Origin of the sequence: Candidatus Amarolinea dominans (assembly GCF_016704685.1) — a bacterium.
GTDB classification, from domain to species: domain Bacteria; phylum Chloroflexota; class Anaerolineae; order SSC4; family Amarolineaceae; genus Amarolinea; species Amarolinea dominans.
The window spans coordinates 1-57,671 of record NZ_JADIZS010000027.1; the positions used below are offsets into that span (position 1 = coordinate 1).

The 57,671-nt window shown below is 64.4% G+C and carries 39 protein-coding genes (1 of these 39 running past the window's edge); 23 read left to right on the forward strand and 16 right to left on the reverse strand.

What is annotated here, in order from left to right:
- Positions 1–369 precede the first annotated feature (369 nt).
- The 10 genes from IPF85_RS17920 to truB all read left to right on the forward strand — a co-directional run bounded on the left by IPF85_RS17920 (position 370) and on the right by truB (position 10,788).
- Positions 370–1,077: an RNA-directed DNA polymerase gene (locus tag IPF85_RS17920; protein WP_343409424.1), complete on the forward strand. Its 708-nt coding sequence runs from the start codon at positions 370–372 to the stop codon at positions 1,075–1,077.
- Complete coding sequence (locus tag IPF85_RS17925) at positions 1,052–1,321, forward strand: hypothetical protein (protein WP_343409425.1); 270 nt, start codon at positions 1,052–1,054, stop codon at positions 1,319–1,321. The genes IPF85_RS17920 and IPF85_RS17925 overlap by 26 nt, the downstream gene beginning before the upstream one ends.
- Before the next feature lie 304 nt (positions 1,322–1,625).
- A complete protein-coding gene (locus IPF85_RS17930; protein ID WP_343409426.1) occupies positions 1,626–2,726 on the forward strand; it encodes a hypothetical protein in 1,101 nt (366 codons plus the stop codon).
- Between the two features lie 6 nt (positions 2,727–2,732).
- Entirely contained in the window at positions 2,733–3,254 is a 522-nt protein-coding gene (locus IPF85_RS17935; RefSeq protein WP_343409427.1) for a hypothetical protein, read from the forward strand.
- Between the two features lies 1 nt (position 3,255).
- On the forward strand, positions 3,256–4,947 hold the full coding sequence (nusA, locus tag IPF85_RS17940) for a transcription termination factor NusA (protein ID WP_343409428.1): 1,692 nt from the start codon (positions 3,256–3,258) through the stop codon (positions 4,945–4,947).
- Between the two features lie 3 nt (positions 4,948–4,950).
- Entirely contained in the window at positions 4,951–5,259 is a 309-nt protein-coding gene (locus tag IPF85_RS17945; protein ID WP_343409429.1) for a YlxR family protein, read from the forward strand.
- A 456-nt stretch (positions 5,260–5,715) separates the two neighbouring features.
- Positions 5,716–8,379 carry a translation initiation factor IF-2 gene (gene infB, locus IPF85_RS17950; protein WP_343409430.1) on the forward strand — a complete coding sequence of 888 codons (2,664 nt, stop codon included), beginning with the start codon at positions 5,716–5,718 and terminating at the stop codon, positions 8,377–8,379.
- Between the two features lie 20 nt (positions 8,380–8,399).
- Entirely contained in the window at positions 8,400–8,783 is a 384-nt protein-coding gene (gene rbfA, locus IPF85_RS17955) for a 30S ribosome-binding factor RbfA (RefSeq protein ID WP_343409431.1), read from the forward strand.
- A 9-nt stretch (positions 8,784–8,792) separates the two neighbouring features.
- On the forward strand, positions 8,793–9,833 hold the full coding sequence (locus IPF85_RS17960; protein ID WP_343409432.1) for a bifunctional oligoribonuclease/PAP phosphatase NrnA: 1,041 nt from the start codon (positions 8,793–8,795) through the stop codon (positions 9,831–9,833).
- Positions 9,834–9,897: 64 nt separating this feature from the next.
- Positions 9,898–10,788: a tRNA pseudouridine(55) synthase TruB gene (truB, locus tag IPF85_RS17965; RefSeq protein WP_343409433.1), complete on the forward strand. Its 891-nt coding sequence runs from the start codon at positions 9,898–9,900 to the stop codon at positions 10,786–10,788.
- A 103-nt stretch (positions 10,789–10,891) separates the two neighbouring features.
- On the opposite strand, the gene IPF85_RS17970 is transcribed toward truB, so the two are convergent.
- Positions 10,892–12,607 (reverse strand): S8 family serine peptidase, encoded by a 1,716-nt coding sequence (locus IPF85_RS17970; RefSeq protein ID WP_343409434.1) that lies wholly within the window; start codon positions 12,605–12,607, stop codon positions 10,892–10,894.
- 814 nt (positions 12,608–13,421) lie between these two features.
- Here IPF85_RS17970 and IPF85_RS17975 point away from each other — a divergent pair.
- From IPF85_RS17975 to IPF85_RS18015, 9 genes are all read left to right on the forward strand, one after another.
- Positions 13,422–16,298 (forward strand): carboxypeptidase-like regulatory domain-containing protein, encoded by a 2,877-nt coding sequence (locus IPF85_RS17975; protein WP_343409435.1) that lies wholly within the window; start codon positions 13,422–13,424, stop codon positions 16,296–16,298.
- The gene (locus IPF85_RS17980) at positions 16,295–16,651 is read left to right on the forward strand and encodes a hypothetical protein (RefSeq protein WP_343409436.1); all 357 of its coding nucleotides are present in this window, start codon (positions 16,295–16,297) and stop codon (positions 16,649–16,651) included. Before IPF85_RS17975 ends, IPF85_RS17980 begins: the two co-directional genes overlap by 4 nt.
- A 15-nt stretch (positions 16,652–16,666) precedes the next feature.
- Complete coding sequence (locus tag IPF85_RS17985) at positions 16,667–17,992, forward strand: carboxypeptidase-like regulatory domain-containing protein (RefSeq protein ID WP_343409437.1); 1,326 nt, start codon at positions 16,667–16,669, stop codon at positions 17,990–17,992.
- A 136-nt stretch (positions 17,993–18,128) separates the two neighbouring features.
- Complete coding sequence (locus IPF85_RS17990) at positions 18,129–20,171, forward strand: hypothetical protein (protein ID WP_343409438.1); 2,043 nt, start codon at positions 18,129–18,131, stop codon at positions 20,169–20,171.
- Entirely contained in the window at positions 20,168–21,004 is an 837-nt protein-coding gene (locus tag IPF85_RS17995) for a class I SAM-dependent methyltransferase (RefSeq protein WP_343409439.1), read from the forward strand. The genes IPF85_RS17990 and IPF85_RS17995 overlap by 4 nt, the downstream gene beginning before the upstream one ends.
- Positions 21,005–21,023: 19 nt before the next feature.
- Entirely contained in the window at positions 21,024–21,815 is a 792-nt protein-coding gene (locus tag IPF85_RS18000) for a hypothetical protein (protein ID WP_343409440.1), read from the forward strand.
- Between the two features lie 5 nt (positions 21,816–21,820).
- Positions 21,821–23,071 carry a hypothetical protein gene (locus IPF85_RS18005; RefSeq protein ID WP_343409441.1) on the forward strand — a complete coding sequence of 417 codons (1,251 nt, stop codon included), beginning with the start codon at positions 21,821–21,823 and terminating at the stop codon, positions 23,069–23,071.
- Positions 23,072–23,078: 7 nt separating this feature from the next.
- Positions 23,079–23,795, forward strand: a complete 717-nt coding sequence (locus IPF85_RS18010) for a polyprenol monophosphomannose synthase (RefSeq protein ID WP_343409442.1) — start codon at positions 23,079–23,081, stop codon at positions 23,793–23,795.
- 54 nt (positions 23,796–23,849) lie between these two features.
- Entirely contained in the window at positions 23,850–25,085 is a 1,236-nt protein-coding gene (locus IPF85_RS18015) for a DegT/DnrJ/EryC1/StrS family aminotransferase (protein ID WP_343409443.1), read from the forward strand.
- A gap of 145 nt (positions 25,086–25,230) precedes the next feature.
- Here IPF85_RS18015 and IPF85_RS18020 read toward each other — a convergent pair whose 3' ends face one another.
- Complete coding sequence (locus IPF85_RS18020) at positions 25,231–28,638, reverse strand: SUMF1/EgtB/PvdO family nonheme iron enzyme (protein ID WP_343409444.1); 3,408 nt, start codon at positions 28,636–28,638, stop codon at positions 25,231–25,233.
- A gap of 880 nt (positions 28,639–29,518) precedes the next feature.
- Here IPF85_RS18020 and IPF85_RS18025 point away from each other — a divergent pair.
- Genes IPF85_RS18025 through IPF85_RS18040 form a run of 4 tightly spaced genes read left to right on the forward strand, consistent with a single transcriptional unit; the run spans position 29,519 to position 34,968 of the window.
- Entirely contained in the window at positions 29,519–31,771 is a 2,253-nt protein-coding gene (locus IPF85_RS18025; protein ID WP_343409445.1) for a tetratricopeptide repeat protein, read from the forward strand.
- A gap of 26 nt (positions 31,772–31,797) precedes the next feature.
- Positions 31,798–32,154: a DnaJ domain-containing protein gene (locus IPF85_RS18030; RefSeq protein WP_343409446.1), complete on the forward strand. Its 357-nt coding sequence runs from the start codon at positions 31,798–31,800 to the stop codon at positions 32,152–32,154.
- On the forward strand, positions 32,129–33,220 hold the full coding sequence (gene grpE, locus IPF85_RS18035; protein ID WP_343409447.1) for a nucleotide exchange factor GrpE: 1,092 nt from the start codon (positions 32,129–32,131) through the stop codon (positions 33,218–33,220). Before IPF85_RS18030 ends, grpE begins: the two co-directional genes overlap by 26 nt.
- The gene (locus IPF85_RS18040) at positions 33,217–34,968 is read left to right on the forward strand and encodes an Hsp70 family protein (protein ID WP_343409448.1); all 1,752 of its coding nucleotides are present in this window, start codon (positions 33,217–33,219) and stop codon (positions 34,966–34,968) included. Before grpE ends, IPF85_RS18040 begins: the two co-directional genes overlap by 4 nt.
- 71 nt (positions 34,969–35,039) lie before the next feature.
- Here IPF85_RS18040 and IPF85_RS18045 read toward each other — a convergent pair whose 3' ends face one another.
- The 14 genes from IPF85_RS18045 to IPF85_RS18110 all read right to left on the reverse strand — a co-directional run.
- Positions 35,040–35,600, reverse strand: coding sequence for a 3'-5' exonuclease (locus IPF85_RS18045; RefSeq protein ID WP_343409464.1), 561 nt, complete (start codon positions 35,598–35,600; stop codon positions 35,040–35,042).
- 54 nt (positions 35,601–35,654) lie between these two features.
- Complete coding sequence (locus IPF85_RS18050; protein WP_343409449.1) at positions 35,655–36,119, reverse strand: hypothetical protein; 465 nt, start codon at positions 36,117–36,119, stop codon at positions 35,655–35,657.
- A 279-nt stretch (positions 36,120–36,398) separates the two neighbouring features.
- Complete coding sequence (locus IPF85_RS18055) at positions 36,399–36,845, reverse strand: hypothetical protein (protein WP_343409450.1); 447 nt, start codon at positions 36,843–36,845, stop codon at positions 36,399–36,401.
- Positions 36,842–37,132 (reverse strand): hypothetical protein, encoded by a 291-nt coding sequence (locus tag IPF85_RS18060; protein ID WP_343409451.1) that lies wholly within the window; start codon positions 37,130–37,132, stop codon positions 36,842–36,844. Before IPF85_RS18060 ends, IPF85_RS18055 begins: the two co-directional genes overlap by 4 nt.
- Before the next feature lie 131 nt (positions 37,133–37,263).
- On the reverse strand, positions 37,264–37,416 hold the full coding sequence (locus IPF85_RS18065; RefSeq protein ID WP_343409452.1) for a hypothetical protein: 153 nt from the start codon (positions 37,414–37,416) through the stop codon (positions 37,264–37,266).
- A gap of 55 nt (positions 37,417–37,471) precedes the next feature.
- Entirely contained in the window at positions 37,472–40,249 is a 2,778-nt protein-coding gene (locus IPF85_RS18070; RefSeq protein WP_343409453.1) for a cellobiose phosphorylase, read from the reverse strand.
- A 7-nt stretch (positions 40,250–40,256) separates the two neighbouring features.
- On the reverse strand, positions 40,257–43,466 hold the full coding sequence (locus tag IPF85_RS18075) for a cellobiose phosphorylase (RefSeq protein ID WP_343409454.1): 3,210 nt from the start codon (positions 43,464–43,466) through the stop codon (positions 40,257–40,259).
- A 177-nt stretch (positions 43,467–43,643) separates the two neighbouring features.
- Entirely contained in the window at positions 43,644–48,845 is a 5,202-nt protein-coding gene (locus IPF85_RS18080; protein WP_343409455.1) for a carbohydrate binding domain-containing protein, read from the reverse strand.
- Between the two features lie 108 nt (positions 48,846–48,953).
- Entirely contained in the window at positions 48,954–49,751 is a 798-nt protein-coding gene (locus tag IPF85_RS18085) for a glycoside hydrolase family 16 protein (RefSeq protein ID WP_343409456.1), read from the reverse strand.
- Between the two features lie 118 nt (positions 49,752–49,869).
- Positions 49,870–50,589 carry a glycoside hydrolase family 16 protein gene (locus tag IPF85_RS18090; protein ID WP_343409457.1) on the reverse strand — a complete coding sequence of 240 codons (720 nt, stop codon included), beginning with the start codon at positions 50,587–50,589 and terminating at the stop codon, positions 49,870–49,872.
- Positions 50,590–50,633: 44 nt separating this feature from the next.
- Positions 50,634–51,494: a carbohydrate ABC transporter permease gene (locus tag IPF85_RS18095; RefSeq protein WP_343409458.1), complete on the reverse strand. Its 861-nt coding sequence runs from the start codon at positions 51,492–51,494 to the stop codon at positions 50,634–50,636.
- Positions 51,491–52,342 (reverse strand): sugar ABC transporter permease, encoded by an 852-nt coding sequence (locus IPF85_RS18100; protein WP_343409459.1) that lies wholly within the window; start codon positions 52,340–52,342, stop codon positions 51,491–51,493. Before IPF85_RS18100 ends, IPF85_RS18095 begins: the two co-directional genes overlap by 4 nt.
- Positions 52,343–52,501: 159 nt before the next feature.
- Complete coding sequence (locus IPF85_RS18105; protein WP_343409460.1) at positions 52,502–53,854, reverse strand: extracellular solute-binding protein; 1,353 nt, start codon at positions 53,852–53,854, stop codon at positions 52,502–52,504.
- Positions 53,855–54,015: 161 nt separating this feature from the next.
- Positions 54,016–57,671 carry the 3' portion of a substrate-binding domain-containing protein gene (locus IPF85_RS18110; RefSeq protein ID WP_343409461.1) on the reverse strand. 46 nt of this gene lie beyond the right edge of the window, so 3,656 of the gene's 3,702 nt are visible here — the last part of the coding sequence; its start codon lies beyond the right edge, outside the window; its stop codon occupies positions 54,016–54,018.

Consider the following 57,671-nt stretch of genomic DNA (forward strand, 5'->3'; position numbering starts at 1 on the left):
CGGTTTTCGGGTTGTGCGCCCCTAGCTGTTGGGCCTCTGAACTCTGGCGCCTCTGGCCTCTGGAAAACGCTGGACCTCTGACCCGCTGGCTTGCTCCCGTGAGATGCCCCCGAACTGAATATCCCCCTCGTAAGGCGTTCCCTGCAACCAGGTCGCCGCAGGCGGCCAAATTTTTTCGCAAAAACCTCATGCGCTTTGACGCTCGCTGCTGCACCATGCAAAGGAGTTACCGATGGTCAAACAAGTGACCGGCCGCTACGCTGATGTCTATCGCTGGGACAACCTCTCGCCGCCTACCGCCAGGCGGCGCGCGGCAAACGCGGCCGCGGCCCCGCGGCGCGCTTCGAATATCGCCTGGAGGACAACCTGGTGCGCCTGCAGGAGCAGTTGGCCACGCACAGCTACCGCCCCGGCGCGTATGTCCATTTCTTCATCCATGAACCCAAGCGCCGACTCATCAGCGCGGCGCCCTTCCGCGACCGGGTCGTGCATCATGCCCTGTGCAACATCATCGAACCGGCGTTCGAGGCCAGCTTTATCAGCCACTCCTACGCCAACCGCGTGGGTAAGGGCACGCATCGCTGCCTGGACACATGCCAGCATTGGCTGCAGCGCTATCGCTACGTTCTGCAGTGCGATCTGCGCCAATACTTTCCCAGCATTGATCATCGCATCCTGCAGCACACCCTCGACCGACGCATCCAGGACGGCGACCTGCGTCGCCTGATCGCGTTGATTCTGCGCAGCGGCGCCGGCGCGCTGGCCGGAGAGTATGACATGGTCTACTTCCCGCACGACGACTTGTTTGCCGTCAACCGCCCGCGCGGCCTGCCCATCGGCAACCTGACCAGTCAATTTTGGGCAAACTGCTATCTCAACGAGTTCGATCATTTCGTGACGCGTGAGCTGGGCTGCGCGGCCTACCTGCGCTTCGTGGATGATTTCTTGCTTTTTGCCGATGACAAGCGTACACTGTGGGCCTGGAAGCAGGCCGTCAGTTGCGGCCGGGTTGGGGCAGCCCCGTCCGCCTCAAAAAGGAGAGAGACCAACCATGAGTGCGATCCATGCCGATGTTGAAAAGATGCAGAGTTTTCTCGATCACCTGCGCCGCTTCGACCAACTGCTCGACGACGAGTTTCGCAGCATGATCGGCCACTGGCGCGACCTGGGCGGCGTGTGGACCGACAACAAATACCACGAGTTCGGTCGCGACCTGGAAGAAGTGGCCCGCGGGGTCGAACATTACCTGGCCGCCACGGACGGCCATGAGAATCACCTGGCGCTCCTGATCGAGAGGCTAATCATATTCCTTGACACGTAGGCATTGGGTTGGCAACCCCCAATGGCTGCGCCGACTGTGATGGCTCAGGCCAGCGGGGACTGAGACAGGATTTACAGGATTGACAGGATATTTGGCTCTCCGTGCCGATTGTTTTGCTCACCGCAGGACGAAAATCCTGTTCATCCTGTCAATCCTGTCCAAATCAATTGGCGGTCAACTGAATGCCCCACACCTCGGGCGGTGAAAATCCTGTTCATCCTGTCAATCCTGTCCAAGTTGATGCGCAAGGTGAACAGTGACCGCCAGTTGATGATTCGCTGCTGTTCGAACCCCATGAGGGCCGATGACCCAAATCCACGCTGATCTGGACGCGCTGCAGGATCTGCGCGCGGCGCTGCTCACCTTTGCCGGCCGCACCTCCGAGGCCCTGCCGCCGGTGCAGACTGCCGTCTTCCACGCGACCCAAACCTTCGATGACCTGGAAGATGCGGCCCGCGGCCGCATACGCCACCTCACCGACCTTCTCTATGACTGTTATCGCGCCGCGGCCCAGGGATTTCCTGTGGACTGTGGCCGCATCCAGCAAGCGTTGCAGCGCGCGGAACAGCGCCTGGCGCACATCCTGACCAGGCGTCGCCGCTTCGATGCCGTCGTCAGCGCGTGGGAGCACCGGCGACACGACCTGGAACAGGCGCTCGACGCCGACCTGTCCGGCGCCGTTACCTACCTGGATCGCCGCATCGCTGCCCTGGAAGCCTATCAGACCACCCAATTGATCGGTGCGGCGTTGGGTCTGGGCGCTGCGGGCATACCCAGCCTGATGGGCGCAACCATCGGCGTCATGCGCCTGGCGCAGGGGCGGGTGAATCACGTGCTGGGCCGCGCCGGCGAGGAGATGGCTTCCATCGTTCTCAGCCGCCGCTTCGGGCTGCAGGAGATGACCTTTACCCAGCCCACACACGGCTTCGACCGCGTCTTCAGTGCGCCGGGCCTGCCGCTGATCGTGGTGGAGTCCAAAGCCAGTCAGGACGGCGCGCTGCGCCTGGGTCGAACCGCGGCGGGCGAGCAAGGCTCAGCCGCCTGGGTAGCTCAAGCCGCGACCAGGATGACCGACCCCGCGTCGGCGCAGTGGAGTCCAACCAATGCGCGCCTCGGCCGCCTGGTGCAGGAGATGGGAGCAGCCAACGTGCCGACGCTGGCCGTTGTCACCGACTACGCCCGCGCCACCGCGGCCGTCTATGGCCGCCAGGCAAGCGGTGAGTGGGCCTTGATCGAAGCTGGCATTGACCTCGACGCCCTGTTAGCAGAGGACGCCGCCGAGCCGATGCCGGCGCCTGGCCCGTCAGCGCCCGTCGAGCCGCCATCCCCCTGGTCAGAGCAAGGGGCGGCCCAACCGGCCGAACGTCGCGAGGGCGTGCCCGGCGGCGCCGAACGGAGAGGATGACGAACGATGGACGACCTGAGCACACCGATGCTGGACATCGCCCGCCAGATGGAAGCCGAGTGGCAGGCAGCCGCCGACCACTGGCGCGACCGCACCGCCAACTACTTCGAGCGCACCTATTGGCTTCCCCTGGCCGAAACCACACTGGCCTACATCCACGCCCTCCTGCCCTGGAGCACGAACTGGACGCCCTGCATTCATTGGCAATTGCCGATTATTGACCGACGATGGCCGGGATTGAAGACTGGCCGGAGATTGGGGTGGGGAGTTGGATGGCCGATTGCCGATCTCGCCTGCCGGGGGGAATTTGGACTTTGGGTGGTGCTCTGCCCTCCATCTCTGATCTCGATCCCTTCCTCTGATCTCTTCCTCAAAAGTTTGCAAGTTCTCACGGCGTGTGCTAAAATGAAACTGTACTCGTCAGAGCATTGTTTGCAGAAAAAGTGGGCCAGCCCCACTTTTCTTTTTGGCGTAGAACAGGGCGAAAAAATGTGGTGCGGAGGAAACTCAAAACGGCATGCGGAATGAGTTGATTATTGCGATTAACCAGATCTGCTCAGAGAAGTCGCTGCAACGGGATGTGGTCATTGATGCCATCGAAGCCGCTCTGGTGCAGGCGTACAAGCGCAACTTTGGCGCGACTGGCAATATCATGGTCAAGATTGACCAGGACACGGGCAGTATCCGTGTCTTTTCCGCGCGCCAGGTGGTCGAGAAGGTTACCGACGTTAAGAACGAAATTTTGCTCGGCCCAGCCACAGCCCTAGACAAGCAGGCCGAACTGGGCGGAACCGTTTACGTCGAAACCACGCCGAACGATTTTGGCCGTATTGCCGCGCAAACGGCCAAGCAGACCATTCTGCAGCGCATTCGCGACGCGGAACGCGACGCCACATTCAAGGCCTTTGCCGACCGTGAAAATGAGATTGTCAGCGGCACCATCCAGCGCATTGATTACACGACCGGCGATGTCACGGTGGCCCTCGATCGTGGCGATGCGCTTCTGCCCAAGCTGGAGCAGATTCCCAACGAGCGTTATCGCGTCAACGCCCACCTGCGCGCGTACCTGACCGACGTGCAAAAGGGGCCGCGCGGCCCGGTCATCAAGCTCTCGCGCACGCACCGTAACATGCTGCGCCGTTTGCTCGAACTGGAAGTGCCAGAAATTGCCAATGGCTCGGTTGAGATCAAAAGCATCGCCCGTGAACCGGGCCAGCGCTCCAAAGTGGCGGTGGTTGCCATCCAGTTTGGCGTGGACCCGGTGGGGGCGTGCGTCGGTATGCGCGGGGTACGCATTCAGAACATTGTCACCGAACTGAACGGTGAGAAAATTGACGTGGTCGAGTGGAGCAGCGACACGCGCACCTTCATCATTAGCGCCCTCAGCCCGGCGAAGGTCAACGAAGTCTTTCTCGACGATCACGGGAGCGAGAATAAGACAGCCATCGTTGTCGTGCCTGACCGCCAGCTGTCCCTGGCCATCGGCAAGGAAGGGCAGAACGCACGCCTGGCGGCCAAATTGACCGGTTGGCGGATTGACATCAAGAACGAAACCGATGCGGCCAAGGAAAACCTGTCACAGGCATTGATCTCCAAGGCGCGCCATGCCCTGGCCCCGGAGCGCGACCTGCTGTCCCTGGCCGAGCAAATTCTGAAGGACCGCGCGGCGTCGGCTTCCGGGCCGGCGTTCGATACCCTCGAACTGGAGAGCCGTGTATTCGAACCGGCCATGCCGCCCGCGACGGCAACTGAAAAAGCGGCCCCGCCAGAGCGCACCGTTGTCCCGGAACCGGAGCACGTTGCCCTTGTGCCGCCAGCCGCCGCTCCAAAGCCGGAGCCTGTAGCGCCCGCGCCACAGGCGATTGCGGTTGAACCGGACGCGGAACCTGCGCCGGTGATCGAGCCAGCGGCCGTGACAGCCGAGCCGACCGCCGCGATTGACGAGGCGGCCGAGACCGACGCCGAAGTGGCGCTGCAACCAGGGCCCGTGGTGTGGGACGAAAGCGGCGAAGGCTTCCATGTCGAGGTCGCACCGGAAGACTATCCAGAAATGGGTGTGATCGAAGGTGATGCCGAAGGTGATGCCGAAGTCGAGCGCGAGCGCAAGCGCAAACGCGGCAAGAAGCAGCACCTGGTGTTCGATGAGACACGTGGTGAAGTGGTGTCGGTGCGCCGCCACAAACGTGAGGCGGACGCGTGGAGCGAGATTGACGCGGAGTAGGGCGTGACGACCAAGCCGCGGCGTGTGCCGCAGCGCATGTGCGTGGTGTGCCGAGAGGTGCAGGGCAAACGTGCCCTCATTCGCATCGTGCGCACACCGACCGAAGGCGTGCTGGCGGATCCCACGGGGAAGCGTGCCGGTCGTGGCGCCTATCTTTGTCAGCGCCCCTCCTGTTGGGAACGGGCGTTAAGTGGTCAAGTGCTCGCGCGTGCATTGCACACGACGCTGACCGTCGCCGAGATCACGGCTCTGCGTGACTATGCGGCCAACCATGTATCTTTTTCTGAAGTAGTCGAGTCTAAAGGCGAGTGACGCAAATGGGTGGGTCACCGCAACCATAATGCAGGCCATGCATAGATGGCATCAGTTACGTCAAAAGGATATGAGTCGGCAGCAACAATATCTGTCAGGCATGGGATTTGCCCGGCGTCGCGACATAGCAGACTGGGAAACACAGGGGAATGAGCGTATGTAAATCAACAACGTTCGCTCCTCGTCCTTTCTTCTTCACTTTACTGACTTCCTGAGTCCTGCTAAGTCGCCCTCTGCGCCTTCCCGGCGCCTCCATACCTGAACCGATCACACCAGGGTTAACGGGTAACCCCCGTAAGCCAATAATAACATGAGTGACATAGAGATTCCTGAATGCGGCGCGATGTGATCGCCCATTGACCAGGTTGTAGGCGCTTGCCCAACCCTGGTAACGCTTCAGGGGGCACCTGACTTGTCAACACGTGCTTGACAGGATCATTGGGGAGGCGTAGAAATATGGCAACAGAAGTAAAATTAAAAACAGGAACACAACAACCAACACCCCCGCCCCTGCATACCGGTCAAGACAAGCAGAACGGTAACGGACAGGGCAAAGATGAACGACAGCCGCTGTCCCCGGCGCTGGGCGTTGCGGCCAGCGCTGTCAAAGTAGCCAAAGAAAACCCCGCGCCTGGCACTCGCGAACCTGCACGCAGCGCCGCGCCCCGCGCAACCCCGAGTCAACCGCCATCATCGGCCAATGGTTCGCGCCCGACGCCAAGTCCGGTCGGGCCAGCCGCGCGTCCGGCAACGCCAGGGCCAGCCGCGCCACGGCCAGCCGGCGGGGACAGCAATCAGCCGGCGCGACCGCCGGGCAGCAATCAGCCGGCACGACCGCCGGGCAGCAATCAGCCGGCACGACCGCCGGGCAGCAATCAGCCGGCGCGACCGCCGGGCAGCAATCAGCCGGCACGACCGCCGAGCAGCAATCAGCCGGCACGACCGCCGAGCAGCAATCAGCCGGCACGACCGCCGAGCACGACCGGACAGCCCGTTCGCTGGGACAGCCCCAGACCCCCATCCGCGGCCCCGCCTGGCCGCACGCAGACACCGGGCGCGGGATCGCGCCCGGTACCGTCATCCTCCGGCGCGGCGCAGCGGGGCGACGCCTTGCCAGGCAGATCTGGCCAGGGTCAATCGCGGCCGCCCCAGGGGCAGAACCGGCCCGGCGGCTCGCAGGGAGGCCGTTCCGGGGGCAGCAGAGGCCCGCACACGGGCCATTCGGGCGCGCGGCCGGCCGCATCACCGGTCGTGGCCGCCGCACCTGTGAAATCGCTCAAGCCAACCTTCGTCGAAATTCCACCCGCCATCACCGTGCGTGACCTGGCGCAGTTGATGCAGGAAAGCCCGATAGACCTCATCAAGGTCCTGATGAACTACGGCATCATGGCGCCCATCACGCAGACGATTGACTTCGGCACGGCGACGGTGATTGGTTCCGAGTTTGGCGTGGAGGTCAAGCCGATTCCAACGGCTGAGCCTGAGGGCAAGAGCGCGGCGGAACTGGCCAACGCAGAGCCAAAGACCCTGCGGCAGCGCATTCTGGAATCGCAGGTGGAAGATAAGTTGATCGAACGCCCGCCGGTGGTTGCCGTGCTGGGGCATGTGGATCATGGCAAGACCACCCTGCTCGATGCAATTCGCAAGACCAACGTGGTCGAAGGCGAGGCGGGTGGCATCACTCAGCGCATCGGCGCGTACCAGGTCGAGTTGAACGGCCGCAAGATCACCTTCCTCGACACGCCCGGGCACGAAGCCTTCACCGCCATGCGCGCGCGTGGCGCCCAGGTGACCGACATTGTGGTGCTGGTGGTGGCGGCCGATGACGGCGTCATGCCGCAGACCAAGGAAGCCATCAGCCATGCCAAGGCGGCCAAGGTGCCGATCGTCGTGGCGATGAACAAGGTGGACAAACCGAACGCCAACCCGGATCGCGTCAAGCAGGAATTGGCCGATTCGGGCCTGTTGATCGAAGAGTGGGGTGGTGATGTCGTTTGCGTGCCGGTCTCGGCCAGGATGAAGCGCGGCATCAACGACCTGTTGGAAAACATCCTGCTGGTGGCCGACATCAATCCGCCGCTGAGCAGCCCCGAAGGTCACGCCATTGGTACGGTGATCGAAAGCGAAAATGACCCCCGACGTGGTGCAATTGCCACCCTGCTGGTGCAGACCGGCACGGTGCGCGTGGGAGACCCGATCGTCGCCGGCGGGGTGGCCGGTCGCGTGCGCGCGATGTTCGATGACCGCGGCAACGCGCTGGACGCGGCGCCTCCCAGTATGCCGGTCCGCGTCATGGGCTTCAGCACGGCGCCCACGGCCGGCAGCACCTTCAAGGTAACGGCTGACTACAACGCGGCGCGCACCGAGGCCGAGGCCTGGCAGGTTGCGCACCGGGTGGCAGCCGCCGCACCGATCAAACTGGTGAGCCTGGAGGACGTCTTCCAGAAGATGCAGGCCGGTCAGGTCAAAGAACTGAACCTGATCCTGAAGGCCGACTTCCAGGGTTCGCTGGAGCCGATCGTCAATTCGTTGAACCGCCTGAGCAATGACGAAGTCAAGATCAAGATCTTGCACCAGGGCGTGGGCAAGATCACCGAGTCAGACATCAACCTGGCCGCTGCGTCCAGTGCCATCGTGATCGGTTTCAATGCGTCGCTGGACGGCGCCGCGCAAAATGTGGCCGAAACCCAGGGCGTGGACGTGCGCACCTACGACGTGATCTACAACTTGCTGGAGTCGGTGGAACTGGCCCTGAAGGGTATGCTGGAGCCGGTTTACAAGGAGGCCAGCCAGGGTGAAATCGAAGTGCGCCAGGTGTTCCACCTGAGCAAGAAGGGCACCGTGGCCGGTTGCATCGTGCGCAGTGGTTTTGTGACGCGTGGCTCGCTGATCCGCATCAAGCGCGGCGACCAACTCGTTGCCACCACGCGCATGCAGTCACTGAAGCGCTTCCAGGAAGATGTGAGCGATGTCAAGGCTGGCTTCGAATGTGGCGTTACCCTGGAGAAATTCGAAGCCTACGAGTCGGGCGACATCCTCGAAGCGTACAAGATGGAACGCGGGCTAAGCGCAGAAAGGGGGAAGAGGCCTTGGCGACCATGTTATTTTCAAGTCAGTTAGCTGGATAGGGTGAGTGGCACATGACCAGTTATCGGCAAGCCCGCTTGAACGGGCTGTTACGCGAGGAGCTGACACTGATCCTCAGTGGCGACCTGGGCGACCCGCGCCTGGCGCCCGTAATCGTCAGCGACGTGGTAATCTCGTCCGATTTCCGGAACCTGCGCGTCTTCGTTTCTGTGCTGGACGACGATCCGGTTGTCGAGCGTGAGGCGCTGCGCGGGCTGGAACATGCCAGCGGCTACCTGCGCCGCCGCCTGGCCGAGCACGTCAACCTGCGCTTCACCCCCGAACTAAGCTTCAAACTCGATCGCACCGAGGCACGCGCCGAGCGTATTGATCGCCTGCTGACCGAGATTGCCAGCCAGACCCCGGCGCCTATTCCGGCGCCAGCAGACGACGACTAACCGCGACCTATGACTCAAAGGCAACCGTTAGCCGTCAGCGACACGTTAGGCCCGACCGATGCCGCCATCAACGAAGTGGTGGCGGCCATCGGCCGGGCCAGTTCCATTCTAGCCGTCTGTCACGTCAGCCCGGATGGTGACGCCATCGGCTCCCTCCTCGCTTTCGGCGCCATTGCCAAGCACCTGGGCAAACCCTGCGTCTTGGCCTGCGCCGATCCTGTGCCAGAGATGCTTCAGTTCTTACCTGGCGTCAACACCATCGTGCGCCGCGCCAGCGGCCCGTTCGACCTGGCGGTGGGGCTGGATGCCAGCGATCCCCGGCGCTTGGGCGATCTCTTTGCTCGCCATGCCCAAGCAGACGCCTCCACGCTCAACATAGATCACCACATCACCAATCTGCGCTTCGCCGCCGTCAACTGGATTGACCTGACCGCCGCGGCCACCGCGGAGATGATGGTTCTGTTGGCCGACCATCTCCAGATGCCGCTGACGCGGGCGCTGGCTACCAGTCTGCTGACCGGCCTGGTCACCGACACGCGCGGCTTTCGCACGAACGGCACCTCCGCCCGCGTCCTGCAGATGGCATCACGCCTCGTGCAAGCTGGCGCGCCGCTCTTTCAGATCATGGAAATGACGCTGGAACGTCGTTCAGTGGCGCAGATACACCTGTGGGGCCGCGTACTGAGCCGCGCCCGTTTGCATGGCCGCATCTTGTGGAGCGATGTGACGGCCGCGGACCGTCAGGCGGTGGGCATCAAGGAAAATGGCAGTGATGCAGGGCTGTCCAGTTTCCTCGCCAGCGCGCTGGAGGCCGACGTCTCTGCCATCTTTGTGGAACGCAACGGCAAGATCGAGGTCAGTCTGCGCGCCTGCCCCGGTTTTTCGGTGTCCGAGGCGGCGCTGGCTCTGGGCGGCGGTGGGCATCCGCTGGCGGCCGGCTGCAACATCGAAGGCTCGCTGGCCGATGCCCGGCGCCTGGTGCTGGCCGCGCTCGATAACAGCCTGGCCGGCCAGGGCTTTCCCCAGCCCTTCTTCGACGAGCCGGCATGAAGAAAAATGAAGCAGACAAACCGGTTTCGCGCAGAAATTCGGGTTGCTGCCAGGCGCGAGGACGATGATTTTTGGTCTGTTGAATATACACAAGCCGACCGGACGCTCCTCCCGCTGGGTCGTCAATGCGGTCAGCCGTATCACCGGCGTGGACAAGATCGGCCATGCCGGCACGCTCGATCCACTGGCGACCGGCGTCCTGCTCATGGCCCTGGGGCCGGCCACGCGCCTGATCGCCTACCTGCAGGCCGGCACAAAAGTCTACCAGGCCGCCATTCACCTGGGCGTTAGCACCAGCACCTATGACGCCGAAGGGGAGGTGCTGGCAACCGCACCGGTGCCTGACCTGGCGCCCGGCGATCTCCAGCACGCGCTGGCCCGCTTTGTGGGCGACATCGAGCAGCACCCGCCGGCCTATTCGGCCCTGAAGGTCGCCGGCGTCGCCGCATACCGCAAGGCGCGGCGCGGGCAGACTGTGGAACTGCCGTCGCGCCGGGTGCAGATCGAACAGATCGAGCTGCTGAGCTGGCATTCACCCGTGCTGACGATCAGCGTGACCTGTGCGCCCGGCACCTACATCCGCTCCCTGGCCTTCGACCTGGGCCAGGCGCTGGGCTGCGGCGCCCACATCTCCGGCCTGGTGCGCACGGCCAGCGGGCATTTTCGCCTGGAGGACAGCGTGGATCTGGAGACCCTGGCCGCGGCCGCAGGTGCCGGCGACTGGCAACGTTTCCTGCTGCCGCCCGACCAGGCCGTCCTCGACCTGACGCCCGTTTACCTCGACGAGGGTCGCACGCAAGTCCTGCGGCACGGCAACCCCGTCACCGCGCCCACACCGCCGCCCCTATCCAGCGGCCGCGCCTACGACCCCGACGGCCGCCTGATCGCCCTGGTGACCTACGACGCAAAATTGCAGGTGTGGCAGCCGGATAGAGTGTTCGACGCTGTAGGGTGACATATCAGAGATCAGAGATCAGAGATCGCGCCTAAAGGGCGTACCGCCAGGCGCCCACGCAGGTGAACGCCGGGCGGTGCGGACCGGCCTCGCGGCAGAACGCTCAATTGGTGCAATTGACGCCCCACCGGTCCACCACCGCGGTCACGTCGGTGGTCGTGATGGCCGGATCGCTAAAGTCCAGGTTGCGACGCGCGTTGTAGAGCGCCTGGCCCGGTTGGGTGTTCCAAATTTCAGCCACCAGTTGCACGTCACGAATGTCAATGCCCCCGTCGTAGTCAATGTCGGTCGGGCAACGCACCGCGTTGACCGCGTTGAGCGCATCAATGCGCCCCCAACCGTAGACGTTGTTCGGCGTGGGGCGATTGTCCAGCGGGTCGGGATAAGGAGTGAGCACGCCGCAGGTGATGTTATCGACGCGGGTGGCGGTCTCGCGGATGTACTGGGCCGTTTCCAGGATCTGCCCGCGCAGCGCCGGGTTGGCCTGCCACATCAGCGCCACCAGGCCCGCCACATGCGGCCCGGCCATGCTGGTGCCGCTGGCGCTGCTGTAGCCGGTGTCACTGCTGTTGGTGGCCGAGCGGATACTGGTGCCGGGCGCGGAGACATCCGGGCCAAAGAGACCGGTGAAATCGCGCAGGCCGCGACTGCTGGAGCCAGAAATCACGCCGGTGGCGTCGTAGAAATTGCCCACCGACAGCGACTCCGGGTAGACGGCCGGCGGATCATTGATACTGCCGCACCCCTGGCCGCCATCGTTGCCGGCCGAGGCCACGAACATGACGCCGGCCGCGTTGAGCGCCTGGATCGAAGGCTGAATCTGCGTCCAGGTGGCAGAGTCGCAGCCTTCGGAGGCCGGGCAGCCCCAGGAATTGTTGACCACGTCCGGCTGTTTGCTGGTGTCATCGCCAGGCGCCAGGAAGAAATCGTTACATTCGACATAGCGGCTGATGGTGCCGACGCCGGCATTCATGTTACGACAGGCGATCCACTTGGCGCCCGGCGCCACGCCGATCTGGTCACGCGAGGCCGGCACTGCGCTGTGATCGTCGCCGGCCACCGAACCGATGGTGTGCGTACCGTGGAAATAGTCGTCGCACGGCGCAGGGACGTTCAGGCCGCAGGGGTTGGCGCCGCCGTCGTGAATGGCATCATGCCAACTGTAGGTGTGATCCGCGCTGACGCCGTTCCAGCCGCGATACTGCGGCTTGAGCGCCTCGTGCGTCCAGCGCACGCCCGTATCGCCGCCGGCCACCACGATGCCCGCGCCATCAATGCCCATGGCCCAAACCTGCGGCGCACGGATGTAGTTGACGCCGCTGGAGATGACCGCCGGCGCGTCGACCGGCTGTGTCACCTGCTCGCTGGGGTCAATACCGAACGACGCATCGAGCGTCAGCCAGCGCACATCGTCACGCGCGGCCAGTTCGTTGACCAGGGTCAGATCAGCCGCCGGCAGGTAGATCATGTTGACGCTGAGGAAAGCCTGGTAGGCGACACCGCGCTGAGTCAGCTCGGCGCGCAGGCTGGCCTGGCTGCCCTCGGCAAAATCCTTGAGCTGCGCATAGACAAACGCACCTTTAGCCTCTTTCTTGACCAGGTAGGCCGCCTGGCTCAAATCGGCCTGGCCCGCCAGGAAGATGAGCACCGGCGCCTGACCGACGTCTTGCAGGCGTTGGGCCAGGTTCGCCTCAACCTTGGCGGTCGGCAACCCCGGCGCGGCGCCGATCGGCAGCGCCGTTGCGATGAGCAGCATGAGCAGACACGTGGCCAGCCACCGCCGGCGCAAAGGATGGAACCAGCTTGTTTCCACAGACATCGAGCCTCCACAGGTAAAGTAGACAAACAAGATTTGGCGGGGAGCGGGCAAGAACCACACGGTTCGACGGGGCGCAAACGGCTTACAGCTCAGCGCAGCCAGGCCAACGCGTCAAAAACCGCGGCGGGGCCCCAATTTGATGTCTAGTTTGCTCCTTCACACGAAACCATGCCATGGATGATAGAAAACAAAAGCGAACGCAACAAAGGATTTTAGAAAGAGATGAAGGATTTAGGGTAAGTCTCTCGGGCCGGACTTTGGGTCGCTTTTTTGGATTAGTATAGAGTGGGCGGGGGGCTCAGACTTAGACGGGGGGGGTTTGGGTGATATTGATGTGGGCGGGATGGCGGGTTGGGAGGACACATTGGCAGAGGATCGGAGGATCGTCCCACCAAGAGAAGGGAAGTTCTTTTAAGAGCCGAGCTGGGAACTCGACTTTGAAAGTGGTCGAATGAGGGAGGGAAAGAGGAAAGCAATGAGGATGCACATTCAGAAGGAGATAAGAGATCTGGGAAACCTCTAAGCAAGTTGAGAACCCATTTTTGTTTGAAAACTGGTGCTTGATCGCAGTTCGGGGGGTCGAACTGGAGGAATACCAAATAATGGCTCAAGGAGATCAATGATGCTGTTCCAACTCGTCTATTTAGCCTCATGCCCCCTTGTTTCTAATGGGTGTAGAGACTATTTTTCTGCCTGAGGGTGCGCTTTGGGGAAGTTATGTTTCGTAATCGCCAACGTGAGCTGAACTACCTGGAACGCCGTTGTGCGCAGCCAGGCAGTCGGCCTGACTCGATTTCCGCTCAGGAGGTTCACCATGATGCACATCAACGACTTTCCTCGCCCGCCGGATGACAATGGCCGCGGGCTACACTGGTCCGCACGCGTCTATCACCCGACCAATGAGCCGACGCGGGGAACGGGCAACGCGGAGGAGGATGCCCGCTACGCCATGTCTGCGCGCATCTACCGGGAGCCGGCAGCCGCAGCTACGCTCGGGGCCGGCGAGCCACCAACCGTCAACTGGACGGCCGCGCTCCACGAAGCGAGCGCCAGTGAGCTGGACTATTGGATCAACGAGCTGCAGGCCATGCACATCAAGTGGGTCAAGCTGATGGATGATGGCGGTGGTTCCTCGCTGCTGATCTGCCAGCGCATGCTGCAGGCCGGCATCATGCCGATCGTGCGCCTGTTCAAAGAGCGCCCCAACCCGCGTGGCATTGGCGGCCGCGAGTTCGAGACGGTCAGCCGCCTGGTAGACGTGGGCGTGCGCTACTTCGAAACCAACAATGAGCCAGACCTGCCCGCGGAGTGGGAAAACAACCTCATGCCGCCCAACTGGCTCGACATCGTGGTAGACAACTTCATCCGTGACGCCGATCAAATCCTGGGGCGCGGCGGCCTGCCGGCCGTCCCCGCCATGGGGCCGGGCAGCCGTGACAACCCCATTGCCATGATTGTGGCCCGTGGGCGCCGTGACCTGTTCGAGCGCGGCGCGTGGGTTGCCATTCACAACTACACCCTCAACCACCCGCTCGATTACCCGGACGATGCTGTCAGCCAGTTAGGCGTACCGCTGAGCCAGGCCGACTACGATCGCTATGGCGCCTGGTCATGGGATAATCGCATACGCGAGTCGGCAAACCCTGAAGATCCGACGATCAACCGCCTGCGCCGTGAAAGCAAGCACACCGGAATTTCCATTTTCGAGGATCCCAATTGCTTCCGCGGCTATGAAGCCGCCGGCAAGATGATCTTCGACGCTCTCGGCTTCTATGTACCGGTCATCAGCACCGAGGGCGGCCCGGTGGTTGGCTGGGGCGATGACAAACGCTACAACAAGATCGTTCCCAGTCAGCAGATGGAAATGCAGCAGGAGATCATGCGCCAGATGCAGAACAACGAAGTGCCCGATTGGTATTTCAGCCTCTGCACCTGGTTGATTGCCTCGCGGCCGTTGGGCGACTTCACCCCCGCGTGGGAAACCATGAGTTGGTACACCCACTGGTGGGACCAGCAATTTGGCCTGAACGGCCGCCTGCCCATTGTGGACGCGCTCAAGGCGCTGCCCTCCGTCAGCCGCGTGTGGCCGGCCGGCGCCCCGCAGACGGCTCGCCTGCAGGGCAGCCTGTTGCTGAACAACGGCCAGGCGCCGGGCGCGGTGAGCCTGCGCCTCCAGGCCGCCGGCCATGCCCCTACGCTGATCTCGGCGCCCGGCGGCGCGTTCAGCGTGGATGCCCTGGCCGCGGCCACCTACACCCTCAGCGTGGTGGATGGCCCCGACATTGCCAGCGATATCGCCCTGGCCGCCGGCGAACAGAGGACGCTCGCTGTCACCCTGCCGGCCGGCGCGACGGTGTCAGTCCTGCGCGGCCAGGCGCTGCGCAACGACCGACCGCAGCCCGGCGAAGAGGTCGAACTGCTGGCGCTGAGCAACGGCGCCGCGCAGGTCATCGCCAGCCAGACGGTGCTGGGCCAGGGGCGCTTCCATTTCGGCGGACTTGGCCCTGGCGTCTACCAGGTTCAAGCCGGCGCCACCACCTCCGCGGCGGTGACGCTCGACGGCTGGAGCAGCGCCACGGTCAACCTGGCGCTGCCCGCGCCGCCCGATTTCCGCTACCGCGTGACGAGCACCCAGGCAACGCCCGGCAGCCCGCGCCGCATCATCGGTCGGGTTTTCGATACGCAGGGCAATGGCCTGAACGGTATCAAGGTGCAGATGTCCTGGCCGAACCCTGACCCGGACACGCAATTCCCGGAAACCCTCACCGGCCGCGATCCGTTCAAACCGCTGGGCTTTTACGAATTTCTGGCCTCGGCCGGCCAGTTCCAGGTCAAGATCATCCAGGGCGATTGGGAAAGCGACCTCAGTGCGCCGCTCTCGACAACCGTCGTACCGGGCCAGCCCGGCGATTCCTTCTACTGGGAAGCGAACTTTCAATTGCAGCAGGTGGTGCGCAGCCAGAGCATCGTGCGCGGGCGCATCACCAACCCGCCGGCCAACGGCGTCATCGTGCTGAGCGGCAGCGCGCTGACCGGCGGGCCGCAACGTCAGGCCCTGCCGGCCACTGGGGAGTTCGAATTCCGGGATCTGCCCGCGGGCAGCGATTTCGAGCTGATTGTGGAACGCGTCGCCCGCCTGGGCGCCGCGTTTGCCCTGGACGGCGCCAACACCGTCGAGCGCAGCGTGTCCCTGACCGGCGCGTTGAGCGGCCGCGTACTTGGATTGGCGCCCGGCGCCCTGGTTGGCCTGGCCCGCACCAGCCCCCTCTCCTGGCGCCGCGCGGTCGAGCTTGGCGCTGACAATCTCTATCGCTTCGACGGCCTGCCTCCGGGCCGTTACCAGGTCAGCGCCGGCGACAAGCACAGCGCGGACATCATGTTGGCCGAAGGTCAGTCCGCGGAGGCCCCTACGCTCGATTTGCAGCCTCCGCCTCCACCGCCGCCGCCACCCCCTCCGCCGCCGCCACCCCGCCGCCGCCACCACCCCCACCGCCGACCCTCAGCGTCATTCACGGCCTGGTGCAATACGTCAGCGGCGGTCCGCTGGCCGGGGCCGAGGTGGAGCTGCACCACGACGGCCTGTTGGAGACGCAGACCCTCAGCGACAGCGAGGGCGAATTCGAGTTTCGTGATCTTGGAGCCGGCATCTACAGTGTGCATCTGCCGGAATACTGGGAGTCGTCCACCGTGACCCTGGATGGCCAGGCTGAAACCACGTTGGCGCTGACGGTGCCCGACCCGGAACTGCCGCCGGCGCCGCTGAACCTGCGCCAGTTTTTCCTGCTGGGGCGGGGAAACGTCTCCCAGTCCGCGTTGGTGCAGGACCAGATCCGCCTGCTGGCGCCTTACCTGGCGCTGCATCCCGATGTGGCCGTCGGTTTCGACCCGACGCAGGCCGCCAAGGCGGAGCGCGTCGCCATTCTGGGCGACATGACGTTGGTCAACCAGGGCATCGAGCAGGACCTGCACCTGGCCGGCTGCCGGGTTGAGCGCATGGAAGGCGACTTGTACGCCCTGGCCGCTTGGCTGAGGGTCAATCTGTAACGCAGGAGGTGGAGCATGAGCAACCTGTTTTCGTGGATTTCCAATCTCCTGGGCGGCCCGTTTGGGCGCTCAACTGTGTCATTCCCCGGCCTGGCGTTGACCCGTGGTCTGGACGAGCCGGTCAACGATGCGGCGGTCTACGGTGTGGGCATCGAAGAGACGCAGCCGGAGAACGGCAGCCTCTACTGGAAGGTGCATCGTGTCCATCACCTGACCCCAGAGGAGAACAACTTTCGCCAGCACATCTTCCTGGACATGGTGGATGAGGCCGGTAATCGGCTGCAGGGCGGCCTGGTGCTCGTGCGCTGGTCTGGCGGCGAACAGGTCATCACCCTGGACAAGCCGCCCGGCCAGCCGGCCGGCAACTTTCCCATGTGGAAGTATCAAGTCTGCGAGGTGGTGGCCCTGGGCATGCCGGGCACAACCCTGGCCAGCGACAAGGTGACAGGGCTGCATACCGGCCACAAGGGAGAGGGGCAGGATGAGGGAGGCAACCGCCTGTTTCATCACAGTTTTGCCGTTGTCTTCCAGCGTACCGTGGCCGGGGCGGCTGCCAATCTTCACGAGAGCGTCATCAGCGGCAGTGTGGCCAACGGAGCGGGGCGCACCGTGGTGCTTCTGCAGGAGGGCGCCACTGTTGCACAGACCGTGGTTGGCGCCGATGAGATTTATCACCTGACCGGCCTGGCGGCCGGCGCCTACCTGGTGACCGTGCAAGGCTCGGATGTGCGCGCCGGCCCGGCGACGGTGGATGGCCGCAGCAGTGCGACGGTCAACCTGACCTTGCCGTCCGTGCCACAGGAACAGAGCAGCGTCAGTGGGCGGGTGCTGCGCGGCGCTGGCGCCACGATCGAACTGTCCCTGGACGGCGCCCTGGCAAGCTGGGCCTCGGTAGCCAGCGATGAGCGTTATCTCTTTGCCGGGCTGCCGGCCGGCCGCTACCGCGTGGGCATCACCGGCGCCGCGGTCATGTCCGAGGAGTTCGACCTGGATGGCCGCGGCGCTCACCTGCAAGACCTTGAATTGCCGGAAGCGGACGCCGGCCCCAGTAAGCCCCTGCCCCACTATGTTCTTTTTGCGCCGCTGAGCACCGTCCAGGGACAGGTTGACTGGCTCCTGGCCGCGCCTTACCTGCAAACCTTTGGCCTGACCGCCGGCGCGTATGTCGAACATGCCAAGCTGGCAACGCGTGTCACCCTCATCGGCAGCGGCCCGGATGCGCCAGGCGCCGCGGTGGAGCAGGCGTTGGCGGCGGCCGGCTGTCGCGTCGAACGAATCGAGGGCGAAAGCGAGGACATTGCGGCCGAGCTGGCCCAGCGCATCCAGACCGGGCAACCGTAGCGGGCGCAGCGCGCCGGATCTTGTAAATAAGCCACGCGCTGCGTAGTATACGCAGCGCGTGGCTTATTTACAGGGTGAGTGTATGCATGCTGGCGTGCTTGGGCATTACTTGTAGCTGTGGTAAAATCTCCTGGCTATGCAGCGATGGACACTTCGGCGTGCGCATCACGCCTGGATCGAAGCCCTTCTCCTGGCCGGCATCATCATGATGGCGGCTTTTTTGCGTTTTTGGCAGTTGACGAACACCCCGCCCGGCTATCACTTCGACGAAGCCTTCGAGGGGCTGGAGGCCTGGCGCCTCCTGCAGGACCCTACGTATCGTCCCATTTTCTTCACCGGCAACTTCGGCGTCGAACCGCTCTTCATCTACCTGACGGCTATCGCCTTCAAGCTCCTGGGCGCCGGGCCGGTGGTGCAGCGCGGGGTCGCCGCCCTGATTGGCAGCCTGACCGTGCCTGCGGTCTGGCTGCTGGCCGTTGAACTGCGCCGCTGGCAGCCGCGCCTGCCTGCCAGCCTGCCCCTGTGGAGCGCAGCCGTGCAGGCCGGGCTTTTCTGGGCCATCAGCGCCAGCCGCATCGGTTATGAACCCGGGCTGGTGCCGCTGCTGCTGTGTCCGCTGCTGACCGCGCTGCTGGCTGCCCTGCGCAGCGGTCGCACGGCCGCCTGGCTCCTGGCCGGCGCGCTGACCGGCCTCGGCCCCTACACCTACCCGGCCGGCCGGCTCTACCCGGTCGTCGTTGCGGCCGTGCTGCTCATCGCCTGGCTCTGGCCGCGCCTCCCGCGCTCAGCGGACGAGCGCAGCGCCGCGGCCCTGTCCGGCCGCCATCTGCTCCTGCTGGCGCTGACCGCGCTCCTGGTCTTCGCGCCGCTGGGCTGGCAGTGGCTCAGCAACCCCGATCTGCTCCTGCTGCGCTCGCGTCAGATTGCCGTGGTGGCCGAGGGCGCGGGCAGCGCCTCGCCCATGCAAACCATCGTGCAGCACACCCTGGCCACGGCCGGCATGTTCAGCCTGGCCGGCGACGTGGATCCGCGCAACAACCTGCCCGGCCGCCCGGTCTTCGACGCGTTCCTGGCGCCCTTCTTCTACCTGGGCCTGGCGTTGACCCTGTGGCGCTGGCGGCAGCGCAGCGCGGCCTGGCTGCTGGCCGTGCTGGTCATCATGCTGGCGCCCACCATCCTGAGCGAGTACGCGCCCCATTTTCGCCGCGGGCTGGGCGCGCTGCCCATCGTCTCGCTCCTCACCGGCCTGGGCCTGGGCGCGGCCTGGGATTGGGTCGCGGCGCGGCTGACCGGCGAGCATTCGTGGCGCGGGCCGGCCTTCTGGGCGCGTCTGGGCATCGTCGCCTGCCTGGCCGCGTCCATCGGCCTGGCCGGCCGCGACTACTTTGGCCGTTGGGCCACATCGCCCGACCTCTTCTACGCCTTCGATGAGGGTCTCTGGCAGTTGGCGCAGGCCGTGGAGGACCTGCCCGCCGACGGCCAGGTCTACCTGACCCCGCGGCCGGCCACGCACGCCACGCTGGCCTTTGCCTGGCGCGACGGCCAGCCGCCGATCACCTTCGATGGCCGTCATGTGGCCGTCACCGCGCCTGACCCGCAGCGCCGTCGTTTCTACGCGGTCATCGAAACCGAGGATTTTCGCAGCCGCCTGCTGCTGCCGGAGCTTTTCCCGCTCATCGAACACCACACGGTCATCAACGACCGCCGCGGTCAGCGCTACGCCACGATCTACGAAACGCCGCTGGTCTACCCGCCGGTGATCCGGCCACAGCAGCTCAGCGGCGCGGCCTGGAACGAACAGGCCCGCCTGCACGGCTTCAACCTCAATCCGACCTATCGCCGCGGGGACATCATCTATCTGCGCCTCTTCTGGCAGGCCCTGGCGCCCATCGCAGACGACTGGACCTTTTTTGTGCATTTGCTCGACGCGGCCGGTCAGAATCGGCTGAGCGCCGATGTCGCGCCCGGCGCGGGCAGCTATCCCACCACGCGCTGGCAAGCTGGCGAATGGATTGTGGATGAGGTGCAGATTGCCATACCGCCCACCCTGCCCGCGGGCGACTACCAGGTAGAAATTGGCTTCTATCTCAGCACGGGCGCGCGCATTCCGCTGCCCACAGCCGCAGGCGCCGACGATCACCTGTGGTTGGCGCCGCTGCGCATCGAGGAGACGCCATGAGCGGCCCACGAACACAGCAGCGGTCAGAAGAGCGCCGGGAAGCGGGGATGGGGCCAGTCGCCAGCGCGGCACAGTGGGGCGCGGCCCTGCCCGCACTCTATGCCCACGAGGAGATGCACTGGTGGACGCGCGGCATGTTCGCCTGCACGCGGGCCATCCTCAGCGCGGACGGCTGGTCAGGCGCGGGCGCGGTGCTCGATGTCGGCTGTGGCAGCGGCGGCGCCCTGGCTCACCTGCCCGCGCGGCGCCGCGTGGGCGTGGACATCGCGCCGCTGGCGCTGGCGTATGCACGGCGGCACGCTGACCTGGCGCTCCTGTGTGCCTCGGCCATGTCATTGCCGTTGGCGCCGGCTCAGTTCGACCTGGTGCTGGCGCTGGATATGCTCGATCAGCGGCAGGTTGACAGTCGCCAGGCGCTGCTTGCCTGCGCCGGCCAGTTACGTCCCGATGGCCGCCTGCTGCTGCGTGTCTCTGCGCATCCCTGGCTGCGCGGTGCGCACGATGAGGCGACTGGCACCGGCGCGCGTATGAACGCCCGCCAACTGCGCACGCTCATCCAGGCCGCGGGGCTGAGCGTGCGCCGCCTGACCTTTGCTAATTTCACCCTTTTCCCGCTGGCTGCCAGCCGCCGCCTACTGGCCGATACCCTCAGCCAACCGTTGGCCCAGGATTTGCAGCTGCCGCCGGCGCCGCTCAACCGCCTGCTGCGCATGGTGCTGCAAGGCGAGGCGCGCTGGCTGCGCAGTGGACGCAACCTGCCCTGGGGCCTTTCCCTCTACGCCCTCGCGATCAAGCGACCTGAGCCGCGTGGCGCGCGCGAGGCGCGTTCATGATCCGCCCCGACCTGCGACCGTGGCTGCGCGCCCGCCGGCCTGGCGCTGGCTGCCCTGGCTGCTGCTCCTGGCGCTGGGTGTGCGCGCCTGGCAGTTGACCTTTCACAGCCTGTGGCTGGACGAGGTCTTCAGCCTCTTCTGGGCCAGCAAGCCGGTCGGCGACATCGTGCGCGTCGGCCTGACCCTGACTGAGGACAAGCACCCGCCCCTCTACTACCTGCTCCTGCACGGCTGGATCGGCCTGTTCGGCGCGACCGACGCGGCCGTGCGCAGCCTGGGCGTGCTGCTGGGCGCGCTGGCCGTCTGGCCGGTCTACGGCCTGGGGCTGATCACGCAGCCCGCGCCGGCCGACCGGCCCGATCACGCCTGGCGCCGCGGCGCGCTGCCCGCGCTCCTGCTGGCGCTCAACCCCTTCCTGGTTTGGTACAGCCAGGAGGCGCGCATGTTCATGCCGGCCACCACCTTTGGGCTTTGGGGCCTCTACGCCTGGCTGCGAGCCTTATCGCCAACGGCCACGCGGGGACTGACCGCGCCTGGCCGCAAGATAGCCACATTTTTCTGGTACGGCCTGGCCATCGGCGGACTGCTGGCCGCCTGTTACAGCTATCTCTTCGCCGCCTTCCTGCTGCCGGTGGCCGGGCTGTGGTGGCTGGTCGAGCTGCTCCGCACCGTCGTAAGCGGACGATTGAAATCGCGCCCGATAGCCGCACCGCCGAGCGTTCACCGGCATGGACACAAGACCGGTCGGCGCAGGCCGACCTTGCGGCGGAACGCCCGTTCGGCCCGAATTCATTCGGCGCCCTGGCCCTGACCATCATGGCCCTGCTCTTTCTGCCCCTGGCCCTGGCCGCGTGGTCCGTCAGCGGGGCCGAGGCCGCGCCGGGCCGGCCCTTCGACGACCTGTGGCCCACGCTGACGCGGCTGCTGACCGCGTACACCGTGCGCCAGGCGCCCTGGTCGCCGTCGCTCATCGGGGCCGCCGCCGCGGCCGCGGGCGGGCTGCTCTTGATCGGCCTGGCCGCGGGCGTGCGCCAGGATGGCCGCCGCGGCCTGTTGGTGCTGCTGTGGTTGGTCATCCCGCTGCTGCTGGGCAATTTCCTGCTGGCAAAGGATGCTACGGTGTTCGCCGAAACGCGCTACTTCATCCCCCTGGTCCCGGCCCTGTGCCTGGCCTGGGCACGCGGGCTGCACGCGCTGGCGCAGTGGCGGCTGTGGCCGGGGAGGGTGGCAACCGTCAGCCTTCTGTTGCTCTGCCTGGCCGCGCTGCCGTCCGTGTGGCGGGCGGACCCGGCCTGGCTGCGCGAGGACTGGCGCACGGCCGGACAGGTGGTGTCGCGTTATGTCAAACCAGGCGATGTGGTGCTCAACCACGTCAACTACACGCAGATGGCCTTTGCCCGCTACTACCAGGGCGCGGCGCCGCTGCAGGCGCCGTTTGGCAGCCCGTTGGCGGACGAAGGCGCGGTCGAGGCGCAGCTCGATCCGCTGACCGGGGCCGACACGCTGTGGCTGGTCCTGTCGCACCAGGAGGGCGTTGACCCGGCCAACCTGGTGCGCGCCTGGCTCGGCGGCCGTTTCCCGCTGGTGACAGAGCTTTATCCGGCCGGCATCGCCATCCGCGCCTATGCCACGCGCTACCGGCTGACCGGCCTGCCGGCAACGGCCGCGGCCGTGGATGGGCCGGCGCAGGTGGACGGCGCGGTGCGCCTGGCCGGCTGTACACTGGAGCCAGGCCCGGTGACTGCCGCCCAGCAGGTGCTGCATCCGCCCAGCGGCTGGGCGCATGTGACTCTCTACTGGCAGGCGTTGGCCGCGCCTGCCAGCGATCGCCTGGCCCGCGTGCGCCTGTTGGACGCTGACGGCCAGGTGTGGGGCGAGAGCCTGGAGCGCGCCGATAGCGCGCTGCACTTCTACCCGATGACGGCCTGGCAGCCGGGCGAATGGGTGCGCGACGATTACGATATCAACCTGAACCCGGCCACGCCGGCGGGCGTCTACCGCGTGGCGGTGACGCTGCTGGGAGCGGAGGCCGAGGTGATTTGCGGCCGCGTGACCGTGACAAAGTAGGGGTAGGATGACCACGGTTTCAGTAATTTTGCCAACGTACAATGAAAAGGATAATATCACCCCCCTGGTCGAGGCGGTGCTGCGCAGTTCGCAACACCCGACCAGCGTCTGGGTGGTAGATGATGATTCTCCCGATGGCACCTGGCAGCGGGTGGCCGAGATGGCCGCGCACGATCCCCGCGTGCATCTGATTCACCGCACCGACGCCAAAGGGCTGACGAGCGCCATTGCCCGCGGGATTCGCGACAGCGATGGCGACATCGTGGTGTGGATGGACTGCGATTTTTCGATGCCGCCGGAACGAATTCCGGCCCTGGTCAATGCCATTGTGCGGGAAAGCGCCGATATTGCGGTCGGTTCGCGCTACGTGGCGGGCGGGGCCGATGTGGGCCATTCGCTGATGGCGCAGGCCTTCAGCCGCACGATCAACCTGGCGGCCGGGCTGCTGTTCGGTTTTGGTGTGCATGATTACACGAGCGGCTTCATTGCGGCGCGACGGGTCGTTTTCGAGCGTATCGAACTGACCGGCGACTACGGCGAGTACTGCATTGATCTGCTGGTGCGCAGCCAGCGTCAGGGCTGGCGGGTGGTCGAGGTGCCCTATCTGTGCGTGGAGCGCCAGAGCGGCCAATCAAAAACCGGCGTCAACGCGATGGACTACATCCGCCGCGGGCGGCATTACGTGACGACGATTGGGCGCCTGGCTCTGCATCATCGCCCTTGATCCGGGAAGGTTTCAACCCGGGCGGTTTTTTATCTTGAAGGAGCAAATGCAGACATGCTGCAACTACGTGAACTATCGCTGGAGGAGATGGGCGACCTGGCCGAGATCATTCCAGGGCCTGATCCTGAGCTGAAGGCCACGATCCGGCCGATTTCGCAGTTCGAGCCGGACACGACGCGGCCCATCATCCCGGTGTGCGAGCCAACGCTGACCGGCAACGAGCTGAAGTACGTGACGCAGGCGGTCGAGAGCAACTGGATTTCGTCCGCGGGCAGTTTCATCCGCGACTTCGAGCGCAAATTTGCCGATCTGAGCGGCGCGCGCTATGGCGTGGCCTGCGCCAACGGCACGGTGGCCTTGCACCTGGCGCTGGCGACGCTGGGGTTGGAGCCGGGCGATGAGGTCATCATTCCCACCTTCACCATGATCGCCACCGCCAACGCGGTGACCTATTGCGGCGCCAAACCGGTGCTGGTTGATTCGGAGCCATGCACCTGGAACATGGACATCAACCAGGTGGAGGATCGCATCACCCCGCGCACCCGCGCCATCATGCCGGTGCATACCTATGGCCATCCGGTGGACATGGACGCGCTGCGTGCCATTGCCGACCGCCACGGCCTGCTGCTGCTCGAAGATGCGGCCGAGGCGCACGGCGCGCGCTACAAAGGGCGGCCGGTGGGCAGCCTGGGCGACGCGGCGTGCTTCAGCTTCTACGGCAACAAGATCATCACCACCGGCGAAGGGGGCATGGTCACGACGAACAACGAGGGGATCGCCCGCCTGGCCTGGAACCTGCGCGATCATGCCTTCAGCCACGAGCGCCATTTCTGGCACAAGGTGGTTGGCTTCAACTACCGCATGACCAACCTGCAGGCGGCCATCGGCCTGGCGCAGACCGAGCAGTTGGAGAAATTCGTGGGGATGCGCCGCGCCAACGCGGCCTACTACTCGCAACTGCTGGCCGCGATCCCCGGCATCACCACCCCGCCTGAGGCCGACTGGGCCATGAATGTCTACTGGATGTATGGTATTTTGGTAGACGAGAAGGAGTACGGTCTGAACCGGGATCAACTGCGCAAAGCACTGGCCGACCGCGGCATCGAGACGCGCACCTTCTTCATCCCGATGCACTGCCAGCCAGTTTATTTCGATCAATACCGGGGCCAGCGCTTCCCCGTCGCGGAAGACCTGTGCCGGCGCGGCTTCTACCTGCCCAGCGCATCCAGCCTGACACGAGCCGAGATCGAACGGGTGGTGCGGGCGATTGGGGAGGCGAGAGGGAGATGATTGCCTGTTGTTGTTCCTGTTCCTCGGGTTGTTGTCGTCGCGGGCAGCCTAAGCAGTTACAGTGGAAGAAAGAAAATCCGAGTGGCAGAATCCAGAATTCAGAAGCCAGAAATCAGAACTGGCCCCAGACGAGAGACGGGGACGACTACCACCCGCACACCCCAGTAGACGTACCAGTCCCCCGGGTAGGAGTCGTTGCGGGCAGCCGACCCCACGCTCGTGGCGCCGCTCCCCCAGGCGCCGCCCATGAGCCAGGCCCGACCGTCTTGTCCACGTCGTCCGTCCATTCCCACACATTGCCGGCCATATCCCAAACGCCCTCCGGCGTCTGCCCGTCAGGATACATCCAGATCGGAGTGGATTGCTGGAGGCTGCTCTCCCGTGTGTTGGCCCTGGCCGCGTCGAAAGTTGGCCCCCAGGGGTAGGCGCGGCCATCGGTCGAACGGGCGGCCTGCTCCCATTCGGCCTGCGTCGGCAGACGCACCGCCTGGCCGCCGCTGATCAAACCCTGGCCGCGCAGGTGCTCGGTCAACCACGCGCAGTAGGCGTTGGCTTCGTACCAACTGACGCCGACCACCGGCTGGCTGTCGTGGTTGAAGCGGGAGTCATCCCAGAAGCGCGGTTCGGTCCAGCCATATTGGCGTTTGTCTTTGCGGCCTTGCTCGCTCCACCACTTCTGTTCGTTCTGCGCCGCATAGCCGCCGGCCGTCACGAAGCGCCGGTACTGCTTGTTGGTCACCGGGTAGCGTCCGATGGCAAAGCCCCAGCCGGGCGCGGCGACAAAATCGTCCAGCCCCGGCGGCTCGACGCCCAGGGCGTCCAGCAGCAGGCCGGCCTGCAGCCGCTGCCGGGCGGGTAAACCGGCCGCGTGCATGGCCGCGGTCAGCCGCGCCGGTACGTCGGTCATCACCCGCTCGCGCAGCTTTTTCTTCTTCGCCTCCTTTACCTCCCGGGCGCGCTGCGGGCCAAGCAGGCGCGTGTAGGCCTCGCCCAGAAGCAGGACGCGCCGCCAGTCGGCCGTGCTGTTGGGTGCGGCCGGCAGCAGCTCGTCAATCACCTCCAGCGCATCGTCGTAGCGGCCCAACACCGACACCTGGTAGCCCAGGGCCAGGAAGATCGCCTCCTGCCACTGCTCCTGGTCAATCTTCTCCTTGAACTTGCGCACGAAGTCGCCCGTCGCCAGCCAGCGCGCGGCCAGGTACTCCTGGAAGGTGCGGTGCGAAAAGCGATAGAGACGGTTCTGCTCCACGGCGTTGATCAGGCCGGAGCGGTCGTCCATCAGCTTGAGAACGTTCGCCGCCCAGGCCGCCCTGGCCGCGTCGTCGCCCTTGTGGATTCCCTCCAGGGCGTCGCGTAGGGTGGCGCGCGGAATGTCAACCGCGCCGCGCCGGTCTGTCCCACCATGCACCGTGTAGGCCAGCTCGTTCAGGGCGCGCTCCAGGCTGACCGTCGAAACCCCGGCCTGGCGCAGCAGGATTTCCAGCCCGGTCGGCTGGCCCTGGTCATCCAGCTTGGTGCGCTCCCATTCCCACAGCAGCTTGCGCACGAACTCCTCGTACAGGGCCGCCCGACTCTCCGGCAGGCCGCGCTCGTAGTTCACGCGCGCCATCATCGTCAGCAGGAGCGGCGTGCCCGCCATTTCGCGCAGTTCCTCTCGCTCCGGATCGTCAAGCGCCCCCAGCAGCCGGCGCTGCGCGCTGGCCGCGGCCGCCGGTTGATAGAGACCGGCCCAGGTCAACTCGTCATGCCAGCGCTGCAAAAATTGGCCGACCGCCGGCCGACTGAGCGGCGCCAGCTCGACTGCGGGCAGCGGCAGGCGGTAATGCTCGCCATCGTGGTAGGGGCGCTGGCGGCAGGTCACCAGCAGGGGAACCTGCGGGTAGTGAGTCACAAAATGCTGCACGGCGTCCAGCACGCGCCGACGCTGACCGGCGTCCGCGACCTCGTCGAGGCCATCCAGGAGCAGCAGGGCGGTGGGCGGCGCGGCCATCAAGCGCGCCAGGAAATGCTCTTTCTGGCGCGGCCCCTCCAGGCTGCCGCTGGCCTTGAGCAGGCGCAGACACTCGGCGATCAGGTCATCCGCGCAACCGCGGTCACCTTGGGGCAGATGGGCCGCCCAGCGGCTCAGGACGATGCGCACCGGCAGCAGCCAGTGGTTGAACGCGCCGGTCAGCGCCGTCGCCCAATCGCGCTCGCTCTCCGGCAGGTCGTCGCGCGCGGCCGCGGCCAGGCCCGCGGCCAGGCGGCGGGTCAACGTGCTCTTGCCGCTGCCCGGGTCGCCCAGGATGACGAGCTGCCGGTGTTGGCCGATCGCCTCCAGAACGCCGAGATCAGCCAGGGCGGGACGCAGCAGACCTGGCGCAACTCCAAGCTGCTCCTCCAGGTCTTTGGCGCGCTTGTCTTCATCCTGGCCGCGCTCGCCGATCCACGCGCGCAGCGCGGCAATGGTCAGGCGCTCCTCGCCGCGGCCGCTGCGGCCGGGCGTGGCGGCGACCGGCGTCTCACGCACGGCCTTGCGCAGCACGCCCTCTGCCCCCGCGCGATCGGCCGCGGCGATCCCCAGGCGCGTGTAGACGCGATCCAGCGCGGGCGGCGTTGTGGTATCGAGATCCACATAGATTCTCTGCAAGCGCGGCCGCCGGTTCTGCGCCGCGTCGGGCGGCGCGCTGCCGCTGGCCAGGGGCACATCGCTGCAGTCCGCGTACAGCCCGCGCAGATAGGACTTCTCCAGATCGGCCATGTCAAGGGGGTGCAGACGCTGGGCGACTGCCTGCGCGACGCCGCCGGGCAGCGCGGTCATCTGCGCGCTGATTTGGTCCAGCGCGCGGTGCAAGGTCAGCATGGTGCGGTCAATGCTGGCCAGGGTGGCCTCGGACCGAAACTCACGCAGGGTCGGGCCCCACACTTCATCGGCAAGCAGACCCCGATCCAGCTCCTGCAAGAAGCGCAGCAGCGGCCGCTGACTCTGCGCCCAGCGTTCAGCCCCCAGCCGTGGTTCGAACTCCGCACGCAGTTGCGCCATATCAGGCCGTTCGTTGAGCAGCATAATCTCGGCCACGCGCAGCAGAAACGATGGTTGGTCGAGCAGATCGGTCAACAGGGCGCCGGTCGCGTCCGTCTCGCCCCCGAACTCCGCGCGCGCCCGTTCAGCCGCGTCCGCGGCCAGGTTGCGCAGCCGCGCCTGGCGCATCCCCAACTCGCGGCCGCGCAGTTCGGCTACGGCCTGGTCGAGCGAGTCGGGCCGGCCGCTCAGGTGCTCAAGGCCAGCGTCCAGCCCGCGATTCAGCAGGCCATCCAGGGTCGCGGTGCGCTGCTCGTATTGGGCAAAGCGCGCCGGGTTGATCTTCTTCACCTGCGCCAGCAGAGGTTCCTGCGCCATCTTGCGCTCGCAGTATTCCACCAGGAGCTGCACGCGTTGGGAGCGCGTTTGACCGGTGGTGAAATCGTTGGCGACCGGCGGAAAGTAGTGGTACGTCAGTGCGGTCAGTTCGTCATCGCTCAGGGCTGTGAGCAGCAGCTCACGCAGCGCGGCGGAATTGAAAGATGTCGTCATGGCGCCTCGCAGACTGGCTGAGTTCCCGGGGAAGTAGTGCGGTCATCAGGCTCTCCCTGATCGTGTAGTCATCACAACGTGGTGCGCCGATTGTACCATATGCCAGGCCGCGCTCACAATCTCACGTTGGGCGACCAGCAGTTCCAAATGTAGCCATCCATGTGACTGGCCAGCGCCAGGCCGTCCTGGTGGGCGCGACGCGTCCCGTAGGGACACCTGACCTTAGCCATCATCGCACGAGCCGTATCCGTCCCGTAGGGACACCTGACCTTAGCCATCATCGCACGAGCCGTATCCGTCCCGTAGGGACACCTGACCTTAGCCATCATCGCACGAGCCGTATCCGTCCCGTAGGGACACCTGACCTTAGCCATCATCGCACGAGCCGTATCCGTCCCGTAGGGACACCTGACCTTAGCCATCATCGCACGAGCCGTATCCGTCCCGTAGGGACACCTGACCTTAGCCATCATCGCGAGTCCGTCCGAGGGACGCCTCCTTAGCCTTGGGTCCTACGGGACGACGGGTGTGGGGGGGCGGCGCTAAGGTCAGGGCGTCCCTACGGGACGGCGGGTGTGGGGGGCATCGCTCGCTCAAGTCAAGGCGCCCCTACGGGGCGCCGCATTTCCAAATGTAGCTTTCCAACGCCCACAATCCCTCTTGCTTCCCACCTATCTCGGGGATTTTGGGCCAAAACCGCCCGAACGAGGAGCGCAGGCCCATTTACGGGCAGCCATTCCGTTCACATTTGGAATTCCTGACCTCGATATCACCGGGTTGACACGAATCAGCGTCATGAAATTTTGTCGTTTGCGTATCTCAGTGATAAAGTAGCGAACGGGCATCCCACGCAGAGAGGGATGCTGGAGAGGATCAGTTCGTGTCGAAAAAACACCGCAAGCCAATTGCCCCGTCAGCGGGGCGACCTGCACCGGCTGGGCGACCTGCACCGCCTGGGCCGGTCGGCATACTCCAGGAAGCAGTGCGTCACCTGCGGCGAGGCGACCTTGCGCTGGTGCAGGAGCGGGTCGAGCGCGTCCTGAAGCTCGGACCCGATCCCAAGCTGGCGTCCGTGGCGCGTGAGATATTGGCCGAAGCCCACTTTCGCGCGGCCATGGCCAGTGCTGATCCGAATAAGCGCCTGGGCCACCTGGACACCGCATTGCAGCAAACGCCTGCTGCCGCGAAGCTGCACTTTCATCGTGGCCTCACGCTGTGGCAGAACGGGCATCTCGCTGAGGCGTTGATCGAGCTGGATGCCACGGCGACTCGCGAGCCAGGCCGGCGAGGACTGGCCTATCTACGGGCGCTGGCGCGCATCGCAACCGAACAATCGTGGGATAGCGCTGGGCTGACCGCGGCGGAAGCCAACACGCTGCGCCTCGTACACAGGCTGGCGCAGCGCAAACCCCTCACGGGATCGGTGATGATCGAGGAACCTTTGCTCGGCAAGGGGGCCGGGCTGTGGCAGGCGCTGGTTGCTATGCGGCAGAACCCGACGGCAGCACCGCTGGACCAGCTCAAGGTGGCGGCCGAACAAAACACGCGTAAACCGGTCGGGCGGATCCTGACCTACTACCAGGGCGTGGCCGCGCTGCGCGCAGGCGACCGCGACACGGCCTTCACGGCTTGGTCTCATGCCCACAGCGCCGGGTGGGTAAGTCCCGAGCTCGCTGAGAACCTGACCGCGCTGCTGCGGGAAGACGTGATCGGCCTGGCCCAGGAAAATCACTGGCAGGACATGATCAACCGCCTGCCTGACCCCGGCGCCGATCGGATCGTGGCCGAAACCGCCAGCCTGGCCTACTTTCACCTGGGCTATGAGGCGGCCCAGGCGGGCCAGTGGCCCCTCGCGGCACAACACTGGCGCAAGGCCAACGAGTTGAATCCCAATCGTTACCTGTCTCAGAACCTTGCCCTGGCCGAAGAGGCGTCGGAGAACTGGGTCAATGCGGCCGAAGCCTGGCGCGATATGGTGCGCCGCCGGCCGCGCAAGGAAGACCATCCCGATTACCTCACCGACGTCCAGGTGGCCGCGCTCTGGAGCCATGCGGCTGAGTGCTATGGGCACACCAATCTGACGGACGAAATCGAACCCTGTCTGCGCAATGCGCTCAAATACGCAGCGGGCGACACCGCGCTGCGCCTGCGCCTGGCCGATTTTTTGTTGCGCGACGAGCGCGGCGACGCGGCTGAGGTCCAGCTCCGGGAAATCACGGCGGCGGACCCACAGCATGTCGAGGCGTTGGTGCGCCTGGGCCGGCTCTACGAGGGGTGGTGGGATCGCGACCCGATGCCCATCTGGCAGCAGGTGCTGGCGATCAACCCGACGCACCTCGAAGCCCGCGAGGCGTTGGTTGACGACTACATCAAGATGGTCAACGATCAGGCGCCGTTTTCCGCCTCCCGTTTTTCTATGAAGCATCCCGGCAAGAGCAAAATCGAAACGCTGGAGATTGGCCTGGGAGAGCTGCCCAACCATCCCAAGCTGCTGATGGTGCTTGGCGCCACTCATGCGAGACAGCAGCACACCCAACAGGCACGCGAGTATCTGCTGCAGGCGTACCAGATCGCACCCCAGGACGTGGGAGTTGTCAACTTCGTCATGCATGAGTTGTTGCACGTGGGTGGCGGCGACGCGGTGGAGCAGATGATCCCTGTTGTCCGCCAAATCCCGCGTTTGTTGCCGGTTTTCTGGTTCGATCAGGCGAAAATGGCCTTGCAGTGCAAGCTCGGCGAGCAGTGGGCGGATATTTTCTTCCAGGAAGCTGTGAAGTACAGCGCCGATCCTGGGCTGGACGATAGCCGCGCCGGTTTGTTGGTCGAGGCTTACGAGGTGGCCCACCAGGAAAACGCCAGCGGTCTGTGCGCTGTGCTGGAAAAGCGCATTCGGGAGGAAGTTCCGGCCAGCGGCGCGCTGTCATACATCGAAGCATACCGACTGCACTTTGAAAAAGGCGATGTGCATGGCGCGGCGCGGCTCATGCGTGAGGCCATCAAGACGGCGCGACGGGTCAACGACAGGGGTATTCTGCGCCGGGCCGAGACGATCGAATCGCTGCTCAAGGGCATGCCACACCGGTTTGACTGGGAGCGCATCATGGCCGATCTGCTCCCGCCCGATTTTATGTAAACAACAAAAGGAATCAGATGGCTTCCATGACCGTTTCCAAACCACCCCGAGATCCCTACGCCATACTCGGCCTTGACCGCACCAGCGATGAAGCGGCCATCAAGCGCGCCTATTTCCGATTGGTGCGTGAGCATCCGCCCGAGCGCGATCCGGAGAAGTTCCAGGAACTGCGCGCGGCCTACGACCAGGTGCGCACGGCCGAGGCCCGCTCGCAGACCGACCTGTTTCTCTTGCAGCCTCCGCCGCTCCTGCCCCGACGGCGCAAGCCGTCGTATAGCCTTGACGTCAATCCGACTGACATCATCACGTTGGCCCTGGAACTGGGGTTGGCCGGGTTGTCAATCCAAGAGGATTTCCATGAGCCTGAACTCCCAAAACAGTGATACCGACTCCTCTGCCCCGCCGTCGTTGACGCAGGGCTATTGGGTTCGGCTGACCAACCAGATAGATCGTTTGCAAGCCAGCGTGGATGACATCCTGGCGGTGACCGAGGCCAGCGAAGGCCAGGTCGAGGCATTGCTGAGCCATCTGACCGATCCGGGCAGGGGCCAGGCGCTGGAGGAGCGGCTGGCCGATCTGCTTGCCGGGCAAGAGACGGGGCAAGAACAATGGCAGGCGCTCGCCGGCAGATTGAACGACCTGGGGCAGACGGTGGCGAAGCTGAACCGCACCCAGTTCAAGTCCAACGCCCTGGCCGAGATGAAAGATCAGCAGGTGACGACTGCGCTGGGCGCCTTGCAGGATGTCGCTGCCCGGCGTCAGAGTGCGCAAGAGGCCCGGACACTGCACGCACAGGATCGCACGGCCGCGCTGCGCCTGGAAGCGCGCGGTGAGTTTGCCGCCGATCTGCTGCCGGCGCTGGATGGCCTGGAGATGGCGCTGGAGAGCGGCCGAGCCTTGCTCGCGCGCCGTCGCAGGCAGGAGGCCGAGGCGACGCGACTGGCGCAGGCGCAAAGCGTCTCTTCCGAGCCGCCGCCCGCTGCGCCCAACCGGTGGCAGCGATTGGCGTGGGCGCTGTGGGGCCGCGGGCTGCCCCCTGGATTGTTCGTGACCCGCGCCGCGCCGCCGCCCCCTGTGCAGGATGAATTGACCGATGCGTTCGAGGCCTGGCTGCAAGGGCTGGAAATAGTGCGCATGCGTTTCCTGGGGCTGCTGGCAACCGCCGACATTCAGCCGATGCAGGCGGCGGGACAGCTCTTCGACCCGCACCTGCACCTGGCGATGACGACCGACTCCCGCGCCGGCGTGCCGGACGGGGCGGTGGTCGCGGTCCTGCGCGAGGGGTATCGCCAGCGCGGGCGTGTGCTCCGCTACGCCGAAGTGTCCGTCAACCAGGCGGCCGATGCGCATTCGGCCCCAGCCACAGATAGTACGATCAGCGACACGCATCCTGCGCCGCGGGGGGATCATCTGCAGCAGGATGCCCCATTGGAGGGGAACGAACGATGAACCAATCAGACAAGATCATTGGCATTGACCTGGGCACCACCAACTCGGTGCTGGCAGTGATCCAGGATGGGTTGCCGGTGCTGTTGCCGGTCAACGGCGAACGGCTCCTACCGTCGGTCGTGGGCATTGCGCCGAGCGGCGAGGTCGTGGTGGGCACCCCGGCACGCAACCAATGGGTGGTTGCGCCCGAACGCACCGTCCGCTCCATCAAGCGCAAGATGGGCAAGGCCGAAACGGTGGGCATGGCCGGGCAGACCTACACGCCCCAGGAGATTTCGGCTTTCATCCTGAAGGATATGCGGGAGGCGGCGCAGGCTGTGCTGGGCGGGGACGTGCGGCGGGCGGTGATCACGGTGCCGGCGTACTTCAATGAGACGCAGCGCCAGGCCACGCTGGAGGCCGGGGAGATCGCCGGGCTGATGGTGGAGCGCATCATCAACGAGCCGACCGCTTCGGCGTTGGCCTATGGGTATGGGCTGGCGGGCGATCAGCATCTGAAGGTGCTGGTCTACGACCTGGGCGGCGGTACGTTCGACGTCTCGATCATCGAGCTGCACTCGGGCGTGGTGGATGTGCTGGCGACGGCGGGAGACAACCTCCTGGGGGGCGATGATTTCGATGAGCGTCTGGCCGCGATGCTGGCGGATGAGTTTGCCGAGGAGCACGACATTGACTTGCGCCAGCATCATCAGGCCTGGGCACGCTTGCTGCGCGCGGCGGAGGAGGCCAAGATCGAGCTTTCCTCGGCGCCCTTTGCCGAGATCAAGCTGGAGTACATCCTTACCCGAGACCGGAAAGGCTATCCGCTGCACATCCAACGTGAAGTGGAGCGGTCCGAATTCGAGGAGTTGATCGCCGATCTGTTGGGGCGCACGATCACGTTGGTGCGCAAGGCGTTGGAGGATGCCAAGCTGCGACCGAATGATATCGAGCGCGTGCTGCTGGTGGGTGGCTCGACGCGTATCCCGGCCGTCTGGGAGTTGATCGTGGCGCAGATGGGGCAAGAGCCGCACATCGAGATTGATCCCGACGCGGCCGTTGCGCTGGGCGCGGCCGTTCAGGCTGGCATCATCGCCGGCGAGGAAATTGACGCGATCCTGGTGGACGTAACGCCGTACTCACTCGGCATCGAGACCGCCCAGGTTGGCTATGGAGGCCGGCTCTACGCCGATCTTTTCACCCCCCTGGTGCGGCGCAACACCACGGTGCCAGTGCAGAAGAGCCAGATGTTCACGACGATCGTTCCGGGCCAGGAGCAGATTCGCATCAACGTCTACCAGGGAGAAAACCCAACGGCCTCGCAGAACGTTCTCCTGGGCGATTTCATGATCGAGGGTCTCAAGCCCAATCGGGCTGACGGCTTGAGCGAGGTGACGGTCAACTTCCAGCTCGACGTCAACGGTATCCTGGATGTCACTGTCGTGGAGCGTCAGAGCGGCAAGCGCGTCAGCGAGCAGCTCAAAGCCAGCCGGCAGCGGCTCAGCCCCGACGACATTGCGCGCAGCCAGGCGAAGTTGGCCGCCGCGTATACCGAGATGGAAGCTGACGAGACCTTCGATCCCGGCGTGGCCGCGCTGTTGGATCGGGCGCGGAAGACGCTGGAGCAGCCCGACCTGAGCGCCGGGCTTGCCGATGACATCGCCGGCGCCGTCGCCAACATCCGCCATGCCGTTGCCGAAGAGGACGATGCGCAGGTAGAAGCGTACTGCGATGAGTTGATTGACTTGCTGATGGAGGTCGAGGGATAGGCGGCCCGCAAGGTCACACGTTTGTCAAGGACGGTGAAACCGCCCGGCGGTTCTTCGACGATACTGTGTTGTCAGCGCGAGGTGCGCGCTCGTCTCAGGACCTCAGCGAGAATGGCGGCGATGTTCGAGGCATCGTCGCCGGCGCGGTGGTGAACGCCTTGCAGGGGCAGACCCAGCGCTGCCAGCCCCTCACGCATCCCCACCTCCCGTTTACGCCCCAACGCCACGGCCAGCAGCGTCTTGACGTTGAGGTGTCCCGGCCCAAAGGGATAGGGGATGCCGAACTCGGCGCAGTTGCGTGTGAACTGCTGGCGGTCGTAGTCGCCATAGCTGGCCCACAGCCGGCCGGACGCCTGAAACTCCTGCACGAGCACCTGGCAGGCCTGCGCCAGAGGAATACCGCCATCCACATCGGCCTGCGTGAGCGTGGTCAGCTCTGTGCAGAAGGCGCTGATCGTCGAACGGATGGGACGCACCAGGATATCGCGACGTTCGACGCGGGCCAGGGTTGCCACATCCAGCAAGCACAGCCCAACCTCGATGATCTCGCTGCTCTGGCCCGGCGGCGGCTCGCCCTGCCAGCAGGTGGCTTCGACATCAACGACGAGAATGTGGTCTAGTTTACGGGTCATAATGTGGGCAAAGTTGCTCAGAATCGTGGTGTCCAGAATGAACATCGGCATGGCTCAAGTCCGGTTTTTACCCTGGATGGTTTCGTATTCCGCCTGCGCCTCATGGATGCTCAACGCCCCCATGCGCATTGGTAACCCGAACCGATTGAAGCGCGCCAACAACTCGAAACGCGACATGTTCAGCAAGGTGGCTGTCCGGCCCAGACTGATGTCGCCAGCGAGATAGGCAGCGATGATCATGTTCCAGGCTTCCTGCACATCGCCGGCTGCCGCCGCGACCCGCGCCTGCACCGCTGTCTCTGTCAGGCCAGCCGGCGGTAAATCAGGATTGTTGACCGGCGCCGACATTTGGCTGCGAAAGGTCGCCGCCGCACGTAGGAGACGATAATCCAACACATCTACGATCGCGACCTGTTCGGCGCCATAGCTTTCAATGAAAACGGCCTGCCCACGCTGCGCCTGCTCGATTGCCTGGCGGGTGCGCCGCGCCAGATCTGTCCGGGAAATCGTCGAAGTCATCGTCATCGGTCTCCTGACATCCAAATCTTACGTACAATTAGTAGGGAGATTGTACTACGATCAACTCCTGGTTGCAAACAACAGAAATCCAAACGTAACCGCATTGGCAGGTCGCAGGGACGCACGTCATCGGGCGGATGCGCCTCGCGATCTGCCTTCCTGACTTCACAACCGGCTCTGTTGGAACCCACGCCGACGCCCAGCGGGAATCTACAGGCTTACCGCGGACGGAACCTTTCGGCCGCCGAACGAACCCGCGCCGGCGGATTTGGACACGGATTACACCGGTGGCGACGCAACTGCCGGCTGGGTGGCCCTCGCCAGCGATCCAAACGCCGAAGGGACAATCGGGTTACGAACGCCGCCATCCGCCAGGAGTGTCGCGCAGCGACGAGTGGATACGCTTCCAGGGGCGTTCAAAGCGTTCGACGATAGACCCATGCTGATGTCTACCGGGCATCCGTTGCTGGCCGTGATCAAGATGACCCTGCTGCGTCGGGCGAACTCCAGTGCGTTTTCGATGCGGGCCGGGAAGCGGTCGAGAACCTGTTGAATGATGACGCTAGATGGCTGATCCAAAGGAGCAACGATGGTGAGATCCACATCTTGCGTCGTACGAGGTTCGCCCCACCACTGCACGGCCATGCCCCCGATCACTGCGTAAGGTAGTCCCAGAGTCCGGAAAAACTGATGTATCTCCCAAGCGGCTGCTTCTTGCTCGTTCATGGCGCCTTGTTAGTCTCTGCCATCAGATCGAGTGCGCGCCGAACAGAGATCAGACCCTCTACTTGCCAGAGATCAAGCCGGTCGAGGTTGCGGTGCATCTCAGGGCGTTCGTTGAAGCCTCTCATCAGATCGCGCCAGATTGCCAGCGCCTCCGCGCGGCTCATCTGCGCCAGTATTGCCTGGCGTTCCGTCTCGATCACCTTGTTTGCCAGCGCGTAGCCGGCTAGAACCTCGCGAATAGCCACTGCGTCCAGTCTTGGCTGCGAGTCGAATGGGTACTCAGTCATAGCTCGACATCTCCACGGCCAGTATACCACATCCGACCCGTTCCCGCACGTCTGCTGGCGCATCCAGCACTACGCCGATTACCGCGCTGCAGCCCCAGACGTGACGCCCACCTCAATCATCGTCCATAACCTTAGCGCAACGTCACCATGACCGGCGCCAGGCCGCTGGCTGCGTCGGGAACATCCAGCAACACGCCGATCACCGCGCCGCCCTCGTCAAGCATCACGCCGTTGACCTCCACGGTGCGCAGGACGCCTGTATAGTTACGATTTCGCTTCGTCATATCAGGAGTATAATACTCGTCAGATGACATCTGCTATCGCTCTTGCTTGCAGATGTCACCCTTCATCAAGCTCTATGTCGAGACGCAGCGCTGCCGGCGTGCCCAGGGCGGCGATGACCTCCCTGGCAATGCGGACACCTTGATCTACGCGTGCGCCCGGCAGGTCAACGCCATCCGCGGCAATCCGTCGAATCGCATACGCGCCGAACTCAAGCCGGCGCGGGTTGTGGTAGACGATTTCGATCTGGCGCCCTGCAAACTGCGCGGCCACAGCCGCCTGCCCCCGCTCATCGAACTGCGCCGCGACCAGCTTCGGCGCCAGCACCAGGTCGCCCAACTCGCCTCGCACGCCAAACACCTCATTCAGCAGCGTCAGCAGATACCAGCTTGCCGAGCCGGTGAGCCACGGGTACAGGCCGCGGCCCCGCTCGCTGATGTATTCCGGCAGGCCGGGGTAAATGCGGGCAGTTGCGAAGTCGGCGCAGTGCTGGTAGATGCCGTCCAGGACGCGGAAGCCATCACGCACCAGGCCCCGCCGGTAGAGCGCGTTGGCGTACATCACCGCCATGTGGCTGAACATGGCGCCGTTTTCCTTGTGGCCGAACGCAAAGCCGAAGCAGCGGCCAAGATTGAACTGCATCCCGCCAAAATCGGTGTTCAAGCGGTAGCCGCCCAGGCGATGTTCGTACAGGTAGCGGTCGGCAGAACGAACGATTGCCTGCGCCTGCGTATCGGAGGCGATGCCGCCCATCAGCGCGAAGACCTGCCCGGTCAGCGTCATGCGCACACCGTGCGGACTATCCCCTTCGACGCGCTGGCCGTCGTTGTCGTAGTAGCCGTTGAACCAGCCATACCCGGCGCGGTCGGTGACCCACTCGTGCTGGCGCAGGTGGGCCGTGAGCCAGTCGGCTTTGGCGGCCAGGTCGCGGCCCAGGTCGGCCGGTCTGACCTTGATCTTGTCGCCGGAAATGGTGTGACTGCACGTTGCGAAATATCGGTGCAGGCGATCCTGCCTGGCCGTGACGTCGGCGTAATTGACCGGCTCGGCCAGGGTGTCGAGCAGCGGCAGCAGTTCGGCGGCCAGTTGCACCTCGGTCACGCCCAGCCGGCCCAACGCCAGCACGAGCTGGCCCAGGTCGGCCAGATTGCCCGCGTAGAGCGCGCTGAACGCCACGCTTTCTCCCCGCTCGCGGGCCATGTCCATGCCATCGTTCCAGTCGGCGCCTTCCAGCAGGATGTTGCCGGCCGCGCCCGCGTTGAAGAACGCGGTCAGGTGCTGCACCAACAGGTGTTCGAGCACACTGCCGCGCGCGATTGCGCCCGGCCGCGTGCGCAGCAGCGTACCCTGCTCCGCTGACCAGGCTTCATCGTGCGCCTGACAGCGGTTGATGTGCGCGTCCTTGAAATAGGTCTGCTCCTGGAGCAGAAAGCCCAGGTCTCCGCTACGGTCAATGTACAGCCGCGTCGTCAGGTAGGGCCAGGCGCCGTGATCCATCCAGACGCGCGGGATGTTGTTGCGGTCGGCCATAAATTCACCGGGCCGGCTGCCGATGATGGTCGCGTTGCTGCCGTCCATGCGCACGCCCGCGAAGCTGCTGAACAGCAGGTCATGCACCGGCTCCGGCTCCAACATCAGCAGCGCCAGGCAGTCCTGCCAGAGATCGCGCCAGCCGCGGCCCCCGCGGCCGTAGTCGTGATAGGGCACGAACGAGTTGCCGAACAACCGGCGCAGGAACGGCTGCACCGTCACCCACTTCAGCCAACCATCGAAGCGGGGATCGGCGGTGTGGAAGGCCAATGGCGCCACCTTCGCCTGCCAGTGCGCGCGCGTGCGGTCAAGCCATTCGGCGAAACGGGCCGCGCTGCCGTAGCGTTGGACCAGTTCATTTATACCGGCTGAAGCCTCGATTCCGGATTGCTTGAAACCGTCGGCCGCCACGGCCAGGATCAGCACGTAGGCGCGCGACTCGCCTGGGCTTAGCGTGACATCGGCGAAGCGCAGCGCGCCGATTGCCTCATAGCCGTCTACGGCGCTTCCCGCAGGCGCGCCGGTCATGCCTTGCTGCACCACGGCCGCGGGCCATTCCAGGTTGCCGCCCTCGCCGATGAAATCCTCGACCACGGGGAAAAAACTGCGCGGCGGCGCGCCGTCTCCTTCCGCGCCCAGCACCGCGTAGGTGACCGTATTGGGCCGGTGACCGCGCTCGTCGAAGGTGAGGGTCGGCTGCACGGTCACGCCGTGGCGGACGGTGCGGATGCGGTGCAGCAGCGAAGTGACGTGCCGGTGATCGCGCAGGTTGTCGGCCGAGCGGCCGTAGATGGGGACGGCCGCGGTGGGGGTCAGCGTGAGCGGTCTGTCGCCGGTGTTGGTCAGCACGACCTGCATCAACTCCACCTGGTCGGAACTGGCCGGAACGAAGTTCGTCACCTCGGCGCGCAGCCCGGCGGCCCGGCTCTCGCGAATGACCTTGTGCCACAGCAGCCCGGCTTCCAGCGCAACGTCCTGATTTTCCGCCTCCCCCGCCTCTGCCAGTTGCCGGGCGGAGTTTCCCGTGGCGGACCACGGCCCATACCCGGCGATGCGAACCCAGAAGTTGCGCGCCGAACGGGTGTTGTGCAGATCTTCGACCGAAACCGGGAGGGTCAGAAAACTGTTCTGCCCCGTCTTGCAGTCGCCATGCAGCGTTGGTGTGACCACCGACATCATGCCGGCCTCGTTGACCAGCGGAAAGTAGAGGTAACTCGTCCGGTGCGGCGCGTCCAGGCGAAACGCGCCGTCATTGTCAATAAAACGCCAGCCGGTTTTCATGTCTTCGGTCATGGTTTTTGCCATTCCACTCCTAGTCCAAACACAGTTCGATCCGCCGAATCTCGCCATTGCGAATCCTGGCGGCGTAGGGGGCTGGGATGAGGCTGCCCGGCAGGCTGAGCTGATCGCCATCGGCCATGTGCAGGATCACGACGGTGACCTGGGCGTTGTCGGCCAGGGGTTGATGCTTGCGATAAGTGACCACGCACTGTCCCAGGAAAGTAAAAGTCAGACGGCCGTCCGGCCGGAAGAGCCAATTCGGCAGGGAGGGCTTGAACACCAGGCACAGTTCCCCATCCTGCACGAAGAACGGCTGCGGCCCAACCATCATCAGCGACCACATGCTCATGAATTCCACCGCGGCGCCGGTCAGGCGGGCGACGAAGCCGCGACCATGCAGCGATGCATCGGGATGCGCGCTGCTGACGATGAACGACGAGTTCTCCAGCGGGCTGCGTCCGTAGATGTGCGGATCGAGGAACGGCGCCAGGCTGCGGTGCATGTCTGTGAAGAACTCCTCGCGCAGGCCCGCCCGCAGCATCGCCAGCAGATACTTGTAAGCCATGTGCATGAAGATAGATTCGTTCTCCAGCCAGCCCGGTGTGAACGCCCGCAGCCGGCCAATCTCCGGCGAGCAGGCAGCCAGCGGCGCATTGGTCTTGACCATGCCCAGCTTGCGGTCGAACAACGCGCTCTCGCGCACGTGGCGGTGCAGGGCGCGGGCGCTGGCGATGTCGGTCCGCTGCCGCATGGCATGAACCGCGCCTTCCAGGAACAGCGGCAGGCCCTGCTGAGCGAAACCTGTGACGCGCACCAGGGGACGGCCGAGCGGGTCGCGCTGCGGCTGCCCCTCTGCATCGGTGAGCAGCCCGTAGTCGGTAACTTCGCAGGTGAAGTAGGTGGGCGGCACGCCGTCGGTAAGCGCCTCAGCCTGGGCAATCCCGCGCTGCACCTTGCTGCGCCATGTCTGCAGGATCGGCGCCAGGTCGGCGGGCCTGAGCGTCTCGGTCTGCCCATCGAAGCCCAGGCGGACGCGGGCGCGATAGGTTTCGCGCGCGCTCGCCACAGCGTCCCAGTAGCGGAAATCACGCCCGGCGTCGGATGCCGCGTGATACGCGCTGAGCTGCGCGGTCACCTCACGCTGCAGGTCGCAAAGCTCCACGGGAAATTCGATCGCGGCGCCGTCCTGCGCGGCCAGTGCCGCCAGCAGGAAATCCAGCAGCCGCAGCAGTTCGTACGTTTCGGACATGGACGAACCGAACAGGCCGGGCAGGCCGTTGAGCGCATCACACCAGCCCGGCTTGCCCGCTTCCATTTCGATCCCCATGCCGAACGGATCGAGCGTGGCGAACTTGAGCAGCGCCAATCCCAGCAGCTTGCCGAACACGGTCGTGCGGAAGACCTCGCCCTGCCCCTGCGCGCTGTGCAGCAGGCGCTGCGCGGTCGGTCGCGAGGCCATCAATTGCGCTGCTTCGTCGTCCTGTACCACTGCCCCGTATTGGCGCACCCTGCCGTCCTCTACGAGCACAGACTTGCGCGCGCGCGGCTGCACGAAGGCTGCACTTTGGGCGTAGGGCACGGTCCTGCTGAAGAGCAGTTCATCCTTGCGATCAGGGTAGACCGCCAGGTAGGCATCCAGCAGGTCGAGGTTGTAGAACCAGTGATCAATCCAGTACCCTTCCCCAAATTCCGCCTCGAAGCTCCAATCGGCCTGGGCCATGACCGCTTCGACAAAAGCCGCGGGCGCCACAGCCAGACCGATGCCCTGGTCCAGCACGACTTTCAGCAGGTGGCCGGGCGTGAAGGGGCGGGTGAGCAGCGGGCGCAGCGCTTCCGGCCGGTCAACCAGGGTCAGAACGGCCGCCTGGCGCTCCGGCGGGACGACGAAGCGACTGCCCAGCACGGTCAGTGGGTTGTAGCCATCGGCCTGGATCAAGCCCAGGAAGGCCAGCACCTCCGCGTCGCCGACCGCGGGGTTGAGCAGCACGTCGCAGCGCCGGTTCTGATTGACATCGCGGTAGCTGGCGTTGCCCTGCGAATAGAACTCCGCCGGTAGATGGAACGCGTTGTAATCGCGCTCCAGGTCGCCGTGACGGCGGCCGTACAGATGATAGATGTGTCCGCCCAATTGCACCGGCCAACCGCCGCGCAGGATGTTGTCCAGCAGGCACTGGCGGCAGTAGGCGTCGAAGCGTGGGTCGCCTGATAGTGTCGCCATGGGATCGGTCAGCGCGGCGATCAGCGCCAACGCTTCGGCGCGCCTGGCGGCGATGACGGCCGGATCGGCCAGCCGGCTACGCGCCTGGTTGATGATGTGTACATCAGCGACGTGGCCGATGATGGCGTTGATGGTCAGGCTTTCGCCCGGCGCCAGCCGCGTGGATACGCCGGCAAATCCACACGGTGTCCGGCAAACGGTCGTTTGCGGCATGGCCCGCAGCTCGGCCAGCGTGTGTGACAGAAAATGGTCGGGGTAGCTGAGGGCGGTGTTCTCGCCAAAGATGAGGGCCGGGTCAACGATGGTCGTCAGGCCCGGCGGGTCCGTTCCCTCGGCGGTGGCGAGGTAGAAGTGGCCCCTCTCGATCGCCTCCACCTCGGCCTCATCGCCTACGCTGGCCTGCACGCGGTAGAAGGGGACGCCAGTCTCCAGGTTGAAGACCGCCATCCAGGCCTCGGCCGTGCGGCCGATCCGCTTGAGCATCATGTCGTCAAGCCCGTAGGGGATGATGATGGGCAGTCCGTCCACGATTTCCAGGGAGACAGCGCGCCCGGCCGTGTTGCGCACCGTTGCCTGGCGCACCAGGGCGGCGAAGTTTTCCCCCGGCAGGGTGAAGTAGCGAACGTTGACCTGCAAGCCGTGGCCGGCATGGGTTTCTTCCAGCTCGATCTCGCTGGCGCCGATGAACATGCGCCGGGCTAACGCGGGGCGGGCGGCGGCTGAGAACGGTTCGTAGAACCCATCCGCCGCCGCCCCCACTTTTCCCCCCACTTTGATAAACGTGCGGAACCCGGTGTACGCCACGGTCTGATAGGCCTTGTTCGCCGATTGGAATTCCATGATCGGCGTGTCTTTGCTCTCGACGCCGAAACCGGCGATGGCCTGGCCGCGGTTGACATAGAATGCCCACAGGGGAATGCCCAGGGGACCGGCAATACCCGGCAGGAAACTGGCAAACGGGGGAAATGCGTCGTAGTCTTCAATGACGAAACGGTCGAGAGGATCGAAATGGTATGATTTCATGAGTGAATTCACTTAGTCCTGAGAACATACGTCGCGTAGGAGGTGTTCTGGGCCGTGCAAAAGTGTCGCAAGTGCATCATGGTAGCATTTCAGATGGCATTTGGTTTGCAAGAGGGGATGGCAGCCAGACGCCGGGTCGCATGGTGACATGCAGCCCGGCGCCTGGCGTCGAAAGATCTAAGCGAGGCGCCGTCGCCGCACGGCGAGGGCTGCGGCAAGCAGCGTCAGGACCGTCATCGCGGCCGCCAGGGGTTGCCACGGAGCCGGCTGAGTCCGACTGCCGCTGGCTTCGGCAATGGTCACCGCCGTCGGCGCGGTGATGGTGAGATGCACCTGGTCGAGGTGGAAGGTGCGGCTGTCTGGGGCTGCATTCTGGCCAACCTGCAGATCGAAACCATAGCCTGTCATGTTGGTCAGCGTCAGGCCGTCGTTTGGTGCGCCGGCTGGCTGCACCGCGCTGCGCGTGAAGGTCGAGAACGGGAGGCTGACCAAGCGCCAGCCCGCGCTGTTGTCCACGAACGTTGCCTCGAAGCGCTCGGCTGTGTCCGCCGCCTGGTAGACCCGCACGTAGTCCACCAGCATGTCCTGCGGGAAGGTCAGGTTGGGCGAGATCGCGCCGCCGAAGTTGCCGCCGATCGCCAGGTTGAACAGTAGATAGAAGGGATGGTTGAAAACCCACTCGTTGGGGGCCACGTTGGCCGGGACGGCGTTGTGATAGTTGATGCCATCCACGAACCAGTGAATCTCGTCGGGCGCCCATTCCACGGCATAGGTGTGATAGGTGGCCGCGACGGGTGCGCCAAAGTCGTAGGAATTGCCATACGCGCTGCCGCCGGAGTAGCCTGGACCATGAATCGTACCGAAGATTTGGGTCGGCACGCGGCTGACATACTCCATGATGTCAATCTCGCCGGCTTGCGGCCAGCCAACCTGGTCAATGTTGGTGCCCAGGCTCCAGAAGGCGGGCCAGAGGCCGGACTCGCCCGGCGGCACCTGGACGCGAGCCTCGATGCGGCCATAGCGGAATTCGGTGCGATTCTTGGTGAGCAGCCGCGCCGAGGTGTATTTGCACGGGCCGTACCAGCAGACCTTGTCGGTGGTGGCGGGATCGAGCGCCAGGAGCCGGAGCCGGAGGTTGCCGTTGCCGTCCAGGGCCACGTTGTCGGGGCTGTCGGAATAGAACTCCTCCTCGCTATTGCCCCAACCCGGAATGCCGTTCATGGTGCCGTCGCCAATCTCGTAGCCCCAGGCGTTGGCATCGGGCGGCGATCCCGCGGGGTCGTTGAATTCGTCGCTCCAGGCCATCACCCATTGGCTGGGCGGCGGCAGGGTCGGCGCCTGGTTGTCCAGCAGGTGTACCTTGACCGGGACGCCGCTGTCGGCGCCGTAGAACCAGAATGCGAGGTTGCCGAAGCCGCTCCAGTTCTGGCCGGCGGCAAAGGTGCGGGTGATGCTGGCCGTGTTGGTCGCCTCAAGTGGGGCGGGCACGCTGATCTTCAGCACTTGCTCATACGGCCCCTGGCCAGGCAAGGCCAGCGGGCTGCCCGCGGGGATATCTCTGATCGTCAGCCTGACGCGGCCATCGGACTGGAAGGGGTGATGCCCCTCGAAGTCGTCCACCATGGCTGGATTGGCGGCATCGGTATCGGTGATGGTGAGCAGCGCACGGCGCCGGTACCCAAAGTCGGCGTTGGTGACGCTGGTGAGATTCAGCATGACCTGCTGGTCGCCGGAGGGTTTGCCGTCATCGAGGGTTTGCACGGTAAAGGTTTTCTCGGTGTCGCCGGGAGCAAAAGTAACCGTGCCGCTGATCGGCACGAAGTTGCGGTCGGGCCGGGCGTAGGCCTCGGCCGTGCGGTAGGTTACTGTGACGGTTTGAGTCGGCGGCACGCTGAGCGTTATGTTGATAACGGCTGCCGCGCCTTCTGCTGCTTCGTAGGTCGTCAGGCCGAACTGCGCCTGCAGAGGCGCCGCGGCGCTGCCGGTGTTGCCGAAGATCGTCACATCATCCACGTAGTAGACCTGGGCGCCCATGGGGACCGAGCCGTAGCCGCCGATGGCGTAGCCGTGAATCTCGGTGCGGCCAAAGCCGTCGTTGGGCGCGCCGTTGCCGATGTCCTTGCGGTGGAAGTCGCCCCAGGCGAACTGGAAGAAGCGCCAGCCCGCGAAGTCGTCGGGAATATCAGCGCTCCAGCGCTCGGCGTCGTCGGTCGTCGAGCCGGGGTTGCGGTTGTCCATGACATCCACGAACAGCGTGCCGCCGGTGTTGTTGCCGTAGAGCCACAGGCACAACCCTTCGTAGGTGCTCCAGTCCTGGGTGAGCCACTGATTGGCCGCGGCATTGGTGAACGCGTGCGTGTAGCCGGCCCACTGCCCGCCGCCGATGGTCAGCGCCTCGCGCAGCACCTTGTTGCCGGCCACGGCCCCTGGCACCGGCGCGGGCGGACTGTCCGTAATCGTAATGGCCGCGCTGGCCGCGGGGTGGTTCCAGGTGATGAAGCCGACGCCGATTCCGTTGGGGTCCGTGCCGGACGGCAGCAGCCCATCCTCGAAGTCATCAATGGCCGTGGTGCGTACGATCACGCCGACATCGTCCACGTAGTAGACCTGGGCGCCCATGGGGACCGAGCCGTAGCCGCCGATGGCGTAGCCGTGAATCTCGGTGCGGCCAAAGCCGTCGTTGGGCGCGCCGTTGCCAATATCCTTGCGGTGGAAGTCGCCCCAGGCGAACTGGAAGAAGCGCCAGCCCGCGAAGTCGTCGGGAATATCAGCGCTCCAGCGCTCGGCGTCGTCGGTCGTCGAGCCGGGGTTGCGGTTGTCCATGACATCCACGAACAGCGCGCCGCCGGTGTTGTTGCCGTAGAGCCACAGGCTCACGCCTTCGTACGTGCTCCAGTCCTGGGTGAGCCACTGATTGGCCGCGGCATTGGTGAACGCGTGCGTGTAGCCGGCCCACTGCCCGCCGCCGATGGTCAGCGCCTCGCGCAGCACCTTGTTGCCGGCCACGGCTCCTGGCACCGGCGCGGGCGGACTGTCCGTAATCGTAATGGCCGCGCTGGCCGCGGGGTGGTTCCAGGTGATGAAGCCGACGCCGATTCCGTTGGGGTCAGTGCCGGACGGCAGCAGCCCATCCTCGAAGTCATCTACAATGACCGATTTGCCGTTGACGGGCGGGACATTGTTGCTGCCGAAGGTCAGGTCGTCGAAGTAGTAGGTCGTGTCAGCGCCGATCTGGGCGCCGGTCAAACCGAAGTTGGGGAACACCGATACCTTGTTGTAGGTGTATGCCAGGTTCAGGGCCGCTGTGCCGGGGGCCGGGTTGGCGAAGTTGAAGGTCAGGGTCTCCCAGGCATTGGCCAGTGTCGTGACCGCCTCGGTTTCGCAGCTCCTCGTCGGGTCGGCCGCGTCTTCCACCTTCAGCCGAATCGGGATGCCCGCGGCCGGCGCCCAGACGCGCATCGTCATGGTCGTGGCCGTCGCCGAAAACGGGATTTGAGGCACCGAGAAGTTCGGCCCGGTCGAGATCGTGGTGCCGGCCCACAACTCGGCAGCCAGCGTCTTGATGATCTTCGCTACCTTGTTGGCGCCGCCCGCGGGATCGAGGACCACGCTCGAACTGGTGCCGCCGAAGTCTGTCAGCGTGTAGGTGATCGCCGGGTCATCGAACGTGATGGGCGACCAGCTGGCCGGTGGAGGCGTCGGCGTCGGCGTAGGCGTCGGCGTCGTGGGTGTTGACCCTGCGAAGGTCAGATCGTCGAAGTAGTAGGTCGTGTCAGCGCCGATCTGGGCGCCGGTCAAACCGAAGTTGGGGAACACCGATACCTTGTTGTAGGTGTACGCCAGGTTCAGGGCCGCTGTGCCGGGGGCCTGGTTGGCGAAGTTGAAAGTCAGGGTCTCCCAGGCATTAGCCACCGTGGTGATCGCCTCGGTTTCGCAGCTCTTCGTCGGGTCGGCCGCGTCTTCCACCTTCAGCCGGATCGGGATGCCCGCGGCCGGCGCCCAGACGCGCATCGTCATGGTCGTGGCCGTCGCCGAAAACGGGATTTGAGGCACCGAGAAGTTCGGCCCGGTCGAGATCGTGGTGCCGGCCCACAGCTCGGCAGCCAGCGTCTTGATGATCTTCGCTACCTTGTTGGCGCCGCCCGCGGGATCGAGGACCACGCTCGAACTGGTGCCGCCGAAGTCCGTCAGCGTGTAGGTGATCGCCGGGTCATCGAACGTGATGGGCGACCAGCTGGCCGGTGGAGGCGTCGGCGGCGTGGGCGTCGGCGTCGTGGGTGTTGACGCCGCGAAGGTTAGGTCGTCGAAGTAGTAGGTCGTGTCAGCGCCGATCTGGGCGCCGGTCAAACCGAAGTTGGGGAACACCGATACCTTGTTGTAGGTGTACGCCAGGTTCAGGGCCGCTGTGCCGGGGGCCTGGTTGGCGAAGTTGAAGGTCAGGGTCTCCCAGGCATTGGCCACCGTGGTGACCGCCTCGGTTTCGCAGCTCTTGGTCGGGTCGGCCGCGTCTTCCACCTTCAGCCGGATCGGGATGCCGGCGGCCGGCGCCCAGACGCGCATCGTCATGGTCGTGGCCGTCGCCGAGAACGGAATTTGAGGCACCGAGAAGTTCGGCCCGGTCGAGATCGTGGTGCCGGCCCACAACTCGGCAGCCAGCGTCTTGATGATCTTCGCTACCTTGTTGGCGCCGCCCGCGGGATCGAGGACCACGCTCGAACTGGTGCCGCCGAAGTCCGTCAGCGTGTAGGTGATCGCCGGGTCATCGAACGTGATGGGCGACCAGCTGGCCGGTGGAGGCGTCGGCGTCGGCGTCGTGGGTGTTGACGCCGCGAAGGTCAGGTCGTCGAAGTAGTAGGTCGTGTCAGCGCCGATCTGGGCGCCGGTCAAGCCGAAGTTGGGAAACACCGATACCTTGTTGTAGGTGTACGCCAGGTTCAGGGCCGCTGTGCCGGGGGCCTGGTTGGCGAAGTTGAAGGTCAGGGTCTCCCAGGCATTGGCCACCGTGGTGACCGCCTCGGTTTCGCAGCTCTTGGTCGGGTCGGCCGCGTCTTCCACCTTCAGCCGGATCGGGATGCCGGCGGCCGGCGCCCAGACGCGCATGGTCATGATCGTATCCGTTGCCGAGAACGGGATTTGAGGCACCGAGAAGTTCGGCCCGGTTGAGATCGTGGTGCCGGCCCACAACTCGGCAGCCAGCGTCTTGATGATCTTCGCTACCTTGTTGGCGCCGCCCGCGGGATCGAGGACCACGCTCGAACTGGTGCCGCCGAAGTCCGTGAGTGTGTAGGTGATCGCCGGGTCATCGAACGTGATGGGCGACCAGCTGACCGAGGCTGGCTGTCCCGCGGCAGTTGTCGGGGCAGCGAATGACGAATGCATTGCGAATTGTGACACAATGCCTGCGATGAGCAAAACAACAATGAGCCATCTTTGATTTTTCATTTTCGGTTCCTATTCGGTTCCTGCTTTCAAACGTAACGACGGGGTTTATGGGGTCGAAGCCTGGAATACGCGTACGTAGTCCACTTGCAACTGCGCGGGGAAGGCGGTGTCGAGACCGATGACGCCACCCAGGGTGCCGCCCACGGCCAGGTTGAGGATGATGAAGAAGGGCTGGTCGAAGACCCATTTCCGGTCGCCGACATCGGCGCGAGTGAGCGTGTAATACTTAGCGCCATCGTAATACCAATCAATCTGGTCGGCCTGCCACTCGATGGCGAAGGTGTGGAAGTCGTCGGCGATGTTGTATTTTTGGCGGTTCCACTGGCTCATCCCCAAGGCGCCGGAGTAGCCCGGCCCATGTGCGGTGCCAATGACCAGGTCAGGCTCGCGGCCGACGTACTCCATGATGTCAATCTCGCCGCAATCGGGCCAGTTCGAGCCGGTGAAATTTGCGCCCAGCATCCAGAACGCCGGCCACAGCCCCGCGCCGCTGGGCACCTTGATGCGCGCCTCGATCCGGCCATACTGGAATTCCTGCAGCCCCTGGGTTTTCAGCCGCGCTGAGGTGTAGTAGGAGCCTTCGTATTTCTCCTGCCGGGCTTCGATCAACAGCAGCCCGTTTTCGAGGCGGGCGTTTTCCGGCCGGGCGCTGTAGAACTCCGCCTCGCCGTTGCCCCAGCCGCCGCCGCCGAGGTCGTAGGTCCAGTTCGCCTTGTCAATCGCATTGCCCTCGAATTCATCGTGCCAGATCAGCGCCATGCCCGGCGGCGCCGGAATGGGGGTCGCGCCGCCGCAGGCCGTCAGAATCACAGCCAGGGCAGTGGCAAGCAGCAGTGGGCGCAATATGTGCGTCGTCCTCATCATCATCCCCCTCCGATACCCGATTTCATCGTAACTGCTCAGGGGGCACTCCGGGCGTTATCGAGACCATTCTCACTGTGCCTGGCTGAGCAGTTACATTTCATCGCTGAAAGACCCGCACGTAGTCCACGAACAACCTTTGTGGAAAGACCGTGGTCTCATCTGGATAGCCTGGCCAGTAACCGCCCACTGCCAGATTCAGGATGATGAAGAATGGATGCTCGAACACCCATTCTCCGCCGACATCCTGCGGCCTGCGCGTACTAAAGAGGTTGCCATCCACATACCAGCGGACCTGGCCCGGTTCCCACTCGATCGCGAAGATGTGAAAATCGTCTGCGAACCGGCCTTCCGCCAGGATGTAATCTGACCATATCCCATCGTCGCCACTGTAGCCCGGCCCGTGGATTGTGCCCCGCGCAGCAGCCGGCGTCCGGCCGATGTTCTCCATGATGTCAATCTCGCCGCACGCTGGCCAACCCCTGTGCGAGATGTTGTCGCCTAGCAGCCAAAAAGCCGGCCACAAGCCTTGCCCCAATGGAATCTTGATGCGAGCCTCGAAACGACCGTAGGTCCAGGAGCATAGACCCTTGGTTGTCAGGCGACCGGACGTGTAGTGGAAACCCGCGTAGGTTTCCTGCCGTGCTTCGATGACCAGTATGCCGTTTTGGAGGCGGATGTTCTCGGGCCGATCGGTGTAGATCTCCATTTCGGCATTGCTCTCGCCCGTGTAGCGATCTTCGACGTGCCAGCGAGTACGATCTATTGCCGGGCCATCGAATTCATCATGCCAGGCGAGCGTCCATTTCTGAGAAGTCATGATCGAGCTTCCGTCTCCAGTGGCTCGCATCCGATGCGATCCGCTCAGCCCTTGACCGCGCCCTGCGTCAAGCCCGACACGATGTAGCGCTGCAGCACCAGGAAGATGATCACCATTGGCAGCGTCATGATCAGCACGGCGGCCGCCAGCGTGGGCCAGTTGCTGCCGTAGACGCCCTGGAACACGATCAGGCCGCGTGTGATGGGATAGTAGTTCTTGTTGGTCAGATAGATCGTCGGCAGGATCAGCTCGTTCCAGATGCCGATGGCGTGCAGCACGGCGACCGTCGCGACCGCGGGCTGAATCAGGGGAAAGACCACCGTGGTCACGAAACGGAAGTAGCTGCAGCCATCTATGGCAGCCGCCTCATCCAGTTCCTTAGGCAGGGTCTTGATGTAGTTGACCAGGATGACGATCCCGATCGGGTTGACCAGGAACAGCATGATGTACCCGATAGGATTGTTGTACAGCCCGACGCTCAACATCAACTGAAACTGAGGGATCAACGCCACGGGCAAGAACAGAGCGATCACGAACAGGGTGAGCAGGAGCTTGGACCCTTTGACATAACCGCGCGAGATTGGGAACGCAACGAAGACCGCTGTAGCGATGTAGATAGTCGTGGCAGACAGCGTATAGATCAGCGTATTCGTCAGGTAGCGAGGGAAGCTGGCCTTGGTCCATGCGTCGGCGAAGTTCTTGAAGTTAAATGAAGTGGAAAGCGAGGTCGCATTCTTCATGAACTCCGGCAGAGTCTTCAAGGACGTGTTGATTAGCATGAGCAAGGGGCCGAGGTAGATGATGGCAAAGAACACCAGGGCCGCATACGCGCCGATGCGCCCCCAGTCAGTGCGACTCGATTTGAACGTCTGCTTGGACGCAGGTTTGGCGGTCATGATGTTCATCCCAGTATCCTCTCTTCTCTACGCCGCAGAATAGTCTGCACAGTCATGCCGATGACCAAAACCAGGAAGAACAGAACGATCGAAGCGGCCGCGGCATAGCCTTGCCGGAATGCGCTTGAGGTGCTCCCCGATGTCTGACCGAAACCCTGGGCGAAAATCAGATAGCCCAGGACTTGGGTCCCGTTTCGGTAACCGAGGAGGACCAGGAATAGCTGCCACGCCTGCAGCGAGCCGATGATATTCAGGAGCAGATTGGTGTTGACAACCGGCGTCAACAAGGGCCACACGACCTCTTTGAAGACCCGCCATGAGCTGGCGCCATCAATGCGAGCCGCCTCGTACAGCTCTTCCGGGATGGTCTGCAGACCGGAGATGAAGATCATCATCGTGGTGCCCAGGTTGGCCCAGATTTGCACGGCGATGACCCAGGCGAAGGCTTCGCTGGGCTGCCCACCAAAGAATTCAGAATGTAGACCGAGCGATGCCAGCAGTCTGGCAGCGGGGCCACCCAGTGGGTAGAGGAAGAGCGACCAGATCAAGCCCTGGATCACTGCGCCCAGGATCACAGGCAGAAAGTAGAGCGTGCGGAAGAAATTGACGCCCTTCAACCGCTGATTGACGAGAAGCGCAACGACCAGGCCAAGTACAAATTGGATGCTGGTCACAAAGAAACAAAACAGCAGCGTCCGGCCCAGGGCGTCATAGTTGTCGCGCGACGCCTGGCCCATGAAGAGGAACTCTTTGAAGTTTGCCAGCCCAACCCAGTGGATCGGAGCCCCTTTGATGCCGGTCGCATCGGTAAACGAGTACGCGGCGGTGGCAAGGGATGGCCCCAGGCTAATAAGCACGTAAAAAAGGATTCCTGGCAGAAGCAGGAGGTAGGGTGTCCATCTGGCCCGGCCGCGACCGAAGTGATAGTTGACCATAGTATGCCTCGGTTCTGAATGTTACAGGGTAGGCTTCTCGCCCCAGGGGCGAGAAGCCTACATGGGACAACAGGCAGTTGGCTACTGGTTCGCGTCTAACCCGGATTGAAGGTCTGCTTGCACCTTGTCAGCGAGTTCTTGGGGGTTGTCATAGGTGCCGAACGGCTTGAAGTACGAAGCATACGGGTTGGCATATTGACCAGCGCCCTTCGGTGCGGTCCAGTACTGCTCGTAACCGACGCGGAAGTTGGCGAGATAGGGTGCGACTTCCGTGCCGATCTGCGTATTCAGGGTGGCGCTTGGCTGGGTGGGGATGAAGCCAACCGCGTTGGCAAAGGCCTGGTAGTTCGCCGAGTCAGAGAACTCGGTCAGGTATTTCAAGGAGGCGTCCTTGTTAGCGGTATTGGCGGCAATGGCCCAACCCTGATCATACTTTCCGAACAGGTACTTATTATCGTCGGCGTTATCGCTGCCAGGGAACGGGATATAGCCCCACTTGAAGGTCGGCTGCGCCGTGTCAATGGCAGAGGCATACCAGGTGCCGCCTGGGAACATGGCGACCGCACCCGAGGCAAAGCGGCCAGGCGCCGCATCGCCCGCAATGCCGCTGGCGCCAGTTTCCATCATGTCCTGGGTGTAAGTCTTCATCTTCGTCCACATATCGAGGGACTTGGCGTCGTTCCATTTGATCTTGCCGGTCCACAGGCCTTCGACCAGGGCCGCCTGGTCGGGATAAATGGCGCCGATCAGGCCGTACGCGCCCACGAAGATGGGCCAGCCGTCTTTACCGCCGGCGGTCATGCAGGGAACATTCGCCTTCTTGAACGTCTCGCAGGCCGTCACAAGCTCACCCCACGTCGTGGGGACTTTGACGTTATTCGCGGTGAACATGTCCTTGTTGTAGTAGATGCCGCTGTAGGAAACGCGGCCGAGGTTGACTTCATAAACCTTGCCGTTGTAAGAACCGGCATCCTTGATCGCCGACGCATCGTAGTTCTTGACGAACGGCTGGTCGGTCAGGTCCATCAACAGGCCAGCTTCAATCAGGGTCTGCCAGTTGGGCGGTGTCACGTTCTTCATGTAGGCCTGGGACGCATTGGCAAAGCCGAACATGTCCACGACATCCACATCGTTGGCAGCCAGGCGGGTCTGGGTGACCGTGCTCAGGTCATTGGCATTCACCACCGACATGTCAATGGTGATGTTGGGATACTTGGCGTGGAACTTCTCGTTGAAGGCGTTCATGAAATCCACCATGGGAGGGTTCTGGTGGACAAGAACTTTGAGGGTGACATTGGCGGCTTCGGGAGCCTTCGTCGGCTCGGTGGGAGCCTGGGTCGTGGCAGGCGCCGGTGTGGCTGCACCGCCGCACGCCGTCAACAGTGTGGTTAGCACGAGGATCATGCTAACGAGGGTTAGGATTTTCTTGGACATTACGATCTTCTCCTTCTGAATGCTTCTCTTTCTGAATGCTTCTCTTTCTGAATGTGGCTGACCGGGGGTTGATCAAAACGAGCGGCGAGCGCCAGGCGTGCCCTTTTGCACGGCATGTCGGCGCCGCTTCCATCACTGACCAACTCTGACTGAACATCAGTCTACTCAGTTTGGCACGCGCGGGCTTGCCCAAAAGCGTGCAGAATGCGCATTTTTCCGAGAAGTAGAAAAAAACAAACCGCCCCTGCGGGTGGGATCAAGTCAATGATCCCACCCGCAGGGGCGCAGACGTTGCATTGCAACGTCTCTACGGCTGCACTCCCCCAGCAGTACCTAGGCCGATACGCCTCAGGTGACCGGCCGGTCTCGCGGCGGAAGATGCGGCTGAAATAGCTGCTGTTGGAAAAGCCCACGTCCAGCGCAATCTCGGTGATGCTCTTGTGGGTGTGCTTCAGGAGCTGCCTGGCCTGCTGCACACGGTAGCGGTTGAGGTATACCACTGGCGTCAGCCCCAATTCTTTGTGGAAGCAACTGGTGAGATAGTCATCGCTCAGGCCGACGTGATCTGCAATGTCCTGGCGCGAAATCGGCTCCGCGTAGTGTTCCTGGAGATAGGCCATGGCCTGGCGCACCAGCCGCTGCGCTTCGCCGCTCAACGCACGCCGGCGCGTCAGCGCGGCGTCCAGGTGGGCCAGCGTTTCTTTGAGGTTGAACACCCCCTTGCTCAGCACGCTCGTCACCCCAATGTTCAGCCGGGCCATTTCCGACTCGGTCAGCGTTTGACCGGTGACCACGATCACGGGAATGGCGGCCGTGGCTTCGCGGTCACGCATCGCCTCCAGCACGGCGAAACCGTCCATCTCCGGCATCATCAGATCGAGCAGCACCAGGTCAACGCGTTCGCGCCGCAGGATGTCCAGCGCCTCGAGTCCGTTATGCGCCTTGTATACCCGATGCGAAGCCGAATGCCGTTGGACGATGCGCGCATGCATCTCCAGCGTGTCCGTGTCGTCATCAACCACCAGGAACGCGCGCTGCGATTCGGCGGCGGATGGATTGTCTGGCGGCAGCCAATGCTGATCGAGTGCGCGTGTCAGCTCGGCCAGTTCGATGGGCTTGGTGAGGTAGTCCAGTTCCAGCACCGCGCCGCTGTCCTGCGCCAGCGCGTAGAACAGCACCGGAATCCCGCGCGTGCTTGCGCCGGCCTTGAGCATCTTCAACACATGCCAGGCCTGATCCGACCCGCTGGTCACATCCAGCACTACAGCAGTCGGCAGCGCCGTCAGAATTTGGGACTGCCAGCTCGCCGGTTGGTCCAGCAGCGCCATCTGCACCTCGAACCCCCGCTGCTGCAGATGCCTGCGCAGGCGCTCGCTCGAATCTGGCGATGCCGTGAGCACCAGCACGCCCCCCTCACCCGCCATTATCGCCGGCGTTGGGAGCGAGGCCTGCACCGTCGGCGGCTCGACGGTGGGCAGGGTGAAGTAGAAGGTCGAGCCGGCCCCTTCCTGACCGGTCGAATGCACGCTGATCGCGCCGCCATGCAGCTCGATCAGGCGCCGGCAGATCGTTAGCCCCAGCCCCAGACCGCCGTAGCCGCGGATGATGCTGCGCTCCGACCGGCGGAAGTCAGTGAAGATCGCGCCCTGCTCCTCCAGAGCAATGCCCAACCCCGTGTCGCGCACGCTGACCGTGACGGACCGACCATCGGCCTCCAACGTCAGGCAGACTTCGCCACGCGCCGTAAATTTGATGGCATTGCTGATCAGGTTCAGCGCCACCTGTGCCAGGCGCGTGCGGTCGCCCCAGACCCACGGCCCCGACGCCGGCAGCGCGGCGCGCCAGCCCAGCCCTTTGTCCGCCGCCAGCCGGCGGCCGGTCTCCGTCACGGTGTGCAGGACCTGTCCCAAGTCTACAAACTGATTGGTCAGCCGCAGTTGCCCCGCGTCGCTGCTGGCCAGGTCCAGCACGTCCCCGATCAGGCGGCCCAGGTGCTGGGCATTGGCGTTCAGGCGCTCGATATCGTTACGTGCCGTCAACGGCAGCGGCGACACGCCCTGATCGCTGTCGCGCAGCAGGATTTCGCCCAGGCCAACGATCAGGTTGAGAGGCGTGCGCAGTTCATGGCTGACGGTCGAGAGGAAGCGGCTCTTCATCCGGTTTGCTTCCTCGGCCAGGCGACGACCCTCGGTGGCCTCGCGATACAACTGCGCGGTGTTGAGCGCAGCCGCCAGTTGCTGGACGATCGCGCCGTAAAGGTCGAGCTGATGGGCGTCGAAGGCCACAAAGCCCAGGCGGCCGCGCGGATTGACCAACGGCACCAGCGCCAGGCTGAACGGCCGGTCGGCAGGGAGCATGTCTGCGGGCGGGAACTGCCGGCAGGGGGAACGAACGACGGCCTGGCCGGGCGGTTTGATGGTGCGCAGTTGACACCAGGCCACCAGATCGTCACCCTCAGGCTCGAACAGCGCCACCGCGGCAAATTCGATCCCCATTCCAGGCAGGTGGCGCGCCAGCGCATCATAAATCTGCGACTCATCGAGCGCAGCCTGCAGGTCCGCGGTCAGGACGCCGACGCGGTCAGCAATCCAACGCTGTTCCACCATGATTTGCCGGTGCCGCCGCCAGGTGCTGGCCGCGATGAGGCCGCGGGCCTCTTCCAGCCGGGCGTGCGCAACGTCTCCGCGTTGCCAGCGCGCTGCCAGATCAGGCAGATCATCGTTCACAACAGAAAGAGCGGTCTGCCAGATCGCCGCATCGTCCCACCCTTGTGCGACCTGCTGCAGGATCGCGTCCACGGCCTCGCGCAGCACCGCGGGATCATCCCGCTCGACACTGGCCATGAAAGCCTCCACCAGGCGCCGCCGCGCCAGTTGGAGTTGCTCCGGCTCCACGGCGATCGTGCGCCGGGGCGCCGCGTCCCTGCTGCTGCAACCGCACGATTCCCGCAGCACGAGATGGGTGGCTACCTTGACCGGCTCAGCAGGCGGCGGCTCGCCCTGACACTGACGAAGGACCTGCGTCACCGCCTGGTAGCCCATCTCGAACAACGACACGGCCACGCTGGTCAGCGCGGGTTTCTGCACTGCGCTCTCCGGCCGATCATCGAAGCCGATGACGGCGACATCCTGCGGCACTCGAATTCCGATCTCGGCCAGCGCCTGCATGGCGCCCAACGCAGATTCATCATTGCTGGCCAGGACGGCCGTGAACGGCGCGCCGGTTGCCAGGATTTGCTGCATCGCCGCGTGACCGCCGCTGAAAATGTGCCGGCCGTAGGCCACGAGACGTTCGTCGCCGGTCAGCCCGAACTCATCGAGCGCCAACCGATAGGCCCGCAGCCGCGCGCCGGTGTCGCCCGCCATGTCCTCTGGACTGCCGGCAATGAAGGCAATGAAGGCGATGCGCCGATGACCGTGTGTGTTGTGTGTACTGTGTTCAATGAAGTGCTGGACGGCTTCGCGAATGCCCGCCGCGTTATCCGCGGCAATGGTTGGGCCTTCTTCGCCGGCCGCAACAAAGATGACCGGATGGCCGGCCGCGATCACGGCCTGCAGATCGGCCGAGCGCGCCTTCGTGTGCAGCGGATTGATGACGATGAGTCCATCGGTGTTCCAGGGGCCGATGGGAACGAAGTCATTGTCAGAGGACGGGAACGGCCAGGCGGGGCAGAGAGGATCGGACGACGCGGCCGACGCGCCCATGCCGCAGCCCAACAGGAGGTTGCAGCCCAGGTCCGCTGCCGCCTGACGGACGCCGCGGTAAATCGGGTTCAGATAGCTGAGCGGCGTAGCCGTCCAGTAGTATTGCCAGCCGG

Coding starts and splice junctions, on each gene's coding strand:
- IPF85_RS17925 (WP_343409425.1), top strand. CDS start 1,052: ATGAGTGCGATCCATGCCGATGTTGAAAAGATGCAGAGTTTTCTCGAT.
- IPF85_RS17930 (WP_343409426.1), top strand. CDS start 1,626: ATGACCCAAATCCACGCTGATCTGGACGCGCTGCAGGATCTGCGCGCG.
- IPF85_RS17935 (WP_343409427.1), top strand. CDS start 2,733: ATGGACGACCTGAGCACACCGATGCTGGACATCGCCCGCCAGATGGAA.
- infB (WP_343409430.1), top strand. CDS start 5,716: ATGGCAACAGAAGTAAAATTAAAAACAGGAACACAACAACCAACACCC.
- rbfA (WP_343409431.1), top strand. CDS start 8,400: ATGACCAGTTATCGGCAAGCCCGCTTGAACGGGCTGTTACGCGAGGAG.
- IPF85_RS17960 (WP_343409432.1), top strand. CDS start 8,793: ATGACTCAAAGGCAACCGTTAGCCGTCAGCGACACGTTAGGCCCGACC.
- truB (WP_343409433.1), top strand. CDS start 9,898: ATGATTTTTGGTCTGTTGAATATACACAAGCCGACCGGACGCTCCTCC.
- IPF85_RS17970 (WP_343409434.1), bottom strand. CDS start 12,607: ATGTCTGTGGAAACAAGCTGGTTCCATCCTTTGCGCCGGCGGTGGCTG.
- IPF85_RS17975 (WP_343409435.1), top strand. CDS start 13,422: ATGATGCACATCAACGACTTTCCTCGCCCGCCGGATGACAATGGCCGC.
- IPF85_RS17985 (WP_343409437.1), top strand. CDS start 16,667: ATGAGCAACCTGTTTTCGTGGATTTCCAATCTCCTGGGCGGCCCGTTT.
- IPF85_RS17990 (WP_343409438.1), top strand. CDS start 18,129: ATGCAGCGATGGACACTTCGGCGTGCGCATCACGCCTGGATCGAAGCC.
- IPF85_RS17995 (WP_343409439.1), top strand. CDS start 20,168: ATGAGCGGCCCACGAACACAGCAGCGGTCAGAAGAGCGCCGGGAAGCG.
- IPF85_RS18005 (WP_343409441.1), top strand. CDS start 21,821: ATGGCCCTGCTCTTTCTGCCCCTGGCCCTGGCCGCGTGGTCCGTCAGC.
- IPF85_RS18010 (WP_343409442.1), top strand. CDS start 23,079: ATGACCACGGTTTCAGTAATTTTGCCAACGTACAATGAAAAGGATAAT.
- IPF85_RS18015 (WP_343409443.1), top strand. CDS start 23,850: ATGCTGCAACTACGTGAACTATCGCTGGAGGAGATGGGCGACCTGGCC.
- IPF85_RS18020 (WP_343409444.1), bottom strand. CDS start 28,638: ATGACGACATCTTTCAATTCCGCCGCGCTGCGTGAGCTGCTGCTCACA.
- IPF85_RS18030 (WP_343409446.1), top strand. CDS start 31,798: ATGACCGTTTCCAAACCACCCCGAGATCCCTACGCCATACTCGGCCTT.
- grpE (WP_343409447.1), top strand. CDS start 32,129: ATGAGCCTGAACTCCCAAAACAGTGATACCGACTCCTCTGCCCCGCCG.
- IPF85_RS18040 (WP_343409448.1), top strand. CDS start 33,217: ATGAACCAATCAGACAAGATCATTGGCATTGACCTGGGCACCACCAAC.
- IPF85_RS18045 (WP_343409464.1), bottom strand. CDS start 35,600: ATGACCCGTAAACTAGACCACATTCTCGTCGTTGATGTCGAAGCCACC.
- IPF85_RS18050 (WP_343409449.1), bottom strand. CDS start 36,119: ATGACTTCGACGATTTCCCGGACAGATCTGGCGCGGCGCACCCGCCAG.
- IPF85_RS18055 (WP_343409450.1), bottom strand. CDS start 36,845: ATGAACGAGCAAGAAGCAGCCGCTTGGGAGATACATCAGTTTTTCCGG.
- IPF85_RS18060 (WP_343409451.1), bottom strand. CDS start 37,132: ATGACTGAGTACCCATTCGACTCGCAGCCAAGACTGGACGCAGTGGCT.
- IPF85_RS18065 (WP_343409452.1), bottom strand. CDS start 37,416: ATGACGAAGCGAAATCGTAACTATACAGGCGTCCTGCGCACCGTGGAG.
- IPF85_RS18070 (WP_343409453.1), bottom strand. CDS start 40,249: ATGGCAAAAACCATGACCGAAGACATGAAAACCGGCTGGCGTTTTATT.
- IPF85_RS18075 (WP_343409454.1), bottom strand. CDS start 43,466: ATGAAATCATACCATTTCGATCCTCTCGACCGTTTCGTCATTGAAGAC.
- IPF85_RS18080 (WP_343409455.1), bottom strand. CDS start 48,845: ATGCATTCGTCATTCGCTGCCCCGACAACTGCCGCGGGACAGCCAGCC.
- IPF85_RS18090 (WP_343409457.1), bottom strand. CDS start 50,589: ATGACTTCTCAGAAATGGACGCTCGCCTGGCATGATGAATTCGATGGC.
- IPF85_RS18095 (WP_343409458.1), bottom strand. CDS start 51,494: ATGAACATCATGACCGCCAAACCTGCGTCCAAGCAGACGTTCAAATCG.
- IPF85_RS18105 (WP_343409460.1), bottom strand. CDS start 53,854: ATGTCCAAGAAAATCCTAACCCTCGTTAGCATGATCCTCGTGCTAACC.